This window comes from Pseudacidovorax sp. 1753 (assembly GCF_040544975.1).
In the GTDB taxonomy this organism is placed as follows: Bacteria; Pseudomonadota; Gammaproteobacteria; order Burkholderiales; family Burkholderiaceae_C; genus Xenophilus.
Map to the genome: position 1 here is coordinate 165,896 of NZ_JBEPKY010000007.1, position 56,901 is coordinate 222,796.

General features: G+C 69.5%; 49 protein-coding genes, 2 tRNA genes and 1 pseudogene (2 of these 52 only partly in view). 34 read left to right on the top strand and 18 right to left on the bottom strand.

Annotation, left to right across the window (positions count from 1 at the left end):
• A protein-coding gene (locus ABIC63_RS10655) for a PLxRFG domain-containing protein (protein WP_354319726.1) crosses the window boundary here: on the top strand, positions 1-2,241 show its 3' portion. 9,909 nt of this gene lie to the left of the window's left edge; only the last 2,241 of its 12,150 coding nucleotides appear in the window; the start codon falls outside the window, past its left edge; the stop codon is at positions 2,239-2,241.
• 123 nt (positions 2,242-2,364) lie between these two features.
• Here the strand turns inward: ABIC63_RS10655 and ABIC63_RS10660 are convergent, their stop codons facing one another.
• Positions 2,365-2,652, bottom strand: a complete 288-nt coding sequence (locus ABIC63_RS10660; protein ID WP_354319727.1) for a hypothetical protein — start codon at positions 2,650-2,652, stop codon at positions 2,365-2,367.
• The gene (locus ABIC63_RS10665) at positions 2,649-3,317 is read right to left on the bottom strand and encodes an SOS response-associated peptidase (protein ID WP_354319728.1); all 669 of its coding nucleotides are present in this window, start codon (positions 3,315-3,317) and stop codon (positions 2,649-2,651) included. Before ABIC63_RS10665 ends, ABIC63_RS10660 begins: the two co-directional genes overlap by 4 nt.
• Positions 3,318-3,507: 190 nt before the next feature.
• On the opposite strand from ABIC63_RS10665, the gene ABIC63_RS10670 reads away from it, so the two are divergent.
• The 4 genes from ABIC63_RS10670 (at position 3,508) to ABIC63_RS10685 (ending at position 5,326) form a co-directional block, all read left to right on the top strand.
• Positions 3,508-3,831, top strand: a complete 324-nt coding sequence (locus tag ABIC63_RS10670; protein WP_354319729.1) for a hypothetical protein — start codon at positions 3,508-3,510, stop codon at positions 3,829-3,831.
• A gap of 100 nt (positions 3,832-3,931) precedes the next feature.
• Entirely contained in the window at positions 3,932-4,297 is a 366-nt protein-coding gene (locus ABIC63_RS10675) for a hypothetical protein (RefSeq protein WP_354319730.1), read from the top strand.
• Positions 4,297-4,752, top strand: a complete 456-nt coding sequence (locus tag ABIC63_RS10680) for a lysozyme (RefSeq protein WP_354319731.1) — start codon at positions 4,297-4,299, stop codon at positions 4,750-4,752. The genes ABIC63_RS10675 and ABIC63_RS10680 overlap by 1 nt, the downstream gene beginning before the upstream one ends.
• A complete protein-coding gene (locus tag ABIC63_RS10685; protein WP_354319732.1) occupies positions 4,745-5,326 on the top strand; it encodes a hypothetical protein in 582 nt (193 codons plus the stop codon). The genes ABIC63_RS10680 and ABIC63_RS10685 overlap by 8 nt, the downstream gene beginning before the upstream one ends.
• 65 nt (positions 5,327-5,391) lie before the next feature.
• Here ABIC63_RS10685 and ABIC63_RS10690 read toward each other — a convergent pair.
• Positions 5,392-5,468: transfer RNA gene (locus ABIC63_RS10690), tRNA-Pro, on the bottom strand.
• Between the two features lie 14 nt (positions 5,469-5,482).
• Positions 5,483-6,190, bottom strand: a complete 708-nt coding sequence (locus ABIC63_RS10695) for a glutathione S-transferase N-terminal domain-containing protein (RefSeq protein WP_017760635.1) — start codon at positions 6,188-6,190, stop codon at positions 5,483-5,485.
• Positions 6,191-6,503: 313 nt separating this feature from the next.
• Here ABIC63_RS10695 and ABIC63_RS10700 point away from each other — a divergent pair, with 313 nt between their 5' ends.
• From ABIC63_RS10700 to ABIC63_RS10710, 3 genes are all read left to right on the top strand, one after another.
• A complete protein-coding gene (locus tag ABIC63_RS10700) occupies positions 6,504-7,328 on the top strand; it encodes a GNAT family N-acetyltransferase (protein WP_294371424.1) in 825 nt (274 codons plus the stop codon).
• A gap of 97 nt (positions 7,329-7,425) precedes the next feature.
• On the top strand, positions 7,426-9,564 hold the full coding sequence (gene ppk1 / locus ABIC63_RS10705) for a polyphosphate kinase 1 (protein ID WP_354319791.1): 2,139 nt from the start codon (positions 7,426-7,428) through the stop codon (positions 9,562-9,564).
• 33 nt (positions 9,565-9,597) lie between these two features.
• Positions 9,598-10,059, top strand: coding sequence for a SixA phosphatase family protein (locus ABIC63_RS10710; RefSeq protein WP_017760638.1), 462 nt, complete (start codon positions 9,598-9,600; stop codon positions 10,057-10,059).
• 85 nt (positions 10,060-10,144) lie between these two features.
• Here ABIC63_RS10710 and ABIC63_RS10715 read toward each other — a convergent pair whose 3' ends face one another.
• Positions 10,145-11,662, bottom strand: coding sequence for a Ppx/GppA phosphatase family protein (locus tag ABIC63_RS10715; RefSeq protein ID WP_354319733.1), 1,518 nt, complete (start codon positions 11,660-11,662; stop codon positions 10,145-10,147).
• 218 nt (positions 11,663-11,880) lie between these two features.
• Between ABIC63_RS10715 and pstS the strand changes: the two genes are divergently transcribed.
• The 7 genes from pstS to phoR all read left to right on the top strand — a co-directional run bounded on the left by pstS (position 11,881) and on the right by phoR (position 18,817).
• The gene (gene pstS / locus ABIC63_RS10720) at positions 11,881-12,918 is read left to right on the top strand and encodes a phosphate ABC transporter substrate-binding protein PstS (protein WP_294371417.1); all 1,038 of its coding nucleotides are present in this window, start codon (positions 11,881-11,883) and stop codon (positions 12,916-12,918) included.
• Between the two features lie 219 nt (positions 12,919-13,137).
• Complete coding sequence (gene pstC, locus ABIC63_RS10725; RefSeq protein ID WP_354319792.1) at positions 13,138-14,061, top strand: phosphate ABC transporter permease subunit PstC; 924 nt, start codon at positions 13,138-13,140, stop codon at positions 14,059-14,061.
• Positions 14,058-14,951 (top strand): phosphate ABC transporter permease PstA, encoded by an 894-nt coding sequence (pstA, locus tag ABIC63_RS10730; RefSeq protein WP_354319734.1) that lies wholly within the window; start codon positions 14,058-14,060, stop codon positions 14,949-14,951. The genes pstC and pstA overlap by 4 nt, the downstream gene beginning before the upstream one ends.
• 19 nt (positions 14,952-14,970) lie before the next feature.
• Positions 14,971-15,750 (top strand): phosphate ABC transporter ATP-binding protein PstB, encoded by a 780-nt coding sequence (pstB, locus tag ABIC63_RS10735; protein ID WP_017762158.1) that lies wholly within the window; start codon positions 14,971-14,973, stop codon positions 15,748-15,750.
• Positions 15,751-15,773: 23 nt separating this feature from the next.
• Entirely contained in the window at positions 15,774-16,475 is a 702-nt protein-coding gene (gene phoU, locus ABIC63_RS10740; protein ID WP_043113809.1) for a phosphate signaling complex protein PhoU, read from the top strand.
• A 178-nt stretch (positions 16,476-16,653) separates the two neighbouring features.
• On the top strand, positions 16,654-17,346 hold the full coding sequence (phoB, locus tag ABIC63_RS10745) for a phosphate regulon transcriptional regulator PhoB (RefSeq protein WP_017760498.1): 693 nt from the start codon (positions 16,654-16,656) through the stop codon (positions 17,344-17,346).
• Between the two features lie 112 nt (positions 17,347-17,458).
• Entirely contained in the window at positions 17,459-18,817 is a 1,359-nt protein-coding gene (gene phoR / locus ABIC63_RS10750; protein WP_294371411.1) for a phosphate regulon sensor histidine kinase PhoR, read from the top strand.
• Between the two features lie 46 nt (positions 18,818-18,863).
• Here the strand turns inward: phoR and ABIC63_RS10755 are convergent, their stop codons facing one another.
• Both ABIC63_RS10755 and ABIC63_RS10760 read right to left on the bottom strand, forming a co-directional pair.
• Positions 18,864-19,916 (bottom strand): HD domain-containing phosphohydrolase, encoded by a 1,053-nt coding sequence (locus ABIC63_RS10755; RefSeq protein WP_294371814.1) that lies wholly within the window; start codon positions 19,914-19,916, stop codon positions 18,864-18,866.
• Between the two features lie 27 nt (positions 19,917-19,943).
• Positions 19,944-20,642: pseudogene (locus ABIC63_RS10760) on the bottom strand (SOS response-associated peptidase family protein); the annotation flags it as partial.
• Positions 20,643-20,762: 120 nt separating this feature from the next.
• Here ABIC63_RS10760 and ABIC63_RS10765 point away from each other — a divergent pair.
• A tRNA-Asn gene (locus ABIC63_RS10765) sits at positions 20,763-20,838 on the top strand.
• A gap of 129 nt (positions 20,839-20,967) precedes the next feature.
• On the opposite strand, the gene chrA is transcribed toward ABIC63_RS10765, so the two are convergent.
• Complete coding sequence (gene chrA / locus ABIC63_RS10770) at positions 20,968-22,317, bottom strand: chromate efflux transporter (protein WP_354319735.1); 1,350 nt, start codon at positions 22,315-22,317, stop codon at positions 20,968-20,970.
• Positions 22,318-22,789: 472 nt separating this feature from the next.
• A complete protein-coding gene (locus ABIC63_RS10775) occupies positions 22,790-24,337 on the bottom strand; it encodes a helicase HerA-like domain-containing protein (RefSeq protein WP_354319736.1) in 1,548 nt (515 codons plus the stop codon).
• Between the two features lie 175 nt (positions 24,338-24,512).
• On the opposite strand from ABIC63_RS10775, the gene ABIC63_RS10780 reads away from it, so the two are divergent.
• The 10 genes from ABIC63_RS10780 to fabG all read left to right on the top strand — a co-directional run bounded on the left by ABIC63_RS10780 (position 24,513) and on the right by fabG (position 34,063).
• Complete coding sequence (locus ABIC63_RS10780; RefSeq protein ID WP_017762228.1) at positions 24,513-24,794, top strand: phosphopantetheine-binding protein; 282 nt, start codon at positions 24,513-24,515, stop codon at positions 24,792-24,794.
• A 5-nt stretch (positions 24,795-24,799) separates the two neighbouring features.
• Positions 24,800-25,423, top strand: coding sequence for a COG4648 family protein (locus ABIC63_RS10785; protein ID WP_294371366.1), 624 nt, complete (start codon positions 24,800-24,802; stop codon positions 25,421-25,423).
• Complete coding sequence (locus ABIC63_RS10790; RefSeq protein ID WP_354319737.1) at positions 25,420-27,144, top strand: AMP-binding protein; 1,725 nt, start codon at positions 25,420-25,422, stop codon at positions 27,142-27,144. Before ABIC63_RS10785 ends, ABIC63_RS10790 begins: the two co-directional genes overlap by 4 nt.
• Positions 27,141-28,169 carry a lysophospholipid acyltransferase family protein gene (locus ABIC63_RS10795; RefSeq protein WP_294371362.1) on the top strand — a complete coding sequence of 343 codons (1,029 nt, stop codon included), beginning with the start codon at positions 27,141-27,143 and terminating at the stop codon, positions 28,167-28,169. Before ABIC63_RS10790 ends, ABIC63_RS10795 begins: the two co-directional genes overlap by 4 nt.
• The gene (locus ABIC63_RS10800; RefSeq protein WP_294371359.1) at positions 28,135-28,758 is read left to right on the top strand and encodes a LolA-related protein; all 624 of its coding nucleotides are present in this window, start codon (positions 28,135-28,137) and stop codon (positions 28,756-28,758) included. The genes ABIC63_RS10795 and ABIC63_RS10800 overlap by 35 nt, the downstream gene beginning before the upstream one ends.
• A complete protein-coding gene (locus tag ABIC63_RS10805) occupies positions 28,755-31,157 on the top strand; it encodes an MMPL family transporter (RefSeq protein ID WP_354319738.1) in 2,403 nt (800 codons plus the stop codon). The genes ABIC63_RS10800 and ABIC63_RS10805 overlap by 4 nt, the downstream gene beginning before the upstream one ends.
• The gene (locus ABIC63_RS10810; RefSeq protein WP_354319739.1) at positions 31,154-31,969 is read left to right on the top strand and encodes a polysaccharide deacetylase family protein; all 816 of its coding nucleotides are present in this window, start codon (positions 31,154-31,156) and stop codon (positions 31,967-31,969) included. The genes ABIC63_RS10805 and ABIC63_RS10810 overlap by 4 nt, the downstream gene beginning before the upstream one ends.
• 75 nt (positions 31,970-32,044) lie before the next feature.
• The gene (locus ABIC63_RS10815) at positions 32,045-32,809 is read left to right on the top strand and encodes a class I SAM-dependent methyltransferase (RefSeq protein ID WP_354319740.1); all 765 of its coding nucleotides are present in this window, start codon (positions 32,045-32,047) and stop codon (positions 32,807-32,809) included.
• Positions 32,806-33,270, top strand: coding sequence for an ApeP family dehydratase (locus ABIC63_RS10820; protein ID WP_294371346.1), 465 nt, complete (start codon positions 32,806-32,808; stop codon positions 33,268-33,270). Before ABIC63_RS10815 ends, ABIC63_RS10820 begins: the two co-directional genes overlap by 4 nt.
• A gap of 61 nt (positions 33,271-33,331) precedes the next feature.
• Positions 33,332-34,063: a 3-oxoacyl-ACP reductase FabG gene (gene fabG / locus ABIC63_RS10825; protein WP_294371343.1), complete on the top strand. Its 732-nt coding sequence runs from the start codon at positions 33,332-33,334 to the stop codon at positions 34,061-34,063.
• A 44-nt stretch (positions 34,064-34,107) separates the two neighbouring features.
• Here the strand turns inward: fabG and ABIC63_RS10830 are convergent, their stop codons facing one another.
• The 6 genes from ABIC63_RS10830 to ABIC63_RS10855 form a co-directional block, all read right to left on the bottom strand.
• Positions 34,108-34,446 (bottom strand): type II toxin-antitoxin system RelE/ParE family toxin, encoded by a 339-nt coding sequence (locus tag ABIC63_RS10830; RefSeq protein ID WP_354319741.1) that lies wholly within the window; start codon positions 34,444-34,446, stop codon positions 34,108-34,110.
• Positions 34,443-34,721, bottom strand: a complete 279-nt coding sequence (locus ABIC63_RS10835; protein WP_354319742.1) for a type II toxin-antitoxin system Phd/YefM family antitoxin — start codon at positions 34,719-34,721, stop codon at positions 34,443-34,445. The genes ABIC63_RS10830 and ABIC63_RS10835 overlap by 4 nt, the downstream gene beginning before the upstream one ends.
• 61 nt (positions 34,722-34,782) lie before the next feature.
• A complete protein-coding gene (locus ABIC63_RS10840; protein WP_354319743.1) occupies positions 34,783-35,097 on the bottom strand; it encodes a copper-binding protein in 315 nt (104 codons plus the stop codon).
• A 166-nt stretch (positions 35,098-35,263) separates the two neighbouring features.
• Positions 35,264-36,661 (bottom strand): multicopper oxidase family protein, encoded by a 1,398-nt coding sequence (locus ABIC63_RS10845; RefSeq protein WP_354319744.1) that lies wholly within the window; start codon positions 36,659-36,661, stop codon positions 35,264-35,266.
• Positions 36,661-38,205, bottom strand: coding sequence for a TolC family protein (locus ABIC63_RS10850; protein WP_354319745.1), 1,545 nt, complete (start codon positions 38,203-38,205; stop codon positions 36,661-36,663). Before ABIC63_RS10850 ends, ABIC63_RS10845 begins: the two co-directional genes overlap by 1 nt.
• A gap of 78 nt (positions 38,206-38,283) precedes the next feature.
• Positions 38,284-38,742, bottom strand: a complete 459-nt coding sequence (locus ABIC63_RS10855) for a hypothetical protein (protein ID WP_354319746.1) — start codon at positions 38,740-38,742, stop codon at positions 38,284-38,286.
• Positions 38,743-38,931: 189 nt separating this feature from the next.
• On the opposite strand from ABIC63_RS10855, the gene ABIC63_RS10860 reads away from it, so the two are divergent.
• Positions 38,932-39,261, top strand: a complete 330-nt coding sequence (locus ABIC63_RS10860) for a four-helix bundle copper-binding protein (protein ID WP_354319747.1) — start codon at positions 38,932-38,934, stop codon at positions 39,259-39,261.
• Positions 39,262-39,276: 15 nt separating this feature from the next.
• Here the strand turns inward: ABIC63_RS10860 and ABIC63_RS10865 are convergent, their stop codons facing one another.
• Entirely contained in the window at positions 39,277-41,445 is a 2,169-nt protein-coding gene (locus ABIC63_RS10865) for a heavy metal translocating P-type ATPase (RefSeq protein WP_502935864.1), read from the bottom strand.
• A gap of 56 nt (positions 41,446-41,501) precedes the next feature.
• On the opposite strand from ABIC63_RS10865, the gene ABIC63_RS10875 reads away from it, so the two are divergent.
• A complete protein-coding gene (locus ABIC63_RS10875; protein WP_354319749.1) occupies positions 41,502-41,966 on the top strand; it encodes a Cd(II)/Pb(II)-responsive transcriptional regulator in 465 nt (154 codons plus the stop codon).
• A gap of 19 nt (positions 41,967-41,985) precedes the next feature.
• On the opposite strand, the gene ABIC63_RS10880 is transcribed toward ABIC63_RS10875, so the two are convergent.
• Both ABIC63_RS10880 and ABIC63_RS10885 read right to left on the bottom strand, forming a co-directional pair.
• Positions 41,986-42,273: a hypothetical protein gene (locus tag ABIC63_RS10880; protein WP_294371322.1), complete on the bottom strand. Its 288-nt coding sequence runs from the start codon at positions 42,271-42,273 to the stop codon at positions 41,986-41,988.
• 236 nt (positions 42,274-42,509) lie between these two features.
• Positions 42,510-43,157: a recombinase family protein gene (locus ABIC63_RS10885; protein WP_304304947.1), complete on the bottom strand. Its 648-nt coding sequence runs from the start codon at positions 43,155-43,157 to the stop codon at positions 42,510-42,512.
• Between the two features lie 294 nt (positions 43,158-43,451).
• On the opposite strand from ABIC63_RS10885, the gene ABIC63_RS10890 reads away from it, so the two are divergent.
• The 6 genes from ABIC63_RS10890 to ABIC63_RS10915 all read left to right on the top strand — a co-directional run.
• Positions 43,452-44,543, top strand: a complete 1,092-nt coding sequence (locus ABIC63_RS10890) for a helix-turn-helix domain-containing protein (protein WP_354319750.1) — start codon at positions 43,452-43,454, stop codon at positions 44,541-44,543.
• Between the two features lie 140 nt (positions 44,544-44,683).
• Positions 44,684-45,310, top strand: coding sequence for a hypothetical protein (locus ABIC63_RS10895; RefSeq protein ID WP_354319751.1), 627 nt, complete (start codon positions 44,684-44,686; stop codon positions 45,308-45,310).
• 338 nt (positions 45,311-45,648) lie between these two features.
• Positions 45,649-48,720: a beta strand repeat-containing protein gene (locus tag ABIC63_RS10900; RefSeq protein WP_354319752.1), complete on the top strand. Its 3,072-nt coding sequence runs from the start codon at positions 45,649-45,651 to the stop codon at positions 48,718-48,720.
• A gap of 302 nt (positions 48,721-49,022) precedes the next feature.
• Positions 49,023-56,402 carry a hypothetical protein gene (locus tag ABIC63_RS10905; protein ID WP_354319753.1) on the top strand — a complete coding sequence of 2,460 codons (7,380 nt, stop codon included), beginning with the start codon at positions 49,023-49,025 and terminating at the stop codon, positions 56,400-56,402.
• Position 56,403: 1 nt separating this feature from the next.
• Entirely contained in the window at positions 56,404-56,559 is a 156-nt protein-coding gene (locus ABIC63_RS10910) for a hypothetical protein (protein ID WP_354319754.1), read from the top strand.
• 166 nt (positions 56,560-56,725) lie between these two features.
• A protein-coding gene (locus ABIC63_RS10915; RefSeq protein ID WP_354319794.1) for an autotransporter-associated beta strand repeat-containing protein crosses the window boundary here: on the top strand, positions 56,726-56,901 show its 5' portion. It continues 8,335 nt past the right edge of the window; 176 of the gene's 8,511 nt are visible here — the first part of the coding sequence; its start codon is at positions 56,726-56,728; its stop codon lies off the right edge, out of view.

The window sequence follows — 56,901 nt, forward strand, 5'->3', positions numbered from 1 at the left end:
CAGCGGCTCGGCCAGGCCGAGATGCTGCGCTTCGGCGGCCGGGACACAGAGGCGCTGCGCGACATGGTGATGGATTCGCCAACGGCCGATGACGCGGCGAAGCTGCTGCGCGAGCACCTGGAGCTGGCCGCCCGGGAGCAGCCCGAGCGTGCCGATGTGCTGCTGGACACCGCCGATCGCATCGATGAGAAGGCCCAGCGCATCAGCGACCTGGTGCGCCGCGGCTACGCGCCGCTGTCCCGCTTCGGCGCCTACACGCTCGACGTGGTGGATGCCAAGGGAGAGCGGGTGTACTTCGGCATGTTCGAGAGCCGGCTGGAGCGCGGGGCCATGGCGCGGCGCATGCGCGCCAACTTCCCGGATGCCACCTTCACGATGGGCACCAACTCCGAGCAGTCGTACAAGCTGTTCAACGGCATCACACCCGAGACGCTGGAACTCTTCGGCGAGATGGTGGGCCTGGAGGCCGAGGGCGATGCCGCGCAGCACCAGCTCTTCCAGCAGTACCTGAAGCTGGCCAAGTCGAACCGCAGCGCCATGAAGCGCCTCATCGAGCGCAAGGGCATCGCGGGCTTCAGCGAAGACGCGGGCCGTGTGCTGGCCGGCTTCGTCTACTCGAACGCGCGGCTCACCTCGCAGAACCTGCACCAAGGCGAGATCACGCGGGCGACCAACGACATCCCAAAGAGCGAGGGGCAGCTGAAGGACATCGCGGTCAAGCTGACCGACTACGTGCGAAACCCCCAGGAAGAGGCGCAGGCCCTGCGCGGGCTGCTGTTCACCCAGTACCTGGGTGGCTCGATCGCCTCGGCGATGGTGAACATGACGCAGCCGCTCGCGGTGACCATGCCCTACCTGTCGCAGTGGGGAGGTGTGCGGGCGGCCGCCGGCCAGATGCGGGCCGCCCTGCAGGACGTGCTGCGCAAGAGCACGGGAGACGCGCGGCTCGACGCGGCCCTGAAGCGCGCCGAGGCCGAGGGCATCGTGGCGCCGCAGGAAGTGCACCAGCTGCTGGCGCAGGCCCGCGGGCAGGCTGCCCTGAAGTCGGGCGACGGCACGTTCGCCGGCAACGCTCGCGCCATGGCTTCGAACAGCCTGAGCAAGCTGGGTGTGGCCTGGGGCAAGCCCTTCAGCCTGGCCGAGCAATTCAACCGTCGCGTCACCTTCATCGCGGCCTACCGCACCGCGGTGCAGGCAGGCATGGCGGACCCCGCCGCCTTCGCCGAGAAGGCAATCCGCGACACGCAGTTCGTCTACAACAAGGGGAACAAGCCGCAGTGGGCCCGCGGCGCAGTCGGCGGGATCATCTTCACCTTCAAGCAGTACAGCATCAGCTACACCGAGTTGCTGCACCGGCTGGCCACCCAGGGCGGGCCCGAGGGCAAGCGCGCGGCGGCCTTCATGCTGGCGATGCTCTTCCTGATGTCCGGCGCCGGCGGCCTGCCGTTCATGGAGGACGCCGAGGACCTGGTGGACGGCATCGCCCAGCGACTGGGCTACGCCTTCAGCACCAAGCAGGCGCGCCGGCAGTTCCTGATCGACGTGCTGGGGCAGGGCGCCGGTCAGTTCGTGGAGCGCGGCGTGTCAGGCGTGCCGGGGGTGCCCATCGACGTGGCCGGCCGCCTCGGCATGGGCAACCTGCTGCCGGGTACCGGCCTGCTGACGCAGAAGCGGGACCACACGAGCGACGTGGCCGAGTTCCTGGGCCCTTCCGCCGACTTTGCGAAGCGGGCCTTCCAGGGCACGGAGAAGCTGCTGTCGGGCAATCCCTACGAGGCCGGCCAGTTGTTCGCCCCACGGGCGGCCGAGGCCCTTCGCAAGGGCATGGAGATGGCCATCGACGGCCAGTACCGCGACTCGCGCGGGCGCAAGGTCATCGACACCGACTTCGGCGAGGCCGTGTCCAAGATGATCGGCTTCCAGCCGGCGGACGTGGCGCGTGTGCAGGAGGCCAGCAGGGCCACCCAGGGCATGGTGGAGCAAAATCGGCTCGCCAAGCAGAACTTCGCGGATGACATGGCCAAGGCCGTCTACGAGAGGGACTACGACCGGCAGCAGAAGGTGCGCGAATCCGTGCGCGAGTGGAACCTGCGGAACCCCCACTCACCCATCAGCCTCGACATGGCCGCCGTGCGGCGCCGCGTCGTCGCCATGCGGGCGGACAAGGCCAAACGGATCGAGCAGGCAGCGCCCAAAGCCATCCGTGCGGAAGTGCGCAAGCAGTTGGCGGAGAACTCATGAATCTGTCGGGAGCCAGCGTGTTGCTGGGGCTGGTGGTGGTGGCGGCTGTGGATTGGCGGGTCGCCGTCGGTATGGCGGCCATCGGGGCTGGAATCTGGTGGTGGATGCGGCACTGACAGGCCGTCACACCTCTTTGAACTCCAGCGAAGCCGGATCACCGTCGGGCGTGCCGAGAATCGCATTCGCCGCCGCCTGTGCTTGGCCGAAGATCTGGGCGATGAGAAATTCTTCCTCGGTTGGTTTGTAGGCGTCGTCGCACCCGGCCTCGGTGTAGGCGATGTGGGCTGCCTCTGCCAGCCACGCTCGGTAAGGGTCAACATCGGCGCGCTCCAGCACCGCGCGAGCAGCGGCGAGCGCTGCTTGGATCCGTTCCGGGGTCGCAGGGGGATAGAAGATGTCCAGATCGATCATGACCGCGCTCCTTCGGGTGCTGCGTCGAATGTTTCCACGGGCGCCAGTTTTAGCAGGCTACGCGCCTCTGTGACGGTTCCCGCGAGCCATTGATCCCAGTCTGCCCGCTCGAGCGGGATCACGCTGCGTTTGTCCTGGGCGTCCGGGCCCAGCTTCGGATCTGGCTTGTGCATGCGACGCATCAGCGGGTGCGCGTCAGCGTTGATGGTCAGCATCGTGTAGCTCTCGTGGACCTCGCCTGTTGCCTTGTCGGTCCAGATATTCCAAAGACCGGCCAAGCCCCATGCATCGCCATCGGCGCGGCGGAACGTCCACCATTGGTTTTTGCCGGTCTCCCAATTCGGCTCATCGAAGCTGAGCGCTGGGATGATGCAGCGCTGGCCGCGCTTCCACGGATCCTTGAAGGTGGCCTTGGCCTCGAGTTCTTCGGACCGCGCATTGTTGGTGCTGTATTTGAGCTTCGCCTCCTTGGCGAACCACGGGATCAAGCCCCATGCGCCGACGGCCAACTCTCGCTCGTAGCCCACCTCCCCACGCGCACGGCGGATGAATGGTCCCTTGCTACGCGGGAAGATCTGTCTAGGCCAGGGGATCGGGTTGGCGCGGCCGATGTGGAACAGACGTTCCATCTCCAGCTCGTTTGGGGCGACGTAGCGGTTGCACATATCACCATTCTGAACCAACAAGATTCGGTTAGCTATCCTAATTCTGAAATCAGGAGTTTTATAAATATGACTATCTTTTTTAAATGCTGTGTCGACAAAGATCACAATTAGCGGTTAAGATAGATACAGGCGAATACATCGCCGAGCCACCAAATGGCCAAATTTGGATTAACTTTTATAAAGGATGTATATGTTATTAATTTCTTATTCTTTCGATCTAGACACCGTCGCCATGCGAGCAGCTGGCCTGTCCGATTCCGAAGTTGCTGGCGCCTATAAAGAAATGGGCCGAGCGATGAAGGAAATCGGACTTCCGATTCACGCGCAGGAGTCTGTGTATGTGGGGGAAGGGGAGCCGGATGAAATGGCCGAAAAAATCACCCAGGAACTCCCCACTCTCGCGCCGGTAGCGTCCCGCTTCATTAAGAGGTCCATGATTGCAACTATTTCCGACTATCAGCCGCGCGTGGGGCGTGCCAGCGGCCCACACTTCCATCGGGGACATATGCATTGATGCGCTGAAGTAAACGGCTACCCCCCTTGTCCCGCCTCGCCCCCGCGGGACAGAATGCCTGAGCACACCTACCGGGGCTTGCGGTCCATCAAGGGCCTCAATGTCCACCCCCACCACGGCGCCGGCCGGAACCGGCAACCTCCTCAACATCCTGGCGCAGGAGCCGTCCAGCGTCGTCCAAGCGCCTGTAACGAAGGCCGCAACAGCGATCGTCTCGGCCACCGGCGCGCAGGTCATCGATTCGGCCGAGCGGGGGGCCAGCGTCTTCACCGACCTGCTCACGCTCACCTGGCCCAACCTTGCCGCGGCCGCTGCCTGCCTCTACTCGCTGGCGCTGCTGTTCGAGTTCTGCTGGAAGCGCTTCTGGCGGCCGTTCTTCGAGCGCGTCGGCTGGATCAAGCCGAATCCCCGCCTCGTGCTCACGCTCGAGGAATGGGCCGCCATGCGGCCGGGAGGCGACGACTGATGGCCACCCGCGCCCAGCGTCTCGGCGCCGCCACGCTGGCGGCAGCTGCCCTGGCCGCCCCCTTCGAGGGGTTGCGACAGTACGCCTATCGGGATCCGGTGGGCATCCCCACCATCTGCTTCGGCAGCACACGCGGCGTGCAGATGGGCGATTTCAAGACCAAGGCCGAGTGCGATGCATTGCTTACGGCGGAGATGGCCGACGCCATCAGCACCGTGGAGCGCTGCGTGCCCGGCCTGCCGGTCAACATGCTGGCCGCCTGGGGCTCGGCGGTCTACAACCTGGGCCCGACGCTCGTGTGCGACCAGCGCCGGTCTACTGCGGCGCGGCTGCTGGCGGCGGGCCGCCTGCTGGAAGCCTGCGACCAGCTACCGCGCTGGAACCAGGCGAAGGGCTTCGTGCTGCCCGGCCTGACGAAGCGCCGCGCGGCGGAACAGGAGGTGTGCCGTGCCTGACCTGCGCAACCTCGCAATCTGGGCCCTGCTGGCCCTGGCTGTGGCTGGCTGGGGCGTGGGCTGCGCCGAGCGCACCCGCGCCGGCGTACTGACGACGCAGCTGAAGGCCGTCACCGGCCAGCGCGACGCCGCGCGGCAGGGCCTGGCAGAGCTCAACGGCGCCGTGACGCGCCAGAAGGCCGAGGCCGCCGCCACGCTGGCCAGCCTCAATGCCAGCGTGCTGGCCCAGCAGAAACGAATCGACGCCGCAGCTGCGGCGCAGGAGAAGACCGATGCGACCAATGGCTCGACTGTTGAACATCTACGCGAGCAGCTTCGCGCTGCTCGGCTGCGCGCCGGTACCGCCGAAGCCGGTGGATGTGGGGGCGGTGGTGGTGGCGCCCCAGGTAAAGCCGGCGCCGGTGCCGGCGATCGTGCGGGAGGTGGAGCCCAAGCCGCCGGGCTACTTCCAGACCCGGAGGCTGCAGCGGATGACGACGCCTACGAAGCCGACCGAGTGAACCTGGCCTATGCCTCGTGCCGCGCGCGGCTTCTTGTCGGGGCGCAGACGTTAGACAGTCCCTCGAATCGTTAGACACCTGCGCCAAAGAAAATGGCGCCACTCACTCGCGTAAGTTGGCGCCATCACTAGGAAAAAAATGGTCGGAACGGCGGGATTCGAACTCGCGACCCTCTGCTCCCAAAGCAGATGCGCTACCAGGCTGCGCTACGTTCCGACAAGCCCGCCATTCTAGCGCTTCTGATACTGGGTCTTGCCGAACAATATCTCGCGCGATTTGTCGTCGGTGATCGGCTTGCGCCGATCGGCCAGCACCTGCACGCCCCGCTGCACTGCCGGACGCGCCGCGATGCCGTCGAACCAGGCCTTGAGCGCGGGGTAATCGTCCATCTCCACGCCCTGGTTCTGCCAGCTGCGCAGCCACGGAAAGATGGCGATGTCGGCAATCGAATAGTCGGCGCCGCCGACGAAGGCGCTCTTCTCCAGGCGGCGGTCGATGACGCCATACAGCCGCTTGGCCTCGTTGGTGTAGCGCTCGATGGCGTAGGGCAGCTTCTCGGGCGCGTACATGCGGAAGTGATGGGCCTGGCCGAGCATGGGGCCCACGCCGCCCATCTGGAACATCAGCCACTGCAGCACCTCGAAGCGCGCGCGGTCGCCCTGGGGCAGCAACTGGCCAGTCTTGGCCGCCAGGTAGACCAGGATGGCGCCTGACTCGAAGAGCGAGATCGGCTGCCCGTCCGGCCCCACGGGGTCGGTGATCGCCGGGATCTTGTTGTTGGGGCTGATGGCCAGGAAGTCGGGCGCGAACTGGTCGCCCTGGCCGATGTCGACCGCGTGCGCCCGGTAGGGCAGGCCGGTCTCCTCCAGCATGATGTGGACCTTGTGGCCGTTGGGCGTGGGCCAGGAATAGACGTCGATGACAGGTTGTTCGGACATGGTCGGATGGCTCCTAGGGATGCGCTTCACGAATCGAGCGGCAAGTGGGCGCCGCGGATCGGGATGAGATGCTAGGCGCAAAGCGCAGCAATAGCCCAGCTATTGCGAGCATTTGCAACGACGCAGATCGCCCGATTCCGCAGATGCCCACGGCGCGCGCATTCGTGAAGCGCGTCCCTAGGCAGGCGGGCCGCAGGATAGCGCCGCGCGGCCACCCGCGCAGCGCCGTCACGCAATTGCCACGGCTTCGACATGCGGGCTTCATCGGTGCGGCACAGACTGCGCGGCAATCCGAAAAGACCAGAAGCCGCTCATGAAAGAACTGCCGACGCCCACCCTCGCCCTGTCACGCCTCGGCCTGCGCGAGACGCTGTGGCCGCAGCCGCCGCAACTTCCCCAGCCGGCCGCAGCCGGCGGCGTGACGGTGGCATGGGCCCGCCACCAGGACGAGGTGCGTGAGGCGCAGCGCCTGCGCTGGCGCGTGTTCGTGCAAGAGATGGGTGCGCGCCTGCCCACGTCGCTGCCGGGCCATGACGTGGACCTGTTCGACGACTTCTGCGAGCACCTGCTGGTGCGCGCCGAGCCGGGTGGCGAGGTGGTGGGCACCTACCGCGTGCTCACGCCGGCCCAGGCCCGCCGGGTGGGCGGTACCTACAGCGACACCGAGTTCGACCTGACCCGCCTGCGTGGCCTGCGCGAGCGCATGGTCGAACTGGGCCGCAGCTGCGTGCATCCGGACCATCGCCAGGGCGGCGTGATCCTGGCCCTGTGGGGTGCGCTGGCGGCCTTCATGCACCGCAACCGGCTCGACACCATGATCGGCTGCGCCAGCATCCCGATGCTGCAGAACGGTGTGCATGGTGGCGATGCCGCGGCCAGCATCTGGCGCCAGCTGTCGGCCACGCACATGGCGCCCATCCAGTACCACGTGCAGCCGCGCCTGCCGCTGCCGGTCGACCAGTTGGACGGCTCGCTCGATGTGGAGCCGCCCGCGCTCATCAAGGGCTATCTGCGCCTGGGCGCCAAGGTGCTGGGCGCGCCGGCCTGGGACCCGGACTTCAACACCGCCGACCTGCCGATGATGATGCGCCTGGCCGACCTGCCACCGCGCTATCGCCGCCACTTCCTCGGCGCCTGAGAGGGGGCGGCGCGGCACATGACAGTGTCATGACGGCGTCACATTCAAACATGACAATGGGATGACAGTCTTGCCTCTGTCCCTCGACCCCGACGTCATGCCCTTTTCCGAAGAGTCCCTGCCGACGCCGAATGTGCCGGCAGCCACCCCGTTGCTGGACCGGGACCACAGCATCCTGGCCTTCAACCGGCGCGTCCTGAACTGGTCGGAGCGGCCCGAAGTGCCGCTGCTGGAGCGCCTGCGCTACCTGTGCATCGTCTCGTCCAACCTCGACGAGTTCTTCGAGGTGCGCGCCGAGCCGCACGTGCGGGCCTGCCTCGAAGCGCAGGGCACCGGGCCGTACACGGCCGAATCCTTCGATGCCCTGTCGGCGGCCGCGCATGCGCTGGTGGCACGCCAGTACCAGCTCTACAACGACGAACTGCTGCCGGCCTTTGCCGAGCATGGCATCCATGTCATCTCGCACGGCAAGCGCAATGCGGCACAGCGCAAGTGGGTGCAGGAATACTTCGAGCGCGAGGTGCGGCCGCTGCTGATCCCCGTCGCGCTGGACCCGGCTCATCCCTTCCCGCAGGTGGCCAACAAGTCGCTGAACTTCATCGTCAAGCTCTCGGGCAAGGACGCCTTCGGCCGCGAGAACCCCATTGCCATCCTGAAGGTGCCGCGCGTGCTGCCGCGGCTGATCCGCATGCCGGCCAAGGTGTCGGAGGGCAGGACGCTGGTGGTGGCGCTGTCGAGCATCGTGCGGGCGCACCTGCACGCGATGTTCCCGGGGCGGGAGGTGGGGCAGTTTTCGCAGTTCCGCGTCACGCGCCATTCCGACCTCGCCGTGGATGAGGAAGATGTGAAGAACCTGCGCACCGCGTTGCGTCAGGGCCTGCAGCACCGCAACTTCGGCCAGGCCGTTCGGCTGGAGGTGTCGGCCGACTGCGACGAGTCGCTCTGGAGCTTCCTGCTGGCGCAGTTCAACCTGCCGCAGGGTGCGCTCTACCGCGTGCCGGGGCCGGTGAACCTGGCGCGCTTCTCGCAGATGGTCGACCTGATCGATGAGCCGCGCTTCAAGGACCTGCGCTTCACGCCGTACCAGGCCTCCTACCCGATCAACCTGTCGACCGGCCAGTCCTTCTTCGACCGGCTGCAGCGCAGCGATGTGCTGATCCACCAGCCCTTCGAGAGCTTCGACGGTGTCATCGAATTCCTGCGCGAGGCGGTGGCCGATCCGCAGGTGCTGGCCATCAAGCAGACCATCTACCGCACCGGCTCCGACTCGGTGCTGATGGACCTGCTGCGCGAGGCCGTGCGCCGCGGCAAGGAAGTGATGGCGGTGGTGGAGCTCAAGGCCCGCTTCGACGAAGAGGCCAACATCAACTGGGCCGAGGTGCTCGAATCCATCGGCGCGCAGGTGGTGTACGGCGTGGTGGGTCTCAAGACGCACGCCAAGATGCTGCTGGTCACCCGCCGCGAAGGCCGCCACATCCGCCGCTACGGCCATCTCTCGACCGGCAACTACAACCCCCGCACCGCGCGGCTTTACACCGACATCAGCCACCTGACGGCCGACCCGCAACTCACGGCGGACATGGATGCGCTCTTCGTGCACCTGGCCGGCCAGAGCCGGCTGCCCAAGCTGCAGCGGCTGTGGGTGGCGCCCTTCGACCTGCACAGGAACCTGGTGGCCCGCATCGACGCGCTGGCCGAGGCTGCGGGCGAGGGCAAGACCACGCGCATCGTCGCCAAGATGAATGCGCTCACCGACGAGGCACTGATCGCGGCACTGCTGCGTGCCGGCAGCCGCGGCGTGAAGATCGACCTCATCGTGCGGGGTGCCTGCATGCTGCCGGCGCAGGTGCCGGGCGTGAGCGACAACATCCGCGTGCGCTCGATCATCGGCCGCTTCCTGGAGCATTCGCGGGTCTTCTACTTCCGCGTGGACGAGGACGAGAGCCTGTACCTTTCCAGCGCCGACTGGATGAACCGCAACATGATGCGGCGCGTCGAGGTGGCATGGCCGGTCACGCATCCGGTGTTGCGCCAGCGCCTGATCGACGAATGCCTGGTGGCCTACCTGCACGATGGCCGCGATGCCTGGGAGCTGGAAGCCGACGGCTGCTACGAGCGGGTGGACCGCAACCTGCATGCGGGCGAGCCCGGTGCCTCGCGCGCCATCGAAGCGCACGGCGCGCAGGCGGCCCTGATGGGGCGCTATGCCTTCCGCGGCCGTGGCCCGGGTGTCTGAGACGCGCACTGTTCGCAAGGGAAGGACAAGACCATGGACCTGATCCTTTGGCGCCATGCCGAAGCCGAGGACTGGCACGAGGGCTGCGACGACCTGGCCCGTTCGCTCACGCCGCGGGGCGAGAAGCAGGCCAAGCGAATGGCCGCCTGGCTGGATCGACAACTGCCCGAGGGCACGCGCATCCTGTGCAGCCCGGCGCGCCGCTGCGAGCAGACGGTGCTGGCGCTGGGCCGCAAGTACAAGTTGCGCGAGGAAATCGCCCCGCACGCGACCGGCGATGAACTGCTGGCTGCGGCCGGCTGGCCGCATGGCAAGTCGGTGATCGTGCTGGTGGGCCACCAGCCGGCCCTGGGCCAGGCCGTCGCGCGCCTGCTGGGCCTTCAGCAGGACAGTTGCGCCGTGCGCAAGGGCTCGGTGTGGTGGCTGCGCACGCGCGAGCGCGATGGCGAGGAGCAGACGGTGATGGTCACGGTGCAGGCGCCCGAGCTGCTCTGAGCGTCACCTCGCCCCCTGGCTTGGGCAGGCTCCGCCCGAACGGTGTCTGGTGGATTGAGCCGCCCTGAGACGCCGCGGCGCCTTTTCAGTCCAGGTGCAGCCCCAGCATCCAGCTCGTCTTCTGCCAGGCCAGCACCTCTTCGCGCAGCAGGTGCGCCGACTGGGGATAGCGCTCCGCCCAGTCCTTGCGCGCCCGCACCGCAAAACCGCGTGCGCCCGACAGTTCCACGGCCAGCGCATCGGCTTCCGGGTCGCGCCGTGCGTGGCACAGGATGACCGCCAGCCGCAGGGCCAGCAACTGCGCGGCGAAAGTCTCATCGGCCATCGAGGCTTCGACCTTGCGCAGCTTGCCCCGGTGGCCGAGCACCAGTTGGCTCAGCGCATGGGTCTCGTTGACGGCGAAGCCGGGCACGTCCACGTTGTCGAGGATGTACGCGCCGTGCTTGTGGTAGTCGCTGTGCGAGATGTGCATGCCGATCTCGTGCAGCTGCGCCGCCCAGCGCAGCTTGCGCAGGGCCCGACCGGCCCGGCTGGCGCTGGCGCCGCCGCGGGCTTCGGGCACCAGTTGCACGAAGAGCGCAGCGGCCACGTCGCCCACGCGCCGCGCCTGCGCCTCGTCGGCGTCGAAGCGGTGCGCCAGCCGCGCCACCGTGCTGTCGCGCAGGTCGGCCACGCCGTCGTCGCGCTCCAGCAGTTCGTACAGCACGCCGTGGCGCAGGGCACCCTGTGCGACGCGCATCTCGTCGATGGACAGCAGGTCGAACAACGCCCGCAGCACGGCCAGGCCGCCGCCGATGACGGGCTTGCGGTCTTCGCGCAGGCCGTCCAGGCGCAGGCGGTCGGCGCTGCCGGCCTTGAGCAGGCGGTCCAGCAGCCAGTCCAGGTCGGCGCGCGTGACCACGCCGACGCGGCCGCCGGCCGCCGCCACCAGATCGCCGACGGCGCCGATGGTGCCGGAGGCCCCATAGGCGGTGTCCCACTGGTCGCGGGTGTAGTTGTTCAGGGCATCGTCCATCACGGCCTTGGCCGCGATCTCGGCGACGCGGAAGGCGCTGGCGGAGAACTGGCCGTCCGGAAAGTGCTTCATCGACCAGGCGACGCTGCCCACCCGGTACGACTCCGTGGTCTGCGCCTGCAGGCCCGAGCCGATGATCATCTCGGTGGAGCGGCCGCCGATGTCGACCACCAGCCGGCGCTCGCTGTCGGCGACCTCGTTGCGCGGCAGCAGGTGGGCCACGCCCTGGTAGATCAGGCGGGCTTCCTCGCGGCCGGGAATGACGTCGATGCCGAAGCCGAGCACGGTGCGGGCCCGCAGCAGGAATTCCTCGCGGTTGCGCGCCTCGCGCAGCGTCTGCGTGGCCACCGCGCGGACCTGGGCGCGCTCGAAGCCGGCCAGCCGCTCGCCGAAGCGGGCCAGGGCCTCCCAGCCGCGCTGCATGGCCTCGTGGGTCAGGTTGCGTGCGCTGTCCAGGCCGTTGCCCAGGCGCACGGTCTCCTTGAAGTATTCGGCGCGCTGGATCTGCCCGTGGTCCACGCGGCCGATCTCCAAGCGAAAACTGTTGGAGCCGAGATCAATGGCGGCCAGGCGCGTTCCGTTCTGCATACATCAAGGAGGGAAAAGTCGGCCCCGATGGTAGCGGCGGCAGGCTGGCGATCCTCCGTCCGGGACATGACGAATTGATGACAGTGTCATGGTGGGCGAGCGCGCCCCGGGGCGGTTTTCCCTCGGAGATGGGGTGTCACATGGTTGTCACATGGCCTTTCTACAGTCCGCCGCAGACCCCCGGACCCGGGGGTGGTGACCCTTCGGAAAGGAAGACCATGAAGTCCGTGTTTCAAATTGCCGCCGCCGGCCTGACCCTCGCCGCTTTCGCGCATGTGCCCGCCTTCGCCCAGGAAGCCACCGGCGCCGGCGCCAGCTTCCCCGCCCCGCTGTACGCCAAGTGGGCCTCCGATTTCAACAAGGCCACCGGCGTCAAGATCAACTACCAGTCGGTCGGCTCCGGTGCCGGCATCAAGCAGATCGAGGCCAAGACCGTCGACTTCGGTGCCTCCGATGCCCCGTTGAAAGACGCCGAGCTGGAGTCCAAGGGCCTGCTGCAGTTCCCCACCGTCATCGGCGGCGTGATCCCCGTCGTGAACATCCAGGGCATCAAGGCCGGCGAACTCAAGCTGAGCGGCCAGGTGTTGGGCGACATCTACCTGGGCAAGATCGCCAAGTGGAACGACCCCGCCATCAAGGCCCTGAACCCCTCGCTGAACCTGCCCGACGCCGCCATCGCCCCGGTGCGCCGCGCCGATGGTTCCGGCACCAGCTTCCTGTTCACCAACTACCTATCGAAGGTGAACGCCGAGTGGAAGGACAAGGTCGGTGAAGGCACCGCCGTGAACTGGCCCACCGGCGCCGGCGGCAAGGGCAACGAAGGCGTCGCCGCGTTCGTGGGCCGCCTGCCCAACTCGATCGGCTATGTCGAGTACGCCTACGTCAAGCAGAACAAGATGACCTACGCCCTGCTGCAGAACTCGGCCGGCAAGTTCGTCTCGCCCGAGGACACCGCCTTCAAGGCCGCCGCCGCCGGCGCCGACTGGAACAAGAGCTTCTACCAGGTGCTGACCAACCAGCCTGGCGACGGCGCCTGGCCCATCACCGGTGCCACCTTCATCCTGATGCACAAGGTGCAGGACAAGCCGGCCCAGGGCACCACCGTGCTCAAGTTCTTCGACTGGGCCTACAAGAACGGCGACAAGACCGCCGACGACCTGGACTACGTGCCGATGCCCGATGCCGTGAAGACCACGATCCGCAAGTCGTGGGACGGCATCAAGGACGGCTCGGGCAAGGTCGTCGCCTCGCACTGACCCCGGCCCCCCTCGGGATTCCATAACTAAGACAAACCAGGAACAGGGAGCCGCATGACCCGCATCGCTGCCGAGTCGACGGTGCGGGTCGATGCGCGCCCGCAGGAGGTTCATACCGTGTCATCCACACTCACCGCCGACGGCCAGGGGCTCGAGCGGCCCGCCGAGCGGGCCCGCCCCGCGGTGCCTCCGCCGGTCAAGCGTCCCCGCTCCGGCCCCATGGCCGACCTGCTGTTCGGCTGGGCCGCCAAGGGCGCTGCGCTGCTGACGCTGGCCCTGCTGATCGGCATCCTCGTCTCGCTCGTCATCGGCGCCTGGCCCGCCATCGCCAAGTACGGCCTGGGTTTCCTGACCAGCAGCGTCTGGGACCCGGTGCAGGAAGAGTTCGGCGGTCTGGTGATGATCTACGGCACGCTGGCGACCTCCATCATTGCCCTGCTGATCGCGGTGCCGGTGAGCTTCGGCATCGCGCTCTTCCTCACCGAACTCTCGCCCAGCTGGCTCAAGCGCCCGCTGGGCACGGCCATCGAGCTGCTGGCCGCCGTGCCCTCCATCGTGTACGGCATGTGGGGCCTGCTGGTCTTCGGCCCCATCCTCGCGACCTATGTGCAGCAGCCCCTGCAGAAGCTGCTGACCGGCGTGCCCGTGCTGGGTGCGCTGGTAGCCGGCCCACCCGTGGGCATCGGCATCCTGTCGGCCGGCATCATCCTGGCCATCATGATCATTCCCTTCATCGCCTCGGTGATGCGCGACGTCTTCGAGGTCACGCCCCCGATGCTGAAGGAGTCGGCCTACGGCCTGGGCGCCACCACCTGGGAGGTGGTGAGCAAGGTCGTGCTGCCCTACACCAAGGCCGGCGTGGTCGGCGGCATCATGCTCGGTCTGGGCCGCGCCCTGGGCGAGACCATGGCCGTGACCTTCGTCATCGGCAACATGAACCAGCTCGACTCTCTGTCCCTGTTCCAGGCGGCCAACAGCATCACCTCGGCGCTGGCCAACGAATTCGCTGAAGCCGGCGCCGGCCTGCACCAGGCCGCGCTGATGTACCTCGGCCTGGTCCTGTTCTTCATCACCTTCGTCGTGCTGTCGCTCTCGAAGCTGCTGCTGGCCCGCATGAAGAAGGCCGAAGGAGCCCGCTCGTGAGCACCCCTAGCACTTCTGCCCAACTGCTGGCCGCCCAGGCGCTGGCCCGCACCCGCGAGGCCAAGTACGCCCGCCGCTCGCGCGTCAACCAGGTGGCCCTCGCCCTGTCGCTGGCTGCCATGGCCTTCGGCGTGTTCTGGCTGATCTGGATCCTCTGGCAGACGCTGTACCTCGGCATCGGTGGCCTGTCCCTGGCCACCTTCACCGAGATGACGCCCCCGCCCAACGAGGCCGGCGGCATCCTGAACGCCATCTTCGGCTCGCTGGTGATGGTGGGCGTCGCCACCTTCGTCGGCACGCCCATCGGCATCATGGCCGGCATCTACCTGGCCGAGTACAACCCGCACGGCTGGCTGTCGTCGGTGATCCGCTTCGTCAACGACATCCTGCTGTCGGCGCCGTCCATCGTGATCGGCCTGTTCGTCTACTCGCTGGTGGTGGCGCAGTTCCGGTCCTTCTCTGGCCTGGCCGGCTCCATCGCGCTGGCGCTCATCACCATTCCCGTGGTGATCCGCACCACCGAGAACATGCTGCAGCTGGTGCCGCCGGGTCTGCGCGAAGCCGCCTACGCCCTGGGCACGCCCAAGTGGAAGGTGATCCTGTCGATCACGCTGCGCGCGGCCCGCGCCGGCGTCGTGACGGGCATCCTGCTGGCCGTGGCCCGCATCGCGGGCGAGACCGCGCCGCTGCTCTTCACCGCCCTGAACAACCAGTTCTGGACGGCCGACGTCACGCAGCCGATGGCCAGCCTGCCGGTCACCATCTTCAAGTTCGCGATGAGCCCGTACGAGAACTGGCAGCAGTTGGCCTGGGCTGGCGTGTTCCTGATCACCGTCGCCGTTCTCGCCCTCAACATCCTGGCCCGCGTCCTTACGCGCGGCAAGAACTGATACCAAGAAGAGTCAAGCCATGGTTGCTACCGTCTCCACCCCCCCGCGTTCCAAGATCGCCGTCAAGGACCTGAACTTCTACTACGGCAAGTTCCACGCGCTCAAGGGCATCAACCTCGACATCCCCGAGAACAAGGTCACCGCCTTCATCGGTCCTTCGGGCTGTGGCAAGTCCACGCTGCTGCGCACCTTCAACCGCATGTTCGAGCTGTATCCCGAGCAGCGCGCCGAAGGCGCCATCGAGCTGGACGGCGAGAACCTGCTGACCTCCAAGCAGGACGTCGCCCTGGTGCGCGCCAAGGTCGGCATGGTCTTCCAGAAGCCCACGCCCTTCCCGATGTCGATCTACGACAACATCGCCTTCGGCGTGAAGCTGTTCGAGAACCTGTCGGCCTCGGACATGGACGACCGCGTCGAATGGGCGCTCAAGAAGGCCGCCCTGTGGACCGAGGTGCGCGACAAGCTGCACCAGAGCGGCTCTGGCCTGTCCGGTGGCCAGCAGCAGCGCCTGTGCATCGCCCGCGGCATCGCCATCAAGCCCGAAGTGCTGCTGCTGGACGAGCCCTGCTCGGCGCTGGACCCGATCTCCACCGCCAAGATCGAAGAGCTGATCGCCGAGCTCAAGGACGAATACACCGTGGTCATCGTGACCCACAACATGCAGCAGGCAGCCCGCTGCAGCGACTACACGGCCTACATGTACCTGGGGGACCTCATCGAGTTCGGCGCCACCGAGCAGATGTTCTTCAAGCCCAAGCGCAAGGAGACCGAGGACTACATCACGGGCCGTTTCGGCTGATGCCGGCACTGGAGACCACAGCGATGGCTGACAAACATCTTTCCACCCAGTTCGACAGCGAACTCAACGGCGTGTCCTCGCGCGTCATGGAACTCGGCGGCATGGTCGAGTCCCAGATCCGCCAGGCCGTCTATGCGCTGCTGCAGTTCGACACCGACGCCGCCGAGCGCGTGATCGAGACCGAGCCGCGCGTCAACGCGATGGAGATCGAGATCGACCGCGAGCTCTCGTCCATCATCGCGCGCCGCCAGCCGACGGCGCGCGACCTGCGCCTCCTGATCGCCATCTCCAAGACCACCGCCAACCTGGAGCGCGTGGGCGACGAGTCGACCAAGATCGCCCGCATGGTCAAGTCGATCATCGAGAGCGGCTCGGCCCGGGCGCTGCCGTGCTCCGAGCTGCGCATCGCGGCCGATCTGGCGTCGGGCCTGCTGCGCAAGGCGCTGGATGCCTTTGCCCGCCTCGACACCGCCGGCGCGCTGTCGATCCTCAAGGAGGACGACCTGATCGACCAGGAGTTCGACGGCTTCGTGCGCAAGCTGGTCACCTACATGATGGAAGACCCGCGCACCATCTCGCCCAGCCTGGACCTGCTGTTCCTGGCCAAGGCCATCGAGCGCATCGGCGACCATGCGAAGAACATCGCCGAGTTCATCATCTACATCGTCAAGGGCGAGGACGTGCGGCACACTTCGATGCAAGAGATCGAGAGCGCGTTGAAGTGAAGCCCCCCAGGCTGCGCGCTTCGCGCTCCGCCAACCCCCCGGAGGGGGGCGCACCCAGCGGCCTGGCAAAGCCAGTTCCGCGGGTGCTTGGGCGTGGCCTGCTCCGCGGCCGTTCGAGCGGTGGGCGGGCTGAGCGGCTGTTGGCGATGGCTGCGCTGCCCGGACCTGGAAGAACACCATGAAGAAACCTCGTGTACTGATCGTGGAGGACGAGTCCTCCATCGCCGAGCTGCTGGCGGTGAACCTGCGGCACAACGGCTTCGAGCCCATCTGGGCCGAGGACGGCGTGAGCGCACAGCGCGAGATCGATGCGGTGCTGCCGGACATGATCCTGCTGGACTGGATGCTGCCGGGCCAGAGCGGCCTGCAGCTGGCGCGCCAGTGGCGCCGCGACGCCCGAACGAAGCAGGTGCCGATCCTGATGCTCACCGCCCGCGGCGACGAGCCGGACAAGGTGGCCGGACTGGACGCCGGCGCCGACGACTACATCACCAAGCCTTTCTCCACGCAGGAGATGCTGGCCCGCATCCGTGCCGTCCTGCGCCGCCGCGCGCCCGAGGCCGCGGTCGAACGGCTGGAGGCCGGCGAGCTGGTGCTCGACACCGCGACCCACCGCGTGACCTGGCAGGGAGCCGCCCTCAAGATGGGCCCGACCGAGTTCAAGCTGCTGGCCTACCTGATGCAGAACGCCGAGCGCGTGCACAGCCGCTCGCAACTGCTCGACAAGGTGTGGGGCGACCATGTCTTCATCGAGGAGCGCACGGTCGACGTCCACGTCAAGCGCCTGCGCGAGTCGCTGGGCGCCGCCGCCAGCATGGTCGAGACCGTGCGGGGCGCGGGCTACCGCTTCACCGTCCAGGCGACCGTCTGACCTGCCTGGCGCCGGGCCGCCGGATGCGCCGGCCGCTGCCCGTCTTCCTTCCTTCCGTGCGCGACTTTGCCCGCGGGCCCGCCGAGGCGGTGCCTGCCGATAATCCATGGCCATGCCCGGTCGTCTAGCCGCCTTTCTCTGCCTGTCCGCTGCAGGCGCCGCTGCCGCCGGCTTCCTGATGGGATGGCGCCTGGCCTGGGCCGGGGCCTGGGCGGGGGCGCTGGGCTGGCTGGTGCTGGACATGCTTCGGGCCCACAGCCTGATCCAGGCGATGCGCAACGACGCCCTGGGACTGCCGCCCGGCCGCTTCGGCCTGTGGGGCGAGCTGTCGGACCGCATCCGCCGCGCCTTGCGCCTGCGCGAGCAGCAGACCCAGCAGGCGGAGCAGCGTCTGCAGGAGTTCCTGGCCGCCATCCAGGCCTCGCCCAACGGCGTGGTGCTGGTGGACGAGGAAGGCCGCATCGAATGGTGCAACCAGACCGCCGGCGTCCACCTGGGGCTGGACGTCGAACGCGACCTGCAGCAGCTCATCGCCAATCTCGTGCGCGATCCTGCCTTCATCGGCTACCTCGCCTCGTGGAACTACAGCCGCGAGGTGGTCATCGATGCGCCGGTGGCCTCGCGCTCCGCGTCCGGACAGCCGATGCGGCTGTCGGTGCAGGCGCATCCCTACGCGGGCAACCGCCGGATGCTGCTCACGCGCGACATCACGGCGCTCGAGAAGGCCGAGGAGATGCGGCGTGACTTCGTCGCCAACGTGTCGCATGAGATCCGCACGCCCCTGACCGTGCTCACCGGCTTCGTCGAAACGCTGCAGACGCTGCCGCTGGACGCCGACGAGCGGGCCCGCTACCTGGCCCTGATGGGCCAGCAGGCCCAGCGCATGGGCACGCTGGTGGCCGACCTGCTGACGCTGTCGCGCCTCGAAGGCAGTGCGGCGCCGCCGGTCAACCAGTGGACGCGCATGAGGGCGCTGATGGCGCACTGCGAGGACGAGGCGCGTGGGCTCTCGGGCCGCATCGCGTCGCAGCCGCACAAGCTTTTCTTTGCCGTCGAGGCCGATTCGGAAGTCTCGGGCGTGCCGACCGAACTGCAGAGCGCCATGTCCAACCTCGTGACCAACGCCGTGCGCTATACGCCCGGTGGCGGCGAGGTGGTCGTCACCTGGCGCCTGCTGTCCGACGGCCGCGGCGAGTTCACGGTGCGCGACACCGGGCCGGGCGTGGCCGCCGAGCACATCCCGCGGCTGACCGAGCGCTTCTACCGCATCGACCGCAGTCGCTCGCGCGAGACAGGTGGGACTGGACTGGGCCTGGCCATCGTCAAGCACATCGTGCAGCGCCACGGCGGGCAACTGCGCATCGAGAGCGAGGTGGGCAAGGGGTCGCGCTTCTCGATCACCTTCCCGGCGACGCGCGTGCGCGAGGTGCGGGCGCGGCTGGCGGCCTCGGCCTCCGCGCCCGCCGCCTGAGGCGCCACGCGCCAGCGCGTGTGGCCAGGCGGGCGCCCGGCGCCCCTCAGTCGATGGGCCAGCGCTGGCGCACTTCGGCCAGGCGCGGCGCAATGGACAGGAAGAGCGCGACCAGCGTGGGATCGAAGTGCCGTCCCGATTCGCTGCGGATGTAGTCGAGGGCCCGTTCGGCAGTCCAGGCCTCCTTGTAGGGACGGCGCGAGGTGAGGGCGTCGAACACGTCCGCGATGGCCACGATGCGTGCCTCCAGCGGGATCGCCTCGCCGCGCAGGCCCTGCGGATAGCCGGTGCCGTCCCATTTCTCGTGATGCGACAGGGCGATGGCGCGGGCCATGGTCAGGATCTCCGAGCTGTCGTTGCCGATGATCTCGGCGCCGATCAGCGGATGGCGGCGCATCACGTCCCATTCGTGGCTGTCGAGCGGTCCGGCCTTGCGCAGCAGGGCGTCGGGGATGCCGATCTTGCCCACGTCGTGCATGGGCGCGGCATGCAGCAGGTCGTCGGCCCATTCCTGCGTGCTACCCGCGGCCAGCGCCAGCTCGCGGGCGTAGTGGCTCATGCGGATGACGTGCATGCCCGTCTCGTTGTCCCGGTACTCGGCGGCGCGGCTGAGCCGCTGGACGATCTGCAACTGGGTGCGGCGCAGTTCCTCCGCGCGCACCAGTGACAGGTGGGTGCGCACGCGCGCCCGTACCACCGGCGGGTAGAGCGGCTTGGTGATGTAGTCGACGGCGCCGGCTTCCAGGCCGAGGGCCTCGCCCTGGCTGTCGGCGCGCGCGGTGCAGAAGATCACCGGGATGCTCGCCGTGGCCGGGTCCTCCTGCAGCACGCGGCAGACGGCATAGCCATCGAGCTCCGGCATCATGATGTCGAGCAGGATCAGGTCGGGCCGGTGTTCGCGGGCGAGTTGCAGGGCCCGCCGCCCGTCGGTAGCGAACACCAGCCGGTAGTCGGCCTGAAGCGCCAGACGCAGCACCTGGAGGTTGGAGGGTTCGTCGTCCACCAGCAGCAGGCAGGGCCGGCGATGGCGCGGGGCGGCTGTTTCGGCCGCGGCGGCGGGCAGGGCGGTGGGCGCAGCCGCGGGGGCGGGGGCCGGCATCTCCGGCGCCTGCGGTGCGACAGCCTCACCCACCAGCTGTTCGGCGGGCAGCGGACGCAGGAACTCGTGGCGCTCGCGGCCCCGGGCTTCGAGCCAGGCCCGCACCAGGCCCCGCGGCAGCAGCGCCGGCATCCGCCGTTCATGGCCGCTCGCGCCGTAGCGGGCCATCAGCGGATGGTCGTCCGCGTTGATGGTGAGCAGGGCGAAGCTCAGTTGCCGCACGCCGTTGTCGTCCAGCCAACTGCTCCACAGGCCGGCGATGCACAGGGCATGGCCGTCGCGCCGGCTGATGCGTGCGAGTTGCGGTACACGGGGGTCGACGCGGAAGTCCTGCACATAGATGGCTGCCACCGGCACCACGCAGAGCTGGTCCTTGGTCCAGGCCGTGGCGTAGGGCGACTTGCGCACTTCGTCGTCACGCACGAGGGCGGTGCGCAGTCGCAGCGCGGCCTCCATGCCGCCACGCCGGCTTTCCGCCGTCACCAGTCCCCAGCGCCCCATGCCCACCACGGGCGCGCCGGTCTGCTTGTGGATGAAGGCGCCCTGGCCGCCGGGCAGGACATCGTCCGCATGTGCCGCCGGGAGTTCCAGCGGCACGCTCTGTCGAAGATCGCGCGCAAGGACATCCCAGTGGCGATCTTGAGCAGGAGCGTATCGGGAGATCATCGATATCCAGCATAAGCGTTTGCGGGTCAGCGATGCGTCAGCCGAATCGCACTCGGCCATTTGGCATGCCGGCCGCCGTGTCGGCGGCACGAACGTGCAGGGCAATCCAGGCTATTTCCGACTATTTATGTTGGTTACTCTGTGCGACCGAAACACCGTCGCTATACTCTAGGGCTTCCTTCCCCGATAGCTCAGTCGGTAGAGCGCCGGACTGTTAATCCGTAGGTCCCTGGTTCGAGCCCAGGTCGGGGAGCCAAACGAAGCACTTGGTGGTCGTCACCAAGCTGCTCAGAAAGCCCGCCCAGTGCGGGCTTTTTGCTTTGGAGCGGCGGGCGAGGATTGTACGGTCGCCCTCGTCGATCAGATCGCCCGCGCTGCCGTCTGCTCAGGCCAGCATCTGCAGCGCCAGTCCTGCCGCCGCGCTTGCCGCCAGCACCGGCATCACGCCCCACTTCAACTGGATCAGCGCAAAGGCGGCGAGCACCATCAGCACCGCAGCCCCGGTATCGAAGCCCTGTCCCTCGGGCCACAGCACATGGCCGGCAAAGAACAGGGCCAACTGCGCGATCACGCCCACGACCGCAGCCGTGATCGCCGCCATGGGCGCGGCCAGCCCCAGGCGGTCGCGGGTCGATTCCACCAGCGGGCCACCTGCCAGGATGAACAGGAACGACGGCAGGAAGGTGAAGAAGCTCACGGCCACCGCTGCCACTGCGCCGCCCAGGAAAGGCAGGTCCGGGCCCAGTGCCAGCTGGTTCCAGCCCCCCACGAAGCCCACGAACGCCACCACCATGATCAACGGGCCGGGCGTGGTCTCTCCCAGCGCCAACCCGTCGATCATCTGCGGGCCCGAGAGCCAGTGGTAGTGCTCGACGGCCGCCTGGTACACATAGGGCAGGACGGCGTAAGCGCCGCCGAAGGTCATGAAGGCCGCCTTGGTGAAGAACCAGCCCATGCGCGCCAGGGTGCCCTGCACTCCGCCAATGGCGATGGCGGCGGCCATGCCCGCACTCCAGAGGGCGACGCACACCGCCACGACGCGGACCATCCGGCCGCGCGAGAAGCGTGCGTGCGCCGGGGGCGGGCTGTGGTCGTCGATCCAGGCGGCGGGACCCGGCACATCGCCGGACGCCGCAGCCGCATGGGCCCCCCGGCCTCGAAAAGTCCCGGGCCAGCGCCGGCCGCCCCAATGCCCGGCCAGTGCCGCGAGCGTCAGTACGAGTACGAAGGGCAGGTGCAGCACGGCCATCGCGATGAAGGCCGCCGCGGCGATGCCCATCAGCGGGCGGCTGTGCAGCGCACGGCCCGCCAGGCGCCAGCCCGCCTGCAGCACGATGGCGGTGACCGCCGGCTTGATGCCGTGGAACATCGCGGTGACGAGCGGCTGCTGCCCGAAGGCCATGTACACCCATGACAGTCCGATCAGCAGCACCAGCGAAGGCAGCACGAACAGCAGGCCTGCCGCGATCCCGCCCCAGGTGCGATGCATCAGCCAGCCCAGGTAGGTGGCCAGCTGCTGTGCCTCGGGGCCGGGGAGCAGCATGCAGTAGTTGAGGGCATGCAGAAAGCGGCGCTCGCTGATCCAGTGCCGGCGCTCCACGAGTTCGGCATGCATGATGGCGATCTGACCGGCCGGCCCCCCGAAGCTGATGAAGCCCAGCTTGAGCCAGAAGAGCAGGGCGCGGCCGAAGCTGATCGGCGAAGGCTTGGAGGGTGTGTTGGGGGAGGGGAGCATGGGCCGCACAGGGAGCGCTTCCGCATCATCCCATTGCGCGATGACGGCGGACTGAACCGCCAGATCGGCGCGCCGCGCGTGGCCGCCGACCCGTCTGCGCGGCCTTGGCCGACGGGCATGTCGGAGTTGTTAACACTGGGTTAACTCCCATCGCTGCGCAGGGACGATCACGGTATCGTCACAGTCAGGAAGCACGGCGAGCGTCCGACGGCGGCCGCCAGGGCTTCCCTCACAACGAATGGAGACGCGCCATGTTGATGGTCATTGCAGGATTCATGTTGGGCGTGGTGTGCGGCACCGTTCTGGTCGGCTTCATGGTCGGCCGCAGCCGCTACGCCGAAGAAGACGCCGTGCGCTATCCGACCTACTGAGGTCGGCTGCCGCCGCAGGGGCTGGCGTTGGGCGCCGGTGCCTTGGCCGCGCGCTGCCGCGCCAGTGACGCGGCGGCGCCCTGCAGGCTGCGGTGGCAGTCTCAGCGCCGGCTCTTGGCGCCGAAGATCCCGCCGAGCACGCCGCGCAGGATTTCCTTGCCCACATTGGTGCCCACCGTGCGCGCCGCCGACTTGGCCAACGTCTGCACCAGACCGTCCTTGCGCCCGCCTCGCGGCCCGGTCGTCCCGAAGAGTAGATCGTCCAGGAAGCTTCCCTCGGCCTGGCCTGCATTGCCTCCGCCTGCCCCCGTGCCCGCAGCGCTGCCGGGGCCGGTCCCGTCGGGCCGGGCCGTCGCCGGCGCGTCCGGTGCCGACGCGGCGCGGCCCTTGAGCTTCTCGTAGGCCGATTCGCGGTCCACCGCCTGCTCGTAAACGCCGGCCACCAGCGAGCCGCTCATGAGCGTGCGGCGCTGCTCCGGCGACACCGGCCCGATCTGGCCCGCGGGCGGCAGCACGAACACCCGCTCGGTGATGCCGGGCCGGCCCTTTTCATCCAGCAGGCTGACCAATGCCTCGCCGACGGCCAGTTCGGTGATGGCCTGCCCGATGTCCAGGCCCGGCTTGGGGCGCATGGTGCTGGCGGCGGACTGCACGGCCTTCTGGTCGCGCGGCGTGAAGGCGCGCAGCGCGTGCTGGACCCGGTTGCCGAGCTGGGCCAGCACCGAGTCCGGGATGTCCAGCGGGTTCTGCGTCACGAAGTACACGCCCACGCCCTTGGAGCGCACCAGTCGCACCACCAGTTCGATGCGCTCGACCAGCGCCTTGGGCGCATCCTTGAACAGCAGGTGGGCCTCGTCGAAGAAGAAGGCCAGCTTGGGCTGGTCCAGGTCGCCCACCTCGGGCAACTGCTCGAACAGCTCCGACAGCATCCACAGCAGGAAGGTGGCGTACAGGCGCGGCGCATTCATCAGCTTGTCGGCCGCGAGGATGTTGACCACGCCGCGGCCGTCCACCGTCTGCATGAAGTCCTGGATGTCCAGCATCGGCTCGCCGAAGAAGCGGTCGCCGCCCTGCGATTCGATGGCCAGCAGCCCGCGCTGGATGGCCCCCACACTGGCGGCGCTGATGTTGCCGTAGCTGGTGGTGTACTGCTTGGCGTTCTCGCCCACATGGGCCAGCATGGCCCGCAGGTCCTTCAGGTCGAGCAGCAGCAGGCCGCTGTCGTCGGCGATCTTGAACACCAGGTTGAGCACGCCGGCCTGGGTCTCGTTGAGGTCCAGCATTCGGCCCAGCAGCAGCGGCCCCATGTCGGAGATGGTGGCCCGTACCGGATGTCCCTGCTCGCCGAAGACGTCCCACAGCGCCACGGGGCAGGCCTGCGGCGTGGGCAGCTCGATGCCGCGCTCCTTGAGCGTGGCAGCCATCCGCTCGCCGATGCGGCCGGGCTGGCTGATGCCGCTCAGGTCGCCCTTCACGTCGGCCATGAAGACGGGCACGCCGATGCCCGACAGGCGCTCGGCCAGGGTCTGCAGCGTGACGGTCTTGCCGGTGCCCGTGGCCCCGGTGATCAGGCCATGGCGATTGGCCAGGGCGGGCAGCAGGAAGCATTGGATGGCGCCGTGGCGCGCCAGCAGCAGAGGATCGGCCATAAGACTCCCGGATCAGGGCGAAAAACCGCGGCAGTCTACCGAAGGGGAGGGCTGCGCCAGGGTGTCGCGGCCGCGCCGGCCGTGGCCATGGCCATCGGGGCGACTCCTATAATTTTTCTCTTTTGCCGTACGGGCTGTGGCCGACGGTTCATCTCTACACATCCGGGAGCCCCTCTTGTCCTCGACCACCTCTTTTGACCGCACTCCGCTCGAGAACGAGCTGGCCGAACTGCTGGTGAGCGCCCTCAATCTCGAAGTGGCCCCCGAGTCCATCGACCCCGAGGCGCCCCTGTACGGCGACGGCCTGGGCCTGGACTCCATCGACATCCTTGAAGTGGCGCTGGAGATCTCGCGTCGCTACGGCTTCCAGCTGCGCTCGGACGACGAGCGCAACCAGCAGATCTTTGCCTCGCTGCGCGCGCTGGCGGCCCACGTCGCCGCCAACAAGGCCGGGTAAGGGGCATGCCCGCCTGGCGCATTGCGCTGATGCTGCTGGTGGGCGTGGCCTATGCCGGCGCCTCGCACTGGATGATGGTCTACCACGCGGCCGAGCCCTGGGCCGTGGTCGTGCTGCTGGTGCCGCTGTGGCTCACCGGCATGGGTCTGGCGGGGCAGCACCTGGGGCGTGCCGGCCTGGTCCTGGTGGGCGTGCTGGGTCTGGCCGGGCTGGCCCTGGTCATGAGCGGCCATGCCGGCGATCCCAATCCGCTCTATGTGCTGCAGCACGTGGGCATCAACGCGCTGCTGGCCGGCTGGTTCGGCGGCACGCTGCGCGCGGGGCAGCTTTCGCTGATCGGGCAGTTCGCGCAGCGCATCCATATGCTCACGCCCGACATGCGGCACTACACGGCGCGCGTGACGGCCGTATGGACCGTGTACTTCTGCGCGGTCTGCGTGCTGTCGCTGGCTGTCTACCTGCTGCGGCCGTTCGAGGACTGGTCACTGTTCTCCAACGTGGTCACGCCCATTGGCGTCGGTGCGCTGTTCGTCGGCGAATACCTGCTGCGCTACCGCCTGCATCCCGAGTTCGAGCGCGTGCGGCTGATCGATGCCGTTCGCGCCTTCTACGCGCCTGCCAAGCAATGAGCGTGTCCCACCTGCTCGGCCCGCGCGACCTGCGCGCGCCGCTGGCCTGGCGTCATGGCCGGCCGATCAGTGCGCTGGCCTGGCTGGCCGACGTCGAGGCCGTTGCTGCGAAGCTTCCGGCCGAAGGCCCGGCTGTCAACCTGTGTGGCGACCGCTACCGCTTTTCCGTCGGGCTGGCGGCGGCGCTGCTGCGGGGCCATGCCAGCCTCCTGCCGCCCGATGCGCGCGAGGACACCCTGGCACGCGTCTGCGCCGAGCATCCTGCGGCCTTCGCGCTGGTCGATCCCGGCGAGCCCCACGGCGCCGGCCTCGCGCAGCGCGTCGAGGTCGACGCCGATGGGGCGCGCACGCCGCTCGCCGCCATGCCCGACTGGGCGGCCATCGCGCTCGACCGCCACGCGGCCAGCCTGCTCACCTCGGGCTCCACCGGCGTACCGCAGCCGCATGCCAAGACCTGGGGCACGCTGGTGGGCGATGTGGCCGCCGCGGTGCCGAGACTGTGCCAACTGCTCGGCCTGTCTTCGCTTGAAGGCCTGACGCTGGTGGCCACGGTGCCGGTGCAGCACAGCTATGGCCTGGAGTCGTCGGCCTTGCTGGCCATGCTCGGTGGGCCGGCCTTCGAGGCCGGGCGGCCGTTCTATCCGGCCGACATCGTGCAGGCGCTGGCGTCGGTGCCGCGGCCCCGCGCGCTGGTCACCACGCCCTTCCACCTCAAGACGCTGCTGCAGTCGGGCCTGGATGTGCCGCCGGTCGACATGGTGCTTTCCGCCACCGCGCCGCTGTCGCCCCAACTGGCGGCCCAGGCCGAGCGCGCCACGGGCGGCGTGATGGTCGAGATCTACGGCAGCACCGAGACCGGCCAGGTCGCCACCCGCTGCCCCGTGCGCAGCGAGGTCTGGGAGGTGATGGGCGACATCCGCGTGCAGGCCGAGACCGGCCCGGAGGGCGCCGAGCGCTTTGTCTTCTCGGGCGATTTCATTCCCGCACCCACGCCCATGGCCGACCTGCTGGAACTGCTCGGCGACGGCCGTTTCCGCCTGCTCGGCCGTGCCAACGACCTCGTGCACGTGGCGGGCCGGCGGACGTCGCTGGGCCACCTCGACTTCCATCTCAACAGCATTCCTGGCGTCGAGGACGGCGCCTTCTGGCTGCCGGACGACGTGGCCGACGGCGTGGTGCGGCCGGTGGCCTTCGTGGTGGCCCCCTCGGTGGATGCCGCGACGGTCATCGCCGGCCTGCGCGAGCGCGTCGAACCGGTGTTCGTGCCCCGCCGCGTGGTGCATGTGCAGGCGCTGCCGCGCGTGGGCACCGGCAAGTTGACGCGTCGGGAGCTGCGCGAATTCGCGCTCGCCCAATTGGCGGCGGACGGCAGCCCGGTCCGGCTGTCGCACCGCGTGCCCGAGGACCATCCCGCCTTTGCCGGCCATTTCCCCCGCCAGCCGCTGCTGCCGGGCGCCTTGTTGCTCGCCGAACTGCTGGAGGCGATGCGCGGCGTGCCCTCGCTGCGCGCGCGCCTGGGCGATGCGCCGATGCTGGCGGCGGCCAAGTTCCTGGCGCCGGTGCGGCCGGGCGCCGACCTGGTCTTCGATCTGCAGCCCGAGACGGGCGCGGCGGCCGGTGTGCGCTTCGACGTGCGCATGGGCGACACCGTGGCTGCCAGCGGACGCTGGCTGCCGGGGGAGGGCGCCCGCACCGCAGGCGAAGCCGGAGGTCGCCCATGAGCGCCCTCGGCGACGACCTGCGTCCCGGCACCGACTGGGCCCGCGCGCCCGAGCGCAGCAACATCCTGGCGCTGCGCTTCATCTGCTGGATGGCGCTGCGCTGCGGCCGGCCGCTCACGCGGCTGGTCCTGCATCCGATCACGCTGTACTTCCTGCTCTTCGCGCCCACGCCGCGTCGCCATGTGCGGCGCTACCTGGCGCGGGCCATCGGGCCGAAGGCGGGCTGGCGCGACGGCTACCGGCTGCTGCACAACTTCGCGTCGACGGTGCTCGACCGGGTGTACTTCCTGCGCGGGCGCATGGCGCTCTTCGACGTGCAAGTGCAGGGCGGCGAGGCCGTGGAGGCCGATGTGCGCGCGGGTCGCGGCGCCTTCCTGGTCGGTGCGCACATCGGCAGTTTCGAGGCCCTGTCGGCCTGTCGGCAGCAGGCAGAGGCGCCGGTCGACCTGCGGCTGGCCATGCTGATGTACCCGGACAACGCGCGGCGCATCAACGCCGTGCTGGGCGCCATCAGCCTGCCCGAGTACCGGCCGCACATCATCGCCCTGGGCCGGCCCGCCGCCATGCTGGAGCTGCGCGACTGGCTGGACAGCGGCCGCATGGCCGGCATGCTCGGCGATCGCACCCTGGCCGTGGGCGAGGACGACGGCGGCCAGCGCGGCAACCGGGTGCAGATCGACTTCCTGGGCCAGCCGGCTTGGTTCAACGACGGGCCCTTCCGCCTCGCCGCGCTGCTGCGCCGGCCGGCCGTGTTCATGGCGGGCCTGTACCTGGGCGGCAACCGCTACCGCGTGGTGTTCGAGCCGCTGGCCGATTTCTCGGCACCGGCGGCGGAAAGTGGCACCACCGAGCCCGGCGCACCAGCGCCGCGCCGCGCCCGCGGACTCGATCCCGCCGAGCGGGAACGCCGCATCCGCGATGCCCTCGAAGCCTATGTGCGGCGCCTGGAAGACCTGTGCCGCGCCCATCCCCACAACTGGTTCAATTTCCATGACTTCTGGCTCGAAGATTCGCCGCGTGCGTGAGGCCCTGGCCGGCGTGCGCCGCCTGCGTGCCGTCCTGCTGCTGGCCCTGGCCGGCCTGCTTGCGGCACCTGCCTGGGCGTTCGATCTCAACGAGCTGATGGCCCTGCTGGCCCAGCGCCGCAGCGGCGAGGCCCGCTTCACCGAGCAGCGCTATGTGCGCGGCCTGGACGGCCCGCTCGACTCGGCCGGCGTGCTCAGCTTCACCGCACCCGACAAGCTGGTGCGCCGCACGCTCACGCCGCGGCCGGAGTCGATGGAGGTGCAGGGCAACGTGCTCATCCTCTCGCGCGGCGGCCGCACCCGCACCCTGAGCCTGGACGCCATGCCCGAGCTGCAGGGCATGATGGAAGCGATGCGCGGCACCCTGAGCGGCAACGCGCCGGCGCTGCTGCGCTACTTCAAGGCCGATGTGAAGGGCGATGCCAAGGCCTGGACGCTCGACCTGGTGCCCACGCTGCCCGCGCTGGCCGCCCAAGTGCGCAGCCTGCGCCTGTCGGGCATCGGCAGCGACGTGCGCGGCATCGAGATGGAATTCATCGGCGGCGACCGCTCGGTGATGAACATCGTGCCCGGGCCCGCCGGTTCATGAGCCGCCGCCCTCCTGCCGCGCCGGCCCACGATGCCGGCCTCTCGCCCGCGCGCCGTCTGGCCGTGGTGCTCGTCTGGCTGCTGGTGCTGGCGGCCGGCGTGGGCATCATCGCGCGCTCCAAGTTCGACGCCGACCTTTCGGCCTTCCTGCCTGCCCATCCGGACGCGCGCCAGCGCATGCTCATCGAGCAGATCCAGACGGGCGTCGCTTCGCGCACGCTGTTCATCGGCATCGAGGGCGGACGCGACGAGGCGCAGCGCGCGGCCGTCTCGCGCGAACTGGGCCAGCGCCTGCGCAAGAGCGGCCTGTTCGACCAGGTGCAGAACGGCGACCAGAGCGAATGGCGCGATGCCGGCACCTGGGTCTTCGACCGGCGCTACCAGCTCTCGCCCGCGGTCACGCCCGAGCACTTTACGGTGGAAGGGCTGCGCAACGCCATCCTCGACACGCTCTCGCTGCTGGGCACGCCGGGCGGCAATGCCTTCAAGCCGCTGCTGGAGCGCGACCCCACGGGCGAATCCGCCCGCATGGCCGAGACGCTGATTCCGGCCACCGCGCCGCGTAGCGTCGACGGCGTGTGGGCGGCGCGCGAGGCGCCGCGCGCGCTGCTGCTGGCCAGCACCCGCGCCGCCGGCGGCGACCTGGACGCCCAGGCGCAGGCCATCGCCACCATCCAGGCCGACTTCGCCCAGGCCGCCACCGAGGTGGGCGCCACCGACACGCACCTGCTGATGAGCGGCACGGCCGTGTTCTCGGTGCAGAGCCGCGACAGCATCAAGCGCGAGGCCGTCCACCTGGCGGTGGTGGGTGCCATCGTGGTCAGCGGCCTGCTGCTGCTGGCCTTCGGTGCGCTGCGTGCGCTGGCCATCGCCATGCTGCCGGTGGCCACCGGCGTGGTGGTGGGCACGGCCGCCGTCAGCCTGGTCTTCGGCGGCGTGCATGGGCTGACGCTGGGCTTCGGCAGCACGCTGATCGGCGAGACGGTGGACTACGCCATCTATTACCTGATCCAGGCCCGCCAGGTGGCGGGCGAGGGACCGGCCCAGGCCGGCTGGCAACGCTGGCGCGACCTGCACTGGCCCACGGTGCGGCTGGGCCTGCTGACCTCGGTGGCGGGCTTTGCGGCGCTGGTGTTCTCGGGCTTTCCGGGACTGGCGCAGCTGGGCGTGTTCTCCATCGCCGGACTGGTGGCCGCGGCCGTGGCCACGCGCTTCCTGCTGCCGGTGCTGGCGCCGCAGGGCGCCAGCGGCCGAGGCCTGCGCCGCTACATGGCGCACGCGGCCGGCGCCATCGTGCGCGGACTGCCGCGGCTGCGGCTGCCACTGATGGCCCTGGCCGTCGCCGGCTTCGCGCTGGTGCTGTGGCAAGGCGACCAGCTCTGGCGCGCCGGCTTGAGCTCGATGAGCCCGGTCTCGCGCGAATCGCAGGCGCTGGACGAGCAACTGCGCGGCGACATCGGCGCCAGCGACGGCGCCACGCTGGTGGTGGCCTATGGCGACACCATCGAAGCGGCGCTGCGCCAGGCCGAGGCGGCCGGCGCGCGGCTCGACCCGCTGGTGGAGCGCGGCGCGCTGTTGGGCTACGACAGCGTGGCCCGCATCCTGCCCAGCCAGGCGCTGCAGATGCAGCGGCGCGAGGCCCTGCCCGACGCCACCACGCTGCGTGCCCGGCTGGAGGAAGCCACGGCGGGCCTGCCGATCGCGGCCGACCGCCTGGCACCTTTCGTGACCCAGGTCGAGGCGGCGCGTGCCGCGCCGCTGATCAGCCGCGAGGACGCACGCCAGGGTCCATTGGGCGCCGTGGTCGACGCGCTGCTGTTCGAGCGACCGGGTGGCGGCTGGGCCGCCATGATCTCGCTGCACCCCGGCCCGCAGTTCAAGCATGCAGACGTCGTCGCCGCCCTGCAGGGGCTGCCGGGCGTGTCGGTGGCCGAGGTCGGCGAGGAACTGGGTGCGCTCTACAAGCGCTACCTGCACGAGGCCTTCGTGCAGGTGGGCCTGGGCGCGCTGGCCGTGGTGCTGCTGCTGGGCGCCTGGCTGCGCTCGGGCCGACGCCTGCTGGCCGTGTGCCAGCCGCTGGCCGCCGCCGTGGCGCTCACGCTGGGTGCGATGGCGGCCATGGGCATGGCGCTGTCCATCCTGCATCTGGTGGGCCTGCTGCTGGTGGTGGCCGTGGGCTCCAACTACGCGCTCTTCTTCGACCAGCTGCGCGAGACCGGCCATGCCGACGAGGACACGCTGGCCTCGCTGATGCTGGCCAACCTGACGACGGTGATCTCCTTCACGCTGATCGCCATCTCCGACATCCCCTCGCTGGCGTCCATCGGACAGGTGGTGGCGCCCGGCGCACTGCTGGCGCTGCTGCTGTCGGCCGCCTTTGCCCGGACGGCGAAGGCATGAGCGCCCTGGCCGGCCGCTGGCAGCCAACGCCCTTCCTCAAGGGCAGTGCGGTGCTGCATGCCGGCGCGCTGGGGGCGAGCCTGCTCGTGCCGGGTGCCTGGCCCTGGGCGCTTGGCGCCGTGGTGCTCAACCATGCGGCCATCACCGCCATCGGCCTGACGCCGCGCAGCCGCTGGCTCGGCCAGAACACGCTGCGCCTGCCTGCCGCCGCCGAAGCGCGAAACGAAGTGGCGCTGACCATCGACGACGGGCCCGAGCCCGCGGTGACGCCAGCCGTGCTCGACCTGCTCGACGCCCATGGTCAGAAGGCCACCTTCTTCTGCATCGCCGAACGGGTACAGGCGCATCCGGCATTGGCGCGCGAGATCGTGGCCCGTGGCCACAGCATCCAGAACCACACGGCGCGGCACCGGCACAACTTCTCGGTGCTGGGGCCGCGCGGCTTCCATGCCGAGATCGAACGCGCGCAGCAGATGATCGAGGCCGTCATCGGCCAGCGGCCGACCTGCTTTCGTGCGCCCGCGGGCCTGCGCAATCCCTTCCTCGCCCCGGTGCTGCATCGCCTCGGCCTGGAGCTGGTGAGTTGGACCCGACGCGGCTTCGACACCCGCGAGCGCGACCCCGCGCGCGTGATGGCTCGCCTCACCCGCGGCCTGCGCGCCGGCGACATTCTTCTCCTGCATGACGGCCATGCGGCGCTGGCGCCCAGCGGGCGGCCGGTGATCCTGGATGTGCTGCCGCCGCTGCTGGAGCGCCTCGAGCGTGATGGCCTGCACGCCGTGACCTTGCCTCATGCGCTCGGCCATGCGTAAGCCGCGCCGCGCGCCAGACCTTTCCCGCCTTTTCCCCTTTCCCGCAAGGGGAGAGGGCGCCAGGACGACCCACCTGTGAACTCGAATTCGCCCACCCCCGACGCCGCCTGGCGCGACCTCCACGCCCGCGCCACCGAGCCCTACCGCCAGGGCGGCAACTTCGCCTGGCATTTCGCACGCGGCAAGCTGGGCCATGACCCGGTATTCCGCGGCATCGTCGAGCGGGGCCTGATCGGAGACGGCCGGCCGCGCATGCTGGACATCGGCTCGGGCCAGAGCCTGTTCGCCAACGTGCTGCACACCGCCCAGGCGATGCGCGCCGAGGGCCGATGGCCCGTCGCCTGGGCGCCGCTGCCGTCCGATGCCCGCTACACCGGCATCGAGCTGATGCCCCGCGACGTGGAACGGGCACGGTGCTCGGTCGGCCACATCCGGCCCACGCCCACCGTCGTCTGCGGCAACATGTGCGAGGCCGACTTTCCGGCCTGCGACGTGGTCGTGATCCTCGACGTGCTGCACTATGTGGACCATGCCGCGCAGGAAGGCGTGCTCGTGCGGGTGCGCGACGCGCTGGCCGCCGGCGCTGCGCAGCGTGACGGCCTGCCCGGTCGCCTGCTGCTGCGCGTCGGCGATGCCGCCAGCCGCCGTGGCTTCGCGATCAGCCAGTGGGTGGATCGCACCGTGACGCGCATCCGCGGCCACAAGGTCTCGCCCACCTGGGGCCGCACGCTGGACGAGTGGATCGCGTTGCTGCAGCGCCTGGGCTTCGCGGTGCAGCCCATGCCCATGAGCCAGGGCACGCCCTTTGCCAATGTGCTGCTGATCTCGGACCTGCCATGACCGCGCCCTCCACCCTCGACCGCAGCGGCATCGCCGCGCGCATTCCCCACGCGGGCAGCATGTGCCTGCTCGACCGGCTCGAAGCCTGGGATGCGCAGTCCATCCACTGCACGACGGCCACCCATGCGGACCCTTCCAATCCGATGCGCACCGCCTCGGGCCTGCTCGCCCCCTGCGCCATCGAGTTCGCGGCGCAGGCCATGGCGCTGCATGGTGGCCTGCTGAGCACGGGGGACGGGCCGCCCGCGGCCGGCTACCTGGCCAGCACCCGCAACGTGCGCCTGCATCGCGCCCGCTTCGACGATGCGCCCGCGCCGCTGCACCTTCATGCCGAACGCCTGTCGGGCGATGCGCAGCAGGTGCTCTATGCCTTCCGCGTGCTCGATGCGGCTGGCGCACCGGTGGCGGATGGCCGCGCGGTGGTCGTTCTCAACACGCCCTTGCCGGACGCCGCGCCCTGAGCGCCTGCCCGGCCATCACGACCGGTGTCCGTGACACCGTCACCGACGGAGGTACTTCCCCATGACCCTTCAGAACAAGCGCGCGCTCGTCACCGGTGCCAGCGGCGCCCTGGGCGGTGCCATCGCCGAGCGCCTGGCGCGCGACGGCGCCACCGTGCTGCTGCATGCCAACGGCCGCCGCGAGGCCATCGAGGCCCTGGCCGCGCGCATCGCCGGGGCCGGCGGCCAGGCCGAATGCCACGTCTTCGACCTGACCGACGACGAAGCCACGGCGGCAGCCTGCGCCCGCATGCTGGAGGCCGGACCGGTGCAGGTGCTGGTCAACAACGCGGGCATCCATGACGATGCCGTGATGCCCGGCATGCGGCCCGATCAGTGGCACCGCGTCATCGACGTGTCGCTCAACGGCTTCTTCCGCGTCACCCAGCCGCTGCTGCTGCCCATGCTGCGCACGCGCTGGGGCCGCATCCTGAACATCTCGTCGGTGGCGGCGATCATGGGCAACCGCGGCCAGGTCAACTATGCGGCGGCCAAGGGCGCCCTCAACAGCGCGACCAAGGCGCTGTCGATGGAAGTGGCCTCGCGCGGCGTGACCGTCAACGCCATCGCCCCGGGCGTCATCGCCTCGCCCATGGCCGACGCCGCCTTCGACCCCGCGATGGTCAAGCAGATGGTTCCGGCCCAGCGCGCCGGCCGGCCCGAAGAGGTTGCTGCTCTGGCCGGCTTTCTGGCCAGCGCGGAGGCGGGGTACATCACGGGGCAGGTCATTTCTGTGAATGGCGGGATGGCCTGAAAGCCATCCGGGTCGGCTGAAAACAAAGCCGATCAGTCGCGCTATCACCGACCCAGCAGCCGGCGTGCGAGCAGGGTCTGCATGTCCCGCCGCCCGTCGGCGATCAGGTGGACCACGACCCGGTGGGCCAGCACTTGGTACACGATGCGATAGGGCTTGAGCAGGACCTGCCGGTAAGCCTTGATGCCCAGGCTCAGCAGTTCTTTGGGGTGACTGCCGCGCTCCGGCAGATGGGCCAGGCCATCGAGGGTCGCTGTGATGCGGTCCAGCAGGCGACGGGCGTTGGCGACGCTTTCGGCTTCGGCCACGTAGTCGTAGAGCGATTCCAGGTCCTGCTCCGCACCGCGGGTCAGCATGACCTGAAAGCCCTTCGCCCTCGTCATTCGCTGGCGGAATGCTTGCTGCGAAGCCGCTGCACCACATCGGCCAGCGACTTGAGGTGCCCGGCCTCCACATCCTGCTGGCCCAGGGCCAGCAGCTTGAGCATGGCGAGGGTCTCCTGGGTCTCTTCGAAGGAGGCCACGTCCTGGATCACGGCGCGGGCTTCGCCGTTCTGGGTGATGACCAGCGGCTCGCGCCGCTGCGCGAGCGTGTCCAGCACTTCAGCCGCGTTGGCCTTGAGGTAGCTGATCGGTTTGACTTGCGTCGAAAAGCGCATTCGCGGCTCCCGGGAAAGAGGACTGAATATAGACTTTTTCCAGTCCTTTCCAATCGGCCGCTCAGTGCGCAACCGTGAGCGACAGCACGGTCAGTTGCCCGTCGACCATCTGCGCCGTGAAGCGCACCTTGTCGCCCGCCTTCACCTCCTTCAACAGCGCCGGGTCGCGGACGCGGAAGACCATGGTCATCGCGCCCATGTCGAGGTTGGGAATGTCACCGTGGCGCAGCGTGATGCGGCCCTGGGCGGCATCGACGCGGCGGACTTCGCCTTCGACCTGGGGCAGCGGTGCGTCGGTTTGCGCGAAGGCGGCGGGGGAGGCCAGCAGGATGCCCGCGGTGGGCAACAGCAGGGCGAGAAAGCTTCTCTTGTTCATGGTTGGGTCCTTCTGAATCGAATCGGTGGCTCTGTCATGCGCTGGGCGATGTATGCCCTTCCGGTTCGGGGAAACGCCGGGCGCGGCAGAGTCGGGAAAGATGAGGTACGTGACGTACCGGCTTTCGTTGGCGTCGGCAATCGAGCCTTAGGCGGCGGTGCCCTTGTCAGTGGTGGTCATGGCCACTGGGCTTACGGACGGAGGCGGGTGCGGCATCGGTCATGCCTGGAGCCACGGCGTCTGCCGGGCCGGCTCGGCTCACCGCCGCAGGCGCCTGGCCCGCATCGACCTCATGCGCCACGCTGCCCGGCGGATGCCTGAACCAGCCCGGGTCACGGAAGTCCCCCGGCGCCTGGTCGCGCCGCACCTTCAGCAACGTGAACATGCCCCCCATCTCCGCGGGACCGAAGGGGCCGCGGCCGGTCATCATGGGCAGGGTGTTGTCGGGCAGGGGCATCTCCATCGAGCCCATCTCGGCCATGCCCTTGTCGCCCATCACCATGTAATCGGGAACCAGCCGGCGGATGGTGTCCGCGACGCCGCGATGGTCCACGCCAATCATGGTGGGCACGTCGTGGCCCATGGGGCCCATGGTGTGGTGGCTCTTGTGGCAGTGCAGGGCCCAGTCGCCTTCCTCGTCGGCGATGAACTCGATCTGGCGCATCTGGCCGACGGCGACATCGGTGGTCACCTCGGGCCAGCGGGCGCTGCGCGGCACGGCGCCGCCATCGGTGCCGGTGACCTCGAATTCGTGGCCATGCACATGGATGGGGTGGTTGGTCATGGTGAGGTTGCCCACGCGGATGCGCACCCGGTCGCCCTGGCGTACGCAGAGCGGGTCGATACCTGGGAACACGCGGCTGTTGAAGGCCCAGGTGTTGAAGTCGGTCATGGTGTTGACCTTGGGCGTGGCGCTGCCGGGCTCGACGTCGAAGCTGCCGAGCAGGAAGCAGAAGTCGCGCTGCACGCGGACAATCTGCGGATGGCTGCGCACCTTGGGGTGCGTCACCCAAAAGCCCATCATGCCCATGGCCATCTGCACCATCTCGTCCGCATGCGGGTGGTACATGAAGGTGCCGGGGCGGCGCGCGGTGAACTCGTAGACGAAGGTCTTGCCCGGCGGGATGTGCGGCTGCGTGATGCCGCCGACACCGTCCATGCCGTTGGGCACCCGCTGTCCATGCCAATGCACGGTGGTGTGTTCGGGCAGGCGGTTGGTGACGAAGATGCGCACCCGGTCGCCTTCGACCACCTCGATGGTGGGGCCGGGCGACTGGCCGTTGTAGCCCCACATGTTGACCTTGAAGCCCGGTGCCATCTCGCGCACCACGGGCTCGGCGACGAGGTGGAACTCCTTGACGCCGTTCTTCATGCGCCAGGGCAGGCTCCAGCCGTTGAGGGTGACGACCGGGTCGTAGGGCCGGCCATCCGGTGGCAGGAGCGGCGGCGCGGTGGCGGGGCCGGTCTGCTGCGCGGCCTCGGGCACGGCGGCCAGGGCCACCCGACTGACGGCACCGGCGGCGGCGCCGGCCAGCATGCCGGAGAAGAAGTGTCGGCGGTCCATCAGTGGCCTCCTTCGTTGGTCGTGCTGGCGGGGGCTGCGCCCGTCCCTGCACCGCGCAGGGCCGAGAGGCCGGCGGGCGAACTGCCGGTCAGCGCCATCTGCAGATCCACCTCGGCGAGCCAGAAGTCGCGCTGGGCCTGCATGGCCGCATCCACCGTTCGCGCACTGGCGCGGGCTTCGGCCAGCAATTGCCAGACGCTGGCGCCCATGGCGTTGTAGCGCAGCACCATCTCGTCGTTGACCTGGCGCTGCAGCGGCAGCACCTCGGCCTGGTAGCGATGCGCGATCTGCCACGCATGCCGGCGGGCGGCCTCGGCTTCGCGCACTTCGCTCGCCGCGGCCAGCGCCACGCCACGCACGCGGGCGGCGGCCTGCAGGTAACGTGCCTCGGCCTGCGCACTGCGTGCCTGGCCGAAGTCGAAGAGCGGGATCGGCAGGCCGATCTCCCAGCCGCGTTGCGTGCTGCGGCCCCGGTCGATGTCGTTGGTGAAGGTGGTGTTGCGGGCAACGCCCAGTTCCATCACGTCGACGAAACGGGTAGCGCGTGTCAGGCGCTGGGCCTCGGCAATGGCTGCGGCGTCGGCGCGGGCGGCGCGGAGGTCCAGACGATCGCGCAGGGCCTGCGCCTGCAGGTCGGCATCGCCGGGCAGCGAGGCGGGCAGGTCGGGCAGGCGGTCGGGCAGCGTGAGCCGCGCGGCCTGTGCGCCATCGAGCCCGAGCAGGCGGACCAGGGCCTCGCGGCTGGCGGTGGCGGCCTGCTCGGCGCGGGCCAACTGCGCCTGTGCGTCGGCCTGCTGCAATTGCTCGCGTGCGGCCTGCAGGGCGGGCCAGTTGCCCGCCTTCTGCATGCGCTGGGCCAGCGTCGCGCCGGCTTCGGCGGCATCGCGCACGTCGCGCAGGTAGACGGCGCTCTGCCGGTCGGCGACGGCGCGCAGCCAGGCGCGACGGGTGTCGGCCGCCAACTGCAGCACCGCCTGCGCCGCATCGAGCCGGGCCGCCTCCTGCTGCTGGCCGGCCCAGCGGGCGCGCCAGGGCAGGGTGAGCAGGCCCACCACGTTGAAGCTGATCAGGCGGTCCAGCTCCAGTTCGCGGCCCTCGCGCAGCCGGCTGAAGGAGAACACGGGGTTGGGCAGCGTGGCTGCTTCCGCCCGTTCGGCGTCGGACAGCTGCAGGGCCGCGAAAGCCGCCTGCATGCGGGGGCTCTGGGCCAGGGCGATGCGCACGGCCGCCTGCTGGTCGAGCGGGCCCGCCAGCAGCGTCTCCGCCTGCGCCGCAGATGCGGTGTCGGGCCGACGCTGGGGCCGGGCGTCGCCCACGAGCGGCTGGCCCTGCACCAGCGAAAGCGCCTGCGGTGCATCGCCCTCGGGCGACAGGCTGGCGCAGCCGGCGAGCAGCACGGCGAGGCCTGCCAGGGCCATGTGGCACGCACGGCGCAAGATGGCGGGCGGCGCCGCGACGGAAAGATGGGGAATCGGCGGCGCTTCGTCGTGGCGACGGCGCAGCGGCAGCCCGCGCACGCTGCGCGGGACGAGAGGGGTGGACAAGAGAACGCTCCTTGAAGCAATGCATCGGCACCGCGGCGCGTCAGGACGGCTGCGGCGGACGGACTACGGGCAGGACGTTCAGGAAATGGGCGGCTTGTCGGCCTGCGCGAGCAGGGCGCTTGCGAAGTGCGGGGCGCTGCTGCGGGGTTGCACGCGTGCGGGCGGCGCGACAGGGGCTTCAGATGCCGCGTCGGTCATCGCCACCGAATGGCAGATCTGGCAGAGGCCGCAGTGGCCATGGTCGTGTGCGGTGCCGCTGTCGTCGCCATGGTGCGCCACGGAAGGGGCGCTGGCGACGTGGGGCGATGCTTCTTGCATGCCGTGTTCTTCATCCGCAGCATGCTCATGGCAGTGCGCCGTTGGCTGCGCTGGGGCTGCCGCCATCGCCGGCATGTGTTGCGGCGCCGGCATCGGATTGGCCGTGCGGGCGGCATGTGCGGACGGCGCCGCGGCCGTGACCTCCACCGCCATGGCGCCACCGATCCAGCCGCGCAAGGGCAGCAGGACGAGGGCAAGGACCAGGACGAAGAGGCGCACGGGCGGCATTCTAGGAGTGCACGCCAGCGCGGGCCTTGACGCCCCGCAGGGGCGCCAATGCATCGCTGCGGAGCCAGCCTTGCCCTCGCAGCCTCATGCACCATCGTCCGACATCGCGATGTGCACGCCGTCGCAGGCTTGGATCACCCGGCAAGCCGCTTGCCCTCACCCAATGAAAGGAACATTGCGATGACCCCCATCGATCACCAGGACTGCATCGACGCCTGCAACGCCTGTGCCGTGGCCTGCAGCCATTGCGCGGCGGCCTGCCTGCGTGAGCCCGATCCGGGCGCCATGGGCGGCTGCATCCGTCTGGACATGGACTGCGCCGCGGCCTGCCAGTTCGCCGCGGCGGCGCTGGCCCGCGGCAGCGAGCATGCGGCGGCCATCTGCGCGCTCTGTGCCCGCCTGTGCGATGCCTGCGCTACGGAGTGCGCCCAGCACGAGGCCGACCACTGCCAGGCCTGTGCCAAGACCTGCCGCGACTGCGCCGGCGCCTGCCGGGCCATGGCCGGCTGAGAACTCCCGTACTGGTCAGCGCCCCGGCAGACCGCGCAGCAGCCGCAGCCCGTTGGCCACCACCAGCAGGCTGGCGCCCATGTCGGCGAACACGGCCATCCACATGGTGGCCTGCCCGGCGATGGCCAGCGCGAAGAACACGGCCTTGATACCCAGGGCCAGCGCGATGTTCTGCCAGAGCAGCGCATGCGTGCGGCGCGACAGTGCCACGGTGTCGGCGATGCGGCCCAGGTCGTCGTTCATGATGACCACGTCGGCCGTCTCCATGGCGATGTCCGTGCCGGCCGCGCCCATGGCGAAGCCGATGTCGGCCTGGGCCATGGCGGGCGCATCGTTGATGCCATCGCCCGCCATGGCGATGACGCCGTGGCGCTGTTGAAGGTCGCGAATGGCAGCCAGCTTGTCCTGGGGCAGCAGGGCGCCACGGGCATCCGTGATGCCGACCTGATCGGCCACGGCGCGGGCGGTGCTGGGGTTGTCGCCCGTCAGCATCACGGGCGTGACGCCCAGGTGCTTCAGGCGCGCCACCGCTTCCCTGGAGCCGGCCTTGAGCGTGTCCGCCACCGCGAAGACGCCGAGCACCGCATGTTCGTCGGCGAGCAGGGTCAAGGTGCGTCCCTGTGCCTCGTGCTCGGCCAGCAGGGCTTCCAGCGCCGGGCTGCACAGGCCTTGCTCCTCGATCAGGCGGTGGTTGGCGAGCACCAGCGGCAGTCCGTCGACCACGCCCCGGACGCCGCGCCCGGCCAGCGCTTCGAAGCTGTCGACACCGGGTATCGCCTCGGTCGTGGTGAGGCCCTTGGCAATGGCGAGCGAGACCGGATGGTCCGAGCGGCCCGCCAGGGCCGAGGCGGCGCGTTGCACATGCGCAGGATCTGCATCGCCCCAGGGCTGCCAGTGCACCAGCACCGGCTTGCCCTGGGTCAGCGTGCCGGTCTTGTCCAGCGCGATGGCCCGGAGCCGCCGCGCGCCTTCGAGGTGCGTGCCGCCCTTGATGAGGATGCCGCGACGCGCGGCGGCCGTCAGGCCGCTGACCACCGTCACCGGCGTGGAGATCACCAGCGCGCACGGGCAGGCGATGACCAGCAGCACCAGCGCCTTGTAGATGGCGTCGAGCCAGGCCCAGTCCATCAGCAGGGGTGGCAGCACGGCCACGGCCACGGCGGCGATGAACACCGCCGGCGTGTAGATGGCGGCGAAGCGCTCGACGAAGCGCTGCGTGGGCGCGCGCGACTCCTGCGCCTGCTCGACGGCTTCGATGATGCGGTCCAGCGTGGTCTGTCCGGCCACGGCCGTCACACGCACCTGCAGCTCGCCGCCCTGGTTGACGGTGGCGGCGAACACCGGGTCGCCGACGGTCTTGTCGACCGGGATGCTTTCTCCGGTCACGCTCGCCTGGTCGATGGTGCTGCGGCCGGCGCTCACCTGGCCGTCCAGCGGCACGCGCTCGCCGGGGCGGATGCGCACGATGGCATCCAGGGGCACGCTGGCGGCGGGCACGCGCTGCCAGCTGCCGTCGGCGGCCTGCACCTCGGCCTCGTCGGGCGCCAGCGCCATGAGGCCCGAGATCGCGTTGCGCGCGCGGTCGGCCGCCTTGTGCTCGATCAGTTCGGCCAGCGCATACAGCGCCATCACCATGGCCGCCTCGGGCCATTGGCCGATCAGAGAGGCGCCCGTCACCGCCACGGCCATGAGCGTGTCGATGCCCAGGCGTCCACGCCTCAGGGCGCGCAGGCCGCTCAGGTAGATGCCCGTGCCGGCCAGCGCGATGGCCACGGCGGCCAGCGCCATGCCGGCGATGCGCCATGCCAGGGCGTCGGGCAGCAACAGGTGGCTCAGTTCGGCTGCGATGGCGACGCCGAGCGCGGCGGCGATGCGGGCTGGACCGGGCAGGGGGCCGTGGTCGTGCCCATCACCGGCCTCGTGCGCATGCGTGTGCGCGTGGGCACTGTCATGGTCATGGGCGTGACCATCGCCGTGACCGTGGTCGGCTTGGCGGTGCGACGGGGATGTGGCGGCGACCGCAGGCGCGGGGGTGCCGCATCCGCAGCCGGTACCGCAACCCGCGGCAATGCGCAGCGTGCGCGGCGCTGAGGGCGGGGCGACCGGCTCGGTGGCGGGGGTGTGTGGCGTGTGGTGGCGGTGCGCCGGCTCGCCGGCGAGGGAGGGGGAAGGGCGGCTCGTCATCGGGTTTTCGCTTTCGTGCCAGCATTGAAAACCTTCAAGCCACTTCAAGGTCAAGCATGCCTTCTGCAAGCCCCCATCTGCGCATCGGCGAGGCAGCCAGTCGCTCGGGCGTCAGCGCCGCCAACATCCGCTATTACGAAAAGGAGGGTCTGCTCGGCGCGGAGCAGCGGGCCGACAACGGCTACCGGCTCTACAGCGCCGACGACGTGCACCGCCTGCGCTTCATCCGCATGTGCCGGGCCATGGACATGTCGCTGGACGAGGTGCGTGCGCTGCTGTCACTGGACCTGCGCAGCAAGGCCGACTGCAGCGCGGCCTGCGACGTGCTCAACGCGCACCTGGGCCATGTGCGCGAGCGCATCGCGGAGCTTCGATCGTTGGAGCAGGACCTGAAGACGCTGCGCGACCGCTGTGACGGTCAGGACAGTTATTGCCACACCATCGAGGCGCTGCATGCGCTTGCGGATGCGCAGACCGCCGAAGGCACCGCCACGCAGGCCGGGCCTCGGCGCCATGTATGAGCGGTGAGCGGAAGTCCGGCTAGTGCTTGTAGCCCAGGGCGGTTGCGGGGGCGGGCCGGGTGAACGGCCGTTGTCCCAACTCCGCGCTGGGCCGGGGCTCGACACGCGCCAGCGGCGGCTCCATCCCGGACAACTCTGCCAAGCGCCGGTCGGCCTCGCGCCTCAGTGCGGAGATCCGGGCCATGGCCTCTGCCTTGACGATCCGCCGACCCCCCTGCGTGCTCTGCTGCAACTGGTGGATGGCTTCGTACGTGTCGCGCTCGGCCCGCATCCATGCAGCAAATCGGGGGTCGGGTGTTTCGTTCATGGTGGCCTGTGTGGGATACGGAGCCTGTACGCGGTCGTGCAGGTAAAGCCGGGCAGTGTGAGGGCCACCCGGACCTTTGCTCGTAGGACAAGCCTTGGGGCGCCAGTAGGTCGAGGCTCCCGAACCTCCTCGTGCCGTCCGCTTGGTTGCGAGGCAGCGGGCCGCCTCTCACCTGCGCCAGCGCCCTGAAAGGCCGCGGCGCCGAAGATGTGGTCTCGCGCTGCGAGGCGTGCGCGTCATGCGTTGGGCCGCTGATCGGCCGTGTGGTCGGCGTCGACAGATCGAGGTCGGCCGCACGCCGGTGCGTGTGCCTGCCCGATGTGCGTGGGATCGGCGTCGGCCGACTTCATGTACCGCTGCAAGGTGCGCGGATGCACGCCCATGCGCTGGGCGACCTGCTCCAGGGGCTCGTGCTGCAGCTCGAGCAGCAGCGCGTCGAGCTGATCGTCGGAGAGGGCGCGAGGCCGGCCGACGTGGCTGCCGCGGCTCTTGGCGGAGGCCATGCCGGCCTTGGTGCGCTCGCTGATGAGGGAGCGTTCGAACTCGGCGAGGGCGCCCATCATGTGAAAGACGAGCATGCCGCCCGGGGTGCCGGTGTCGATGCACTCGGACAGCGAGGCGAACTGCACGCGCCGCCGGCCGAGGGCGGCCACGATCTGCACGAGGGACTTGAGGGAGCGGCCGAGGCGGTCGAGCTTCCAGACCACGAGGGTGTCGCCGGGCTTGAGGCGGCGCAGGGCGCGGGAGAGGCCTGGGCGGTCGAAGACGGCGCCGGAGACGCCGTGGTCGGTATACAGAATGTCACAGCCTGCGCTGTGCAGGGCCCGGACCTGGGGGTCGAGGTTCTGCTCGTCGGTGGAGACGCGGGCGTAGCCAACTTTCATGGTTTCCAGAGGGAGAAGGTGGCCGCGCGATGGAGTGTGCGGGGCGTCTTCTGTGCCAAGTAATTAACAAGGCCGGAGTCTAGGCATTGACAAAAGGGTTCCTTTTTGTCCGCGTCATTTACATCCATCACGTTTGTGTGCTCCACGAGTAACAACGGTCGCCCTGAGAAAGTTGGTAGCTATTAGGATTTAAAGGAACCTTTTTGTCCAAGGCAGGTTCCTGCGGGCGGCGCAAGCGGGGCCCGTGCTGCGATGGACGGGGGGCGGGATGGGGTCAGCCGGCCTGCGGGCGGGGTGACGGCGGACGGCCTGTGCGGGGGGCCGGGCGCGCCGCTGGCGCAGCACCTGCAGCGGCTGGAGCAGGAGCTGCGGGCCGTGCTGGAGACGGTGCACGCCTGCCGCCAGATTCTTGATGCGCCGCGGGAGGCCGAGCCGGCTGAGCGAGCCGTGCCTGCGGCCTCCAGTGCGTCGACCGCAGCCTGTGGGCGGGTCACGTCCTTCGCGGCATCTGCGCCTCTTCCGGCCGCACCCTTTTCGTCTCCGGCCCTTTCTTCCCCGACTCTTTTCTCACCGCTGTCGTCCCTGCTGGCCTCGCCCGCGGCCGCGAACGACCGGGGCGCGTGCGCGACGAGCGCGTCCGACTTCCTCTCTTCAGCGAGCGCCGCCTCTGGCAGCGGTGGTGCTGGCGGCGTGCTGCCACGCATCGATGGGGCGCTGGGCGAGACGGGGTGGTCGCTGCTGCGCGACGGGTGGGTGCTGGTGGCGCCGGACGGATTCCGGCTGAGGCTGAACCTGTGCGAGCGGGCGATCCTGAGCGCGATGGTGTGCGCCCCGCAGCATGCGCTGTCGCTGGGTGGGCTGATCGAGCTGCTGACGCAGACGCGGGCGAACTTCGGGCAGAAGCCGCTGGCCACCAGCAGCATGCGCATGATCCTGATGCGGCTGATGAAGAAGCTCGAGCGCTCGGGCGCGCCGTGTCCGATCCTGTCGGTGCACGGCTGGGGCTACCGGCTGAGGGTGGGCGACGAGCCGGCGGGCGGGCGTGGGCAGATGGTGCAGGGGGGCCGGATGGCGGCTACTGCTGCTGCCGGCGTTGCTGGCATGCCCATGGCGGCAGCCCTCACGCCGTCCCCGGGCTCCATTGCACTGACGCCGGCCTCGTCCTTTGGCGAGCCGATGACCCCGTCCACCCCATCTTCAATCCCGCCGTCCTTTGCGGACGCCTTTGCTGTCCCTGCCAGCGCCGCTGCTGCTGCAGGTGCTGCCGCTGCCTCGCGTACGCCGGTGCAGCCGATCTCCCCGAAGTCTGTTCTTGCGGCCCGACGCGGCGCCTCGCCTGTGCGTGCGGATGCGGCCGACCGGGCTTCCGGAGCGCTTGGCGGATGACGCGCCGATGCGTGCCTGTGCCTGTGCCTGTGCGCCGCGTGCTGCGGCCGCCCCTGACTTCGAGCGGCGCCCCTGCGAGGGCGCCGGCGTGTTCGACCTTGTCCTGTAGCAGCCCTGAAGACCTGAAAGAGGTGAAGACCATGAAACACCGCCTGATGAATCCCTTGATGAACGTGCGCCTGATCGCGCCGGCCTTGCTGAGCGTGGTGCTGGCCGTGCCGGCATTTGCGCAGCTTGCGCCGTCCGCGTCCGCCTCTGCCCCCGCGAAGGTCGAGCAGAAGGCCGAGCAGAAGCCCATCACGGTGGAGCTGACGCAGAAGAAGGTGGTCAAGGACGAGCGGGGCCGCGAGAAGCTGGAGGAGGTCGACGGGGTGCGCCCTGGGGACGTGCTCGAGTACCGGGCGGTCTACAGGAACGTCAGCAAGCAGGCCCTCAAGGGCGTGGCGGCAAACCTGCCGCTGCCCGAGGGCCTGGAGTACGTGGCGCGCACGGCGCAGCCGGGCAAGGGCGCGCAGTTCGCGCTCAAGGCCGATGGGGCCTATGAGGCGGAGCCGCTGATGCGCAAGGGTGCGGACGGGCGCATGCAGCCGGTGCCCTTGAACGAATACCGGCAGATCCGCTGGCGCCTGGACGAGCTCGCGCCGGGGGCCGAGGCCGTGGTGAGTGCGCGCGCGAAGGTGGAGACGGCCCCCGCGCCGAGCGCTGCGGCGGCGCGCAGTGGCACCAGCACGGCGGCAGCGGCGGCCCCGGCGGCGGCCAAGCCGTAGAGCGGAGCGCGGCCGCTGGAGCGGGCCGCTTGAGCAGCGCTCGAGAGACGAGCGCTTGAAACCTTGAGAACGGGAGTGCGCGCGCTGGCGCGTGTGGGCATGCGGTGCCGTGGGGCGTGCGCATGTGCAGGCGCGGCGTGGCGTGTGGCGTGTGGCGTGTGCCTGTTTCTCAGACCGAGTGTGGGTTGCAGCGAGTTCCCGAGCCGAGAGGCGGGGGGGAGGCGCGGCGGCCGCACTGCCCTGCTGTGCGGGAGGCGGCGCATGAAGCCGTGTCGCAAGGCAGATTTTTAGTGAAGTCCTTTTGTGAACGTCGGCATTCCTTAGAGAGGAGAAAACACGTGAAAAACCATTACCCCCATACGCGAGGCGGCGGCGCGCTGCTCGCGACGTGGGCGGGCACAGCAGCCGTGGCGGCGGTCTTCCTGGGTGGAAGTCCGTTGGCCATGGCGGCGGCGCCTGCCGCGGGATCCAAGATAGGCAACGTCGCTTCGGCGAGCTACTACGACACGGACAACAAGCAGCAAAGCTCCAGCTCCAACTCGGTGGAGACCACGGTGCTGCAGGTGGGCTCGTTCTCGCTGGACAGCAAGATCACCACAGCCACGCCGCTGGACGTGATCAACACCAAGGCGGGCTCGGCCGGTGCCACGATCTATGCGTCGCACGTGCTGACCAACACGGGCAACGGGCAGGACGCGTTCACGATCAAGGTGGATGCGTCGGGCACGCCGAAGTTCAAGACCATCGCGGTCTATGCGGACACCAACGGCGATGGTCTGCCCGATGGGGACCCGCTGTGTACGGACAGCACCAGTTCGGGCTCGATCGGATGCGCCGTGTCCACGCCTACGTCGGTGGCGGGCAACGTCAGCGGTGCGAACAACAAGTACAACTTCGTGGTGGCCTACACGCTGCCGGCGACGGCCACGGGCACGGGTGCGTACGACATCGGCAAGGTGACGGTGGCGCCGGTGGCCTCGAGCGTGACGGCCTATGGCTATGCGGCGACCAACCAGAGCGTGCAGGTGCAGGATAGCGTGAACCTGACCACCTCGGCGGCCTTCTCGGTCAGCAAGAGCATCGGCGCGCCGAATGCGGGCATCTACCCGCCCGGGGCGCTGACGGGGACATGGCCGAGTGCGATCGGCAACAACCCGAGCTCGGGCAGCAAGAGCGTGGCGGGCGCGAGCTGCGCGACCACGTGGTCGACGGGCCTGGCCTCTACGGCCTCGTGCACGTACATCACGTACACCATCTCGTACACGAACAACGGTGCGGCCAGTGGCCGGTTCAACCTGCAGGACGTGATCGGCACCGGCGAAACGGCGGGCTTGACGTACGTGACGGGTTCGGCCAAGTGGAGCGGCAATGCAAACACCTCTGCGGCGCTGAGCGAGAGCAGCAACTCCGGGTTCACGGGTGCGGACTTCAACGTTGCCACCACCGGCAGCGTCAGCACGCTGACCTTCGTGGACGGCGCGGTGGCTGCGGGCGGCAGCGGCAGCCTGAGCTTCGTGGTGCTGGTCAACAGCAGCGCGACCAAGGGCGGCGACACCACCAGCAACGCGGTGAAGTTCAATCCGTTGGATGCCACGGGCGCCAATGCGGCTTCTCCGGTGTTGGGCAGCAGCCCCTCGACGTCGAACAAGTCGGTCTTCCTGGTGGCGGGCTCCTATGGTGTTGCGGTGGGTGCGGCCTCCTCGGCGACCTCCAGCGACGCGAAGGACGCGACGGCGGGCACGCCCAATGCCACGAGCACGGACTCGCAGTCCAATGCCAAGGCGACGGCGGGTTCGTCCACGAGCTTCACGCACAAGGTCTACAACCTGGGTGATGACGACATCGTGAACGTGACGGTGGCCTCCAGCACCTTCCCCACGGGCACGACGTTCCGCTTCTACAAGGCGGACGGCACGACGGAGCTGTCGGACCACAACAACGACGGCATCCCGGATACCGACACGATCAAGGGCGGCGACGTTGCCACGATCGTGGTGAAGGCGTTCATTCCTGCCACGACGGCGCCCAATGCGGCGGCCAACTACACGTTGACGCTGCTGGGCACGTCGGTGACCGACGCCACCAAGAAGGACGCGGCCAAGGACACCCTGGTGGCCGTGGTGGGTGCGGCGGTGGACCTGACCAACAGCAAGACGGGCGTGAGCAACAGCGGCGCCAATGCGGACGTGGGCCAGGGCCCGAGTGCGCAGCCGACGTTGATCAATGCCAGCGTGCCGGCGGGTTCGTGGACCACTCTGGACCTGTGGATCACCAACAACGACACCCAGAACAACACCTACACCCTGGTGTCCAGCGGCAACTCCAGCCTCTCGGGCAGCCTGCCAGTGGGCTGGACGGTGAAGTACGTCACGGGTGCGGTCGCCAAGACCGCGTGCGCGGCGGCGAGCGGCATCGACCCCAGCGCGATCTCGGTCAACGCTGGCCAGCAGCAAGAGCTGACGGCCTGTATCTCGATTCCTGCCACGCAGGCGCTGACGAACCAGGCGGTGTACTTCCGGGTGCGTGCGACGGGCCCGGGCTCGGACGGCACCGTGCCGGTGGACACGCTGTATGACCAGATCAACGTGATCGCTGCGGCGCTGACGTACTCGGCCACCATCGATCCGGCGGGCGGCGGCAGCCAGGTGGTTCCGGCCGGCTCGGTGACCTATGCCAAGACCATCTCGGCCGGCGGCACGGGCATCTGCCAGGCGGGCCAGGTCACGGTCGAGCTGGGCACGGGCAACGCCGATGCGGCGGCGGGCTGGTCGTATGCGATGTACGCCAACACCACCGGCACGCTCAACCCTGCCACGGATCTGGTGACCGCGGCCACGGTTCCCGGTCCCAAGCCGGGCCAGCCGGTGTACGTGTGGCTGAAGGTGTTCGCACCGGGCAACGCGGCGGTCAACACCTATGACGACGCCACGGTGACGGTGACCTTCCCCGAAAGCACGGCCGGTGCGGGCGACAGCTGCGGCACGGTGGTGGGCACGGCCCGCTCCACGGTGGTGCTCTCGCAGATCGTCGTGAGCAAGCTTCAGGCGCTGAACGCCACGTGCGATGCCACCGGTCTGACCACGGCGTTGGCAAATCTGACCGCCGGCTCGATCACGGCCAAGCCGGGTCAATGCGTGGTGTACCAGGTGACGGCGAGCAACAACAGCACGTCCACGGTGACCAACCTGTCGGTGAGCGACACGGTGCCGACCTACACGACGTGGACGGCCTCGGTGCAGCCGGCGACGGGGTGCACGTCCACCAACATCGTGCCGACGCTGGGCAACAGCGGTGCTGCGACCTACGACTCGGCCAGCAAGAAGGTCAGCTGCGACAGCGGCGCGAACAGCAACACGGTCTCGCCCACGGCCACGGCCACGCTGACCTTCCAGGTCCAGCTGGACCAGTAAGCCTTCCGAGGCGCTGAGGCTGCGAGTGCCGTGAGCGTCCTGCCCCCCGCTGCGGGGGTGGGGAGCCAAGGCGGTGCTCGCACCCCCGAAGGCAAAGCCTGCCTGCCCTGCTGTGGGCACGGCTTTGCCCTTTTCTGCGCGCTTTGGTGCGCGGGTGCCAGAGCGCGCAGAAAAGACCCGAGAGAGAGATCACCGAGAGAGAAGACGAGCGACAGCGACGAAGGAGGGGGCGGGCGCCCAAACAAGGAGCCTGCCGCCCCGCTGCCGATCCAGCCCACAACAACGCACAAGCCAGCCCAGCCGTGACCGCCATCCAACTGCACCCGATCCCGATCCTGCTGCGACGCCCTAGCCGGCGGCTCGGCGCCTGGCTGCCGATGCTGCTGCTGCCGGCGATGCTTGTACTGCTGCTGCTGGGCCTGTGCGGCGCGGCCGGGGCCAGGCCCGCGCCGGGCGGCACCGTGATCCGGGTGGTGGCCACGGCCACCTACACGCCGGCGGGCTACACGCAGACCGAGACCGTCTCCTCCAATGGTGTTGCGCTCACGGTGCAGTCGGTGGAGTCGCTCACGCTCACGCAGGACCAGACGCTCACGCGACCGCCGGGCATGCCGGTGGCCGTGAGCCACCTGCTGACCAACACGGGCAACGTGCGCACGGGCTACAAGCTGGGCTGGGCCAATGGCGGGGCGGGCTGCCCGAGCAGCGCCGCCCTGAGCCTGGCCTCGCTGCAGCTGGTGCGCGATGCCAACAGCAACGGCGTGGCGGACGCGGGCGAGCTGCCCCTGACGCTGAACACGCCTGGCGCCCTGACGCTCGATCCGGGCGAGACGGCCACGCTGCTGGCCGTGGGCACCATGCCCACGGCGGCCTCGGGCGCGGTGTGCGCCACCCTCACGGCCACCTCGGGCGTGCAGGCGGCCACGGCGAGCAACCGGGACGTGATCGAGATCGGCAACGTGGCGGTGCTCAGCCTCACCAAGTCGGCCAGCTACAGCGCGCCGCTGCAGCCGGGCGTCTCGCGCATCGACTACACCGTCAACGTCACCAACGTGGGCAACCAGGCGGCGCAGGGCGCGAGCACCGCCATGCCCGGCAACACGCCCATCGTGGTCAACGGCAGCCCGGTCAATGCGATCCTGCTGCGCGATGTGATCCCCACCGGCACGCAGTACGTCGCCGGCAGCCTGCAGACGCCCATCCCCGGCATGCTGCGGCTGTTCCGTCTGCCGGGCGATGCGCCCTTCAACTACCGAACGGGCGCCGCCGACGACGCCTCGGCGGTCGAAGTGGCGGTGGCGCTGCCCGCGCCGGCCAGCGTGGCGGCCAACGCCTCCTTGCAGATGCGCCTGTCGGTCATGGTCGCGGCCAACGCCAGCGCGGGCAATCTGCTCAACACCGCGCAGGCGTTCTACAACGACGGCACGCAGGCCACCTCCAGCGCCTCCAACACCGTGCCCGTGTCGCTGAACCCGGCGCGCATCGGCGTGGCCGAGTGGGCCAGCCTGCCGCGGGCCAACGCCGACGGCACCGCCGACGTCACCGTCTCGGTGCGCGTCAAGAACTACGGCGCGTCCTGGCTGTACGACGCGCAGCTGATCAACGTGCTCGAAGGCGCGGGCGCCACGCAGTTCGGCACCTACAGCAGCGCCGCCAGTCCGGCGGCGGGCCAGTACACCCTCGTGCCCGGCTCCCTCAAGACCCTCCAGGCGGCCGGCAGCGTGGGCGGCCAGTTGGCCGCCGTCAACAGCGCCTTCGACGGCACCGCGGCCCATTCCTCGCTGCTCGCGCCGGGCGCCGTGCTGCCCATCGGGGGCGACCTCACGCTGCAGTTCGTGGTGCGCTTCAACACCGCGGGCCGGGCCGCCACGCTCGCCAACAGCACCCGCGCGCAGGCCGCCACGGTGGCGGGCAACACCGCCAGCATCACCGACGACTCCGTCAACGGCACCGACCCCGACCCCGACGGCGACGGCAACCCGGGCAACAACACCTCGCCCACGCCCATCGGCACGCAACCGCCGCTGCTGAGCCTGAGCAAGAGCGCCTCGGCCCCGCGCTACGTCGCGGCCGGCGTGTACGACGTGGACTTCAGCTTCAAGGTCAGCAACACCGGCAGCGGCATCGCGCCCAACCTGCGCGTGATCGACAACCTCAACTGCGCCTTCTCGATGGACCAGGCCGACGGCCCGGTCGCGCAGTGGGCGCTGCTCGGTCCGGTCCGTAGCGGCGCGGGCATCCTCGCGCCCTCGGCCAACTTCACCGGCGCGGCGCCGTGCGACCGCACGTCCTGGAACGCCACCGATGCCACGCAGTTCCCCTCCGCCATCGCGCTGAGCCTGACCGACGGCAGCCGGGCGCTGGGCGCCGGCCAGAGCGAGCAGCTGGGCTTCACCGTGCGCGTGACCCTCAAGACGAACCGCACCGGTGGGCGGGTGACCTACACCAACAAGGCCTGGGCGGCGGCGCTGTCGGCCAACACCATCAATTTCGACCCCGCGCTGGTGGCCGGCGCCTCCTCCGCTTCGGCCGTGGGCCTGCTGGTGGACCCGCAGGGCACCGTCTACGACGCCGTCAGCCGCAGCCCCATCGCGGGGGCGGTGGTCACCGTCAAGCGCCAGTCCTGCGACGGGGGTACCCCCGGGGCCATCACCGCCGACCAGGTGCTCGGCGGCAACTCGGGCGTCTACACCTTCAACGCCGACGGCACCCTGTCCATGACCACCGGCGCCGACGGCAACTGGCAGTTCTACTGGCTCGCGCCGCCGGTCTCGGGCAAGTGCAGCTACACCGTCTCGGTCACCCCGCCGGCCGGCAGCGGCTACCTCTACCCCTCGCAGCGCATCCCCGCACAGGGCGGCACCTTTGCCAGCTGCGGCGCTGTCACGCCCAACCCCCAGTCGCCCAAGGAGGGCGAGGCCACCACCTGGTACACCAGCCTGGCCTCCGGCTTCAATGCCGACGGCAGCGCCTGCGACGTGGTGCACAACCACATCCCGCTGGACCCGGGCCTGGTCAACGGCCTGCTGCTGCGCAAGGCGGCCAGCAAACAGCAGGTGGACTTCGGCGACTTCCTGGACTATGCGCTCACGGTCACCAACAAGACCGGCTTCCCCATCAAGGGCATCGCCTTCAGCGACACCCTGCCGGCGGGCTTCGCCTACGTGCCGGGCAGCAGCAAGTTCAACGGCAACGCCATCGCCAACCCGAGCGGCGGCGCGGGCCCGGCGCTGGTCTGGCAGATCCCCGATGCGCAACTCGCGGCCGACCAGAGCGTGATGGTGCGCTACCGGGTGCGCGTGGGCGTGGGCGCGCGCATCTCGGGCAACGCCACCAACCGTGCGCAGGCCAGCGCCAAGGGCTACACCTCCAACACGGCGGAGAACACCGTGCGGGTCAACGGCGGGGTGTTCTCCGACGAAGCCTTTGCCTTTGGCAAGGTGTACATGGACTGCCGCGCCGACCGCCAGCAGGACGGCGAGGACGAGCCCGGCGTGCCCGGCGTGCGCCTGTGGCTGGAGGATGGCACCAACGTGATCACCGACGGCGAGGGCCGCTGGAGCCTGTACGGCCTCAAGCCCCTGACGCATGTGCTGCGCCTGGACGAGACCACGCTGCCGGTGGGCGCGCGGGTGGCCATCCAGGACAACCGCAACGCCGGCACCGCCAGCAGCCGCTTCGTGGACCTCAAGAAGGGCGAATTCCACAAGGCCAACTTCCCGCTGCACGGCTGCGACAACGCGGACACGCTGAAGGACGTGCAGGCGCGCCGCCAGGCCGCCGCCAAGAACCTCGACTCGGAACTCGCGGGCGCCTTGCGCAACCGGCTGGACCCCAAGGGCCAGGTGGTGACCGCCAGCGACACGCGCGGCATGCCGGCGGCCGGGCAGATCAACGGCAGCGGCGGCGGCGCGAACGCCTCGCTCACGGCCACCACGGGCCCGCTGATCGCGCTGCCCGGGGCGCCGCAGCGCGCGGCCGGCGTGGGCGCGGCCGGTGCCGGCAGCGGCAACTTCCTGGACGGCACCGTGGGCGGCACCGGCACGCTGGCGGCCGCGCAGCAGGTCAAGTCGCTGCCGGCCACGGGCCAGGTCCCGAGCGCCGGCGTCGGCAGCCAGGCCGCCGGCCTGCCCGGCAGCGTCACCGCCGGGCTGGTGCCCCAGCCGGTGGCCCCGAGCAGCGTCGAGCTGGAGAAACTCCTGCCCGAGCTGGACAACAAGCCCGGCTTCGTGGAGCTGCGCGATGGCGACACGCTCCCGGGGCAGGCGCTCAATGTGCGCGTGAAGGGCCCCGCGGGCGCGGTGCTGCAGCTGTCGGTCAACGGCGAGCTGGTGGACGGCCGGCGCGTGGGCAAGAAGGCCACGCTGCCCAAGACCGAGACCAGCGCCTGGGAGTACATCGGCGTGGGCTTCAAGCCCGGCGCGAACCGCCTGCGCCTGCAGGTGATGGACGAGATGGGCAACGCCCGCGGCGAGCCGGTGGAGATCGGCGTGACGGCCCCCGACAAGCTGGGCATCGTGCGCATCGTGGTGCCCACCGACGCGCGCGCCGACGCGCGCACCCCGGTGCCCGTGCAGATCGTGCTGACCGATGCGGCCGGCGTGCCCGTCACCGCCCGCACCCAGATCACCCTGGAGAGCGATGCCGGGCGCTGGCAGGAGGAGGACCTCAACGACAAGGAGCCCGGCCTGCAGGCCTTCATCGAAGGCGGGCGTGCCACCTATCACCTGATCCCGCCGGGCACCCCGGGCGACGTGCGCGTGCGCGCCACCGTCAACGCCCTGGTGCAGGAGGCGCGCCTGGCCCTGCTGCCGGACCTGCGCCCCATGATTGCCGTGGGCATCGTGGAGGGCACGCTCGATCTCACCAAACGCGGCAAGCTGGGCATCGACCAGCTGCCCGCGGGCGCGGCCTTCGAGCAGGAACTGTCCTCGCTGGGCAACAACGGCGACACCACGAACACCCGCGCGGGCGGCCGCGCCGCGTTCTTCCTGAAGGGCGCCATCAAGGGCGAGTACCTGCTCACCGCCTCGCTGGACACCGCCAAGTCCAGCCGCGATCGCCTGTTCCGCGACATCCGCCCCGACGAGTTCTACCCCGTCTACGGCGATGCCTCCGAGCGCGGCTACGACGCGCAGAGCTCGCAGAAGCTGTATGTGCGCATCGACAAGAACCGCTCGTACCTGCTGTACGGCGACTTCCAGACCGCCAGCAGCACCGAGGTCAGAAAACTCAGCCAGACCAGCCGCACCCTCACCGGCATGAAGGGCGTGTACGAGGAGGGCGGCATGCGCGTGACCGCCTACGGCGCGCGCACCTCGCAGACCCAGCAGATCGAGGAATTCGCGGGCAAGGGCATCTCCGGGCCGTACTACCTCGCGGGCAACCTGGGCGATCTGGTGGAGAACAGCGAAACGGTGGAGATCGTCTCGCGCGACCGCAACCAGGCCAACGTGATCCTGAAGGCCACCACGCTCACGCGCTTCGTGGACTACACGCTGGAGCCGAGCACGCGCCGGCTGATGTTCGTGAGCCCGGTCTCGGCGGTGGATGCGGACCTGAACCCGCAGTCCATCCGCGTGACCTATGAAGTGGACGCGGGTGGGCCGAAGTACACCGTGGCGGGCGTGGACGCGCAGGTCAAGCTGGGCGAGCGGGTGCAGGCCGGCGTGGTGGCCCATGTGGACGAGAACCCGGACAACCGCCGGCGCATGACCGCGGCCACCGCCCTGGCGCGCCTGGGCGAGAGCACCAGCATGGCCGCCGAGGCCGTGCGCACGCACAGCGACGACAAGGGCTCGGGCTCGGCCGGCCGCATCGAGCTGCGCCACCAGACGGAGAACCTGGGCGTCTCCGCGCAGGTCGCGCGCGCCTCCAGCAGCTTCGACAACCCGGCCGCCGGCTTCGGCGCGGGCAACACCGAGGCCAGCGTGCGCGCCGAGTACCGCATCGACTCCACCCTGGCCGCACGCGCCGAGGCGCTGTACAGCAAGAGCGAGGGCACCAGTGCCAGCCTGACCAGCAGCACCGACGGCACGAGCCTGTCCACCGCCACCGCGGCCACGCCGGCCGCGCGCGGGCAGAGCGTGTCGCTGCTCAAGCGCTTCAACGACTACTTCAGCGCCGAGGTGGGCCTGCGCCACGGGGCCACGGCCAGCAGCGGCTCGGCCTCGATGTTCAGCTACGACCAGGTCTCCAGCTTCAGCAGCACCACCGGCTCCTCGGTGACGGCGCTGGGCAGCGCGGCCAACAGCAGCAGTTCCCTGGCGAGCGACCAGAACGATCTGACCACCGTGCGCGCGCGCCTGACCGCCACGCTGCCCGGCGCCCCGCAGGCGCAGGTCTTTGTGGAGGGCGAGCAGGACACGAAGAACTCCGGGCGCCACATGGCCGCCATCGGCGGCAACTACGCCATCACCGACAAGACCCGCGTCTACGGCCGCTACGAGCTCAGCTCCACGCTCTACGACGACACCAGCAGCACCACCGGCAGCAGCACCAGCCGCAACGTGGGCATCCTGGGCATCGAGAGCGCCTACATGGAGGGCGGGCGCGTCTACAACGAGTACCGCCTGGCCGATGCCGACAGCAGCCGCACGGCGCAGATCGCCAACGGCATCCGCAACACCGTCAAGCTCGGCGAGCACTGGGCGCTGACCGGTGGCATCGAGCGCACCCGCGCCCTGGGCACCGTCTCCAGCACCAGCCTGGGCTCGGGCCTGGGCAGCTCCACCGCCGTGACCAGCGGCGTGGAGTACACCAACGGGGCTTTGCGCGCGAGCGGCATCCTGGAGAAGCGCACCGGCTCGGACGCCGACACCGTGCTCGGCAGCATGGGCGCGGGCTACCGCCTGAACGACGAGTGGACGCTGCTGGCACGCAGCGTCTACAGCAGCAGCAAGGGCGTGGGCGACCAGCAGGGCAACGAGCGCATCCAGTCGCGCCAGCAGCTCGGCGCGGCCTACCGCCCGAAGAACGACGACCGCTTCAACGCGGTGGCGCGCTACGAGCACCGCAGCGAGACCATCCGCGGGGACACGGCCACGGCCGGCAGCATCAGCGGCAACGCCTTTGGCTCGGACGCGAGCCTGCCCGGCAGCTACAAGAGCGACATCGCCTCGGTGCATGCGAGCTTCAGCCCGGATGCGGACAACACGCTGAGCGGGCGCTTCGCGGTGAAGCGCTCCAGCTACGACGACGGAAGCCTCAAGAGCAGCTACACGGCGCAGTTGCTGTATGGCCGCTGGACGCGCGACCTCAACGCCAAGTGGGACCTGAGCGTGCAGGGCGGGCTGCTGCACGGCTCGGGCGGGGCGCTGCAGAAGTCGCTCGGGCTGGAGCTGGGCTACCAGGTGATGAAGGACCTGTGGCTGTCCGTTGGCTACAACGCCATCGGGCTGTCCGACCGGGATCTGACGGCGGGCGAGTACACGAGTAAGGGCGCGTACTTCAGGTTGCGCTTCAAGTTCGATGAGACGGGGCTCGGGTTTGCGCGCAGTGGCGAGGGATCGCCGGGGAGTCCGGTGGGGGCAGCCAGCCTGACGAGCAACGCGCCGGGCAAGCCCATCGAGGCACCGCCTCGGATCGAGGAGCCGGGGCAGACGCCACCGCAGCAATCGCAATCGCAACCGCAACAACCGCAGCAGCAACAGCAGTCCGGCTCCGCCGGGGGAGGGCAGTGACATGAGCGCACTCGTGATTGGCGCCTGGTTCGGCGGCGTCCTGGTGGGCGCAGCGTTTGGGGCCCTGGTGATGGGGCTGTGTGTGGCCGCGGGCAGGGCCGATGAGGCGCTGAACCTCGAAGCCGATGCCTCCCGTTTGCTCGGTCATGAAGCCTGAGCGCCCGTGTACTTGGACTGTCTGTGCCCATTTGCTTTTTCTCGACAGCAGAATGAAAACGATAAATCGCGTTAACGGCTTGGCATCGCCAATAAAAAGTGGGATGTCTAAACAGGCGCTGTGGGGCAGGTCTGCGATGTGGCTGCGCAGGTTGTGGCCGTTGTGGATGGCGCTCCTGCGTCTATGGGCACCCCTGCCCGCGTCCGCTGTCTCCGCATGTACACCGAATAGTGGCTACAACGCCTGCTTGATCCTGGACTACACGGGGGCTGACCAGAGCTTTACCGTGCCGGCGGGCATCACCTCGATCAACGTCAAGGCGTGGGGCGCCGGTGGGGGCGG

Bases quoted from the DNA above. Each gene is read 5' to 3' on its own strand.
- ABIC63_RS10660 (WP_354319727.1), bottom strand. From the start codon at position 2,652: ATGATCGATCTGGACATCTTCTATCCCCCTGCGACCCCGGAACGGATC.
- ABIC63_RS10665 (WP_354319728.1), bottom strand. From the start codon at position 3,317: ATGTGCAACCGCTACGTCGCCCCAAACGAGCTGGAGATGGAACGTCTG.
- ABIC63_RS10670 (WP_354319729.1), top strand. From the start codon at position 3,508: ATGTTATTAATTTCTTATTCTTTCGATCTAGACACCGTCGCCATGCGA.
- ABIC63_RS10675 (WP_354319730.1), top strand. From the start codon at position 3,932: ATGTCCACCCCCACCACGGCGCCGGCCGGAACCGGCAACCTCCTCAAC.
- ABIC63_RS10680 (WP_354319731.1), top strand. From the start codon at position 4,297: ATGGCCACCCGCGCCCAGCGTCTCGGCGCCGCCACGCTGGCGGCAGCT.
- ABIC63_RS10695 (WP_017760635.1), bottom strand. From the start codon at position 6,190: ATGTCCGAACAACCTGTCATCGACGTCTATTCCTGGCCCACGCCCAAC.
- ABIC63_RS10700 (WP_294371424.1), top strand. From the start codon at position 6,504: ATGAAAGAACTGCCGACGCCCACCCTCGCCCTGTCACGCCTCGGCCTG.
- ppk1 (WP_354319791.1), top strand. From the start codon at position 7,426: ATGCCCTTTTCCGAAGAGTCCCTGCCGACGCCGAATGTGCCGGCAGCC.
- ABIC63_RS10710 (WP_017760638.1), top strand. From the start codon at position 9,598: ATGGACCTGATCCTTTGGCGCCATGCCGAAGCCGAGGACTGGCACGAG.
- ABIC63_RS10715 (WP_354319733.1), bottom strand. From the start codon at position 11,662: ATGCAGAACGGAACGCGCCTGGCCGCCATTGATCTCGGCTCCAACAGT.
- pstS (WP_294371417.1), top strand. From the start codon at position 11,881: ATGAAGTCCGTGTTTCAAATTGCCGCCGCCGGCCTGACCCTCGCCGCT.
- pstC (WP_354319792.1), top strand. From the start codon at position 13,138: ATGGCCGACCTGCTGTTCGGCTGGGCCGCCAAGGGCGCTGCGCTGCTG.
- pstB (WP_017762158.1), top strand. From the start codon at position 14,971: ATGGTTGCTACCGTCTCCACCCCCCCGCGTTCCAAGATCGCCGTCAAG.
- phoU (WP_043113809.1), top strand. From the start codon at position 15,774: ATGGCTGACAAACATCTTTCCACCCAGTTCGACAGCGAACTCAACGGC.
- phoB (WP_017760498.1), top strand. From the start codon at position 16,654: ATGAAGAAACCTCGTGTACTGATCGTGGAGGACGAGTCCTCCATCGCC.
- phoR (WP_294371411.1), top strand. From the start codon at position 17,459: ATGCCCGGTCGTCTAGCCGCCTTTCTCTGCCTGTCCGCTGCAGGCGCC.
- ABIC63_RS10755 (WP_294371814.1), bottom strand. From the start codon at position 19,916: ATGCCGGCCCCCGCCCCCGCGGCTGCGCCCACCGCCCTGCCCGCCGCC.
- chrA (WP_354319735.1), bottom strand. From the start codon at position 22,317: ATGCTCCCCTCCCCCAACACACCCTCCAAGCCTTCGCCGATCAGCTTC.
- ABIC63_RS10775 (WP_354319736.1), bottom strand. From the start codon at position 24,337: ATGGCCGATCCTCTGCTGCTGGCGCGCCACGGCGCCATCCAATGCTTC.
- ABIC63_RS10785 (WP_294371366.1), top strand. From the start codon at position 24,800: ATGCCCGCCTGGCGCATTGCGCTGATGCTGCTGGTGGGCGTGGCCTAT.
- ABIC63_RS10790 (WP_354319737.1), top strand. From the start codon at position 25,420: ATGAGCGTGTCCCACCTGCTCGGCCCGCGCGACCTGCGCGCGCCGCTG.
- ABIC63_RS10795 (WP_294371362.1), top strand. From the start codon at position 27,141: ATGAGCGCCCTCGGCGACGACCTGCGTCCCGGCACCGACTGGGCCCGC.
- ABIC63_RS10800 (WP_294371359.1), top strand. From the start codon at position 28,135: ATGACTTCTGGCTCGAAGATTCGCCGCGTGCGTGAGGCCCTGGCCGGC.
- ABIC63_RS10805 (WP_354319738.1), top strand. From the start codon at position 28,755: ATGAGCCGCCGCCCTCCTGCCGCGCCGGCCCACGATGCCGGCCTCTCG.
- ABIC63_RS10810 (WP_354319739.1), top strand. From the start codon at position 31,154: ATGAGCGCCCTGGCCGGCCGCTGGCAGCCAACGCCCTTCCTCAAGGGC.
- ABIC63_RS10820 (WP_294371346.1), top strand. From the start codon at position 32,806: ATGACCGCGCCCTCCACCCTCGACCGCAGCGGCATCGCCGCGCGCATT.
- fabG (WP_294371343.1), top strand. From the start codon at position 33,332: ATGACCCTTCAGAACAAGCGCGCGCTCGTCACCGGTGCCAGCGGCGCC.
- ABIC63_RS10830 (WP_354319741.1), bottom strand. From the start codon at position 34,446: ATGACGAGGGCGAAGGGCTTTCAGGTCATGCTGACCCGCGGTGCGGAG.
- ABIC63_RS10835 (WP_354319742.1), bottom strand. From the start codon at position 34,721: ATGCGCTTTTCGACGCAAGTCAAACCGATCAGCTACCTCAAGGCCAAC.
- ABIC63_RS10840 (WP_354319743.1), bottom strand. From the start codon at position 35,097: ATGAACAAGAGAAGCTTTCTCGCCCTGCTGTTGCCCACCGCGGGCATC.
- ABIC63_RS10845 (WP_354319744.1), bottom strand. From the start codon at position 36,661: ATGGACCGCCGACACTTCTTCTCCGGCATGCTGGCCGGCGCCGCCGCC.
- ABIC63_RS10860 (WP_354319747.1), top strand. From the start codon at position 38,932: ATGACCCCCATCGATCACCAGGACTGCATCGACGCCTGCAACGCCTGT.
- ABIC63_RS10865 (WP_502935864.1), bottom strand. From the start codon at position 41,445: ATGACGAGCCGCCCTTCCCCCTCCCTCGCCGGCGAGCCGGCGCACCGC.
- ABIC63_RS10875 (WP_354319749.1), top strand. From the start codon at position 41,502: ATGCCTTCTGCAAGCCCCCATCTGCGCATCGGCGAGGCAGCCAGTCGC.
- ABIC63_RS10880 (WP_294371322.1), bottom strand. From the start codon at position 42,273: ATGAACGAAACACCCGACCCCCGATTTGCTGCATGGATGCGGGCCGAG.
- ABIC63_RS10885 (WP_304304947.1), bottom strand. From the start codon at position 43,157: ATGAAAGTTGGCTACGCCCGCGTCTCCACCGACGAGCAGAACCTCGAC.
- ABIC63_RS10895 (WP_354319751.1), top strand. From the start codon at position 44,684: ATGAAACACCGCCTGATGAATCCCTTGATGAACGTGCGCCTGATCGCG.
- ABIC63_RS10910 (WP_354319754.1), top strand. From the start codon at position 56,404: ATGAGCGCACTCGTGATTGGCGCCTGGTTCGGCGGCGTCCTGGTGGGC.